Source organism: Ohtaekwangia sp. (assembly GCF_036568665.1).
GTDB lineage: Bacteria > Bacteroidota > Bacteroidia > Cytophagales > Cyclobacteriaceae > Ohtaekwangia.
Window position 1 is genome coordinate 1 of the sequence record NZ_DATCSD010000029.1, and the last position, 54,854, is coordinate 54,854.

General features: G+C 44.6%; 40 protein-coding genes and 1 pseudogene. 18 read left to right on the top strand and 23 right to left on the bottom strand.

Annotated elements, in window-relative coordinates; translation table 11 throughout:
- The 3 genes and pseudogenes from VIN08_RS01440 to VIN08_RS01450 all read left to right on the top strand — a co-directional run.
- Positions 1-829 (top strand): annotated as a pseudogene (locus tag VIN08_RS01440) (helix-hairpin-helix domain-containing protein); the annotation flags it as partial.
- Between the two features lie 30 nt (positions 830-859).
- Positions 860-1,111: a CBU_0592 family membrane protein gene (locus tag VIN08_RS01445; RefSeq protein ID WP_331959118.1), complete on the top strand. Its 252-nt coding sequence runs from the start codon at positions 860-862 to the stop codon at positions 1,109-1,111.
- A gap of 7 nt (positions 1,112-1,118) precedes the next feature.
- On the top strand, positions 1,119-2,129 hold the full coding sequence (locus VIN08_RS01450) for a cation diffusion facilitator family transporter (protein ID WP_331959121.1): 1,011 nt from the start codon (positions 1,119-1,121) through the stop codon (positions 2,127-2,129).
- A gap of 123 nt (positions 2,130-2,252) precedes the next feature.
- Here VIN08_RS01450 and VIN08_RS01455 read toward each other — a convergent pair whose 3' ends face one another.
- Positions 2,253-3,371 (bottom strand): ferredoxin--NADP reductase, encoded by a 1,119-nt coding sequence (locus VIN08_RS01455; protein ID WP_331959124.1) that lies wholly within the window; start codon positions 3,369-3,371, stop codon positions 2,253-2,255.
- A gap of 306 nt (positions 3,372-3,677) precedes the next feature.
- Here VIN08_RS01455 and purB point away from each other — a divergent pair, with 306 nt between their 5' ends.
- Complete coding sequence (purB, locus tag VIN08_RS01460) at positions 3,678-5,015, top strand: adenylosuccinate lyase (protein WP_331959127.1); 1,338 nt, start codon at positions 3,678-3,680, stop codon at positions 5,013-5,015.
- Positions 5,016-5,348: 333 nt separating this feature from the next.
- On the opposite strand, the gene VIN08_RS01465 is transcribed toward purB, so the two are convergent.
- The 7 genes from VIN08_RS01465 to VIN08_RS01495 all read right to left on the bottom strand — a co-directional run bounded on the left by VIN08_RS01465 (position 5,349) and on the right by VIN08_RS01495 (position 14,094).
- Positions 5,349-6,812, bottom strand: a complete 1,464-nt coding sequence (locus tag VIN08_RS01465; protein WP_331959130.1) for a TolC family protein — start codon at positions 6,810-6,812, stop codon at positions 5,349-5,351.
- The gene (locus VIN08_RS01470) at positions 6,805-8,163 is read right to left on the bottom strand and encodes an ABC transporter permease (protein WP_331959133.1); all 1,359 of its coding nucleotides are present in this window, start codon (positions 8,161-8,163) and stop codon (positions 6,805-6,807) included. The genes VIN08_RS01465 and VIN08_RS01470 overlap by 8 nt, the downstream gene beginning before the upstream one ends.
- Before the next feature lie 11 nt (positions 8,164-8,174).
- Positions 8,175-9,509, bottom strand: a complete 1,335-nt coding sequence (locus VIN08_RS01475; protein WP_331959136.1) for an efflux RND transporter periplasmic adaptor subunit — start codon at positions 9,507-9,509, stop codon at positions 8,175-8,177.
- A gap of 237 nt (positions 9,510-9,746) precedes the next feature.
- Positions 9,747-10,964 carry a hypothetical protein gene (locus VIN08_RS01480; protein ID WP_331959139.1) on the bottom strand — a complete coding sequence of 406 codons (1,218 nt, stop codon included), beginning with the start codon at positions 10,962-10,964 and terminating at the stop codon, positions 9,747-9,749.
- A 60-nt stretch (positions 10,965-11,024) separates the two neighbouring features.
- Positions 11,025-11,879 carry a hypothetical protein gene (locus VIN08_RS01485; protein ID WP_331959141.1) on the bottom strand — a complete coding sequence of 285 codons (855 nt, stop codon included), beginning with the start codon at positions 11,877-11,879 and terminating at the stop codon, positions 11,025-11,027.
- Positions 11,869-12,498 (bottom strand): RNA polymerase sigma factor, encoded by a 630-nt coding sequence (locus tag VIN08_RS01490; RefSeq protein WP_331959144.1) that lies wholly within the window; start codon positions 12,496-12,498, stop codon positions 11,869-11,871. Before VIN08_RS01490 ends, VIN08_RS01485 begins: the two co-directional genes overlap by 11 nt.
- Positions 12,499-12,639: 141 nt before the next feature.
- Positions 12,640-14,094, bottom strand: a complete 1,455-nt coding sequence (locus VIN08_RS01495; RefSeq protein WP_331959147.1) for a DUF4932 domain-containing protein — start codon at positions 14,092-14,094, stop codon at positions 12,640-12,642.
- 367 nt (positions 14,095-14,461) lie between these two features.
- Between VIN08_RS01495 and VIN08_RS01500 the strand changes: the two genes are divergently transcribed.
- Positions 14,462-15,235 (top strand): class I SAM-dependent methyltransferase, encoded by a 774-nt coding sequence (locus tag VIN08_RS01500; protein WP_331959150.1) that lies wholly within the window; start codon positions 14,462-14,464, stop codon positions 15,233-15,235.
- A gap of 62 nt (positions 15,236-15,297) precedes the next feature.
- On the opposite strand, the gene VIN08_RS01505 is transcribed toward VIN08_RS01500, so the two are convergent.
- Positions 15,298-15,708, bottom strand: coding sequence for a DoxX family membrane protein (locus tag VIN08_RS01505; RefSeq protein ID WP_331959153.1), 411 nt, complete (start codon positions 15,706-15,708; stop codon positions 15,298-15,300).
- 414 nt (positions 15,709-16,122) lie between these two features.
- Entirely contained in the window at positions 16,123-17,118 is a 996-nt protein-coding gene (locus tag VIN08_RS01510) for an acyl transferase (RefSeq protein ID WP_331959154.1), read from the bottom strand.
- 35 nt (positions 17,119-17,153) lie between these two features.
- On the opposite strand from VIN08_RS01510, the gene VIN08_RS01515 reads away from it, so the two are divergent.
- Entirely contained in the window at positions 17,154-18,014 is an 861-nt protein-coding gene (locus VIN08_RS01515) for a hypothetical protein (protein WP_331959157.1), read from the top strand.
- Between the two features lie 54 nt (positions 18,015-18,068).
- Here VIN08_RS01515 and VIN08_RS01520 read toward each other — a convergent pair whose 3' ends face one another.
- Positions 18,069-20,477: an alpha-ketoacid dehydrogenase subunit alpha/beta gene (locus tag VIN08_RS01520; RefSeq protein WP_414693230.1), complete on the bottom strand. Its 2,409-nt coding sequence runs from the start codon at positions 20,475-20,477 to the stop codon at positions 18,069-18,071.
- A 277-nt stretch (positions 20,478-20,754) separates the two neighbouring features.
- On the opposite strand from VIN08_RS01520, the gene ald reads away from it, so the two are divergent.
- The 5 genes from ald (at position 20,755) to VIN08_RS01545 (ending at position 25,035) form a co-directional block, all read left to right on the top strand.
- On the top strand, positions 20,755-21,867 hold the full coding sequence (gene ald / locus VIN08_RS01525) for an alanine dehydrogenase (protein WP_331959160.1): 1,113 nt from the start codon (positions 20,755-20,757) through the stop codon (positions 21,865-21,867).
- Between the two features lie 165 nt (positions 21,868-22,032).
- Positions 22,033-22,809, top strand: coding sequence for a TerC family protein (locus VIN08_RS01530; RefSeq protein WP_331959163.1), 777 nt, complete (start codon positions 22,033-22,035; stop codon positions 22,807-22,809).
- Positions 22,802-23,329, top strand: coding sequence for a YfiT family bacillithiol transferase (locus VIN08_RS01535; RefSeq protein WP_331959166.1), 528 nt, complete (start codon positions 22,802-22,804; stop codon positions 23,327-23,329). Before VIN08_RS01530 ends, VIN08_RS01535 begins: the two co-directional genes overlap by 8 nt.
- Positions 23,330-23,333: 4 nt before the next feature.
- Positions 23,334-24,269 (top strand): YheT family hydrolase, encoded by a 936-nt coding sequence (locus tag VIN08_RS01540; RefSeq protein ID WP_331959169.1) that lies wholly within the window; start codon positions 23,334-23,336, stop codon positions 24,267-24,269.
- A 67-nt stretch (positions 24,270-24,336) separates the two neighbouring features.
- Positions 24,337-25,035 carry an SOS response-associated peptidase gene (locus tag VIN08_RS01545; RefSeq protein WP_331959172.1) on the top strand — a complete coding sequence of 233 codons (699 nt, stop codon included), beginning with the start codon at positions 24,337-24,339 and terminating at the stop codon, positions 25,033-25,035.
- 138 nt (positions 25,036-25,173) lie between these two features.
- On the opposite strand, the gene VIN08_RS01550 is transcribed toward VIN08_RS01545, so the two are convergent.
- Positions 25,174-26,124, bottom strand: a complete 951-nt coding sequence (locus VIN08_RS01550; RefSeq protein WP_331959175.1) for a hypothetical protein — start codon at positions 26,122-26,124, stop codon at positions 25,174-25,176.
- A gap of 393 nt (positions 26,125-26,517) precedes the next feature.
- On the opposite strand from VIN08_RS01550, the gene VIN08_RS01555 reads away from it, so the two are divergent.
- Entirely contained in the window at positions 26,518-27,264 is a 747-nt protein-coding gene (locus VIN08_RS01555) for a hypothetical protein (protein WP_331959178.1), read from the top strand.
- 37 nt (positions 27,265-27,301) lie between these two features.
- Here VIN08_RS01555 and dinB read toward each other — a convergent pair whose 3' ends face one another.
- From dinB to VIN08_RS01580, 5 genes are all read right to left on the bottom strand, one after another.
- Positions 27,302-28,408 carry a DNA polymerase IV gene (gene dinB, locus VIN08_RS01560; RefSeq protein ID WP_331959181.1) on the bottom strand — a complete coding sequence of 369 codons (1,107 nt, stop codon included), beginning with the start codon at positions 28,406-28,408 and terminating at the stop codon, positions 27,302-27,304.
- 52 nt (positions 28,409-28,460) lie between these two features.
- Positions 28,461-28,817, bottom strand: a complete 357-nt coding sequence (locus tag VIN08_RS01565) for a hypothetical protein (protein WP_331959184.1) — start codon at positions 28,815-28,817, stop codon at positions 28,461-28,463.
- Between the two features lie 26 nt (positions 28,818-28,843).
- Positions 28,844-29,608 (bottom strand): SDR family NAD(P)-dependent oxidoreductase, encoded by a 765-nt coding sequence (locus VIN08_RS01570; protein ID WP_331959187.1) that lies wholly within the window; start codon positions 29,606-29,608, stop codon positions 28,844-28,846.
- Between the two features lie 70 nt (positions 29,609-29,678).
- A complete protein-coding gene (locus VIN08_RS01575; protein WP_331959190.1) occupies positions 29,679-30,074 on the bottom strand; it encodes an AraC family transcriptional regulator in 396 nt (131 codons plus the stop codon).
- A 60-nt stretch (positions 30,075-30,134) separates the two neighbouring features.
- Entirely contained in the window at positions 30,135-30,770 is a 636-nt protein-coding gene (locus VIN08_RS01580; protein ID WP_331959193.1) for an alpha/beta hydrolase, read from the bottom strand.
- A gap of 158 nt (positions 30,771-30,928) precedes the next feature.
- Here VIN08_RS01580 and VIN08_RS01585 point away from each other — a divergent pair, with 158 nt between their 5' ends.
- Complete coding sequence (locus VIN08_RS01585) at positions 30,929-32,596, top strand: sensor histidine kinase (protein ID WP_331959196.1); 1,668 nt, start codon at positions 30,929-30,931, stop codon at positions 32,594-32,596.
- Positions 32,597-32,789: 193 nt separating this feature from the next.
- A complete protein-coding gene (locus VIN08_RS01590) occupies positions 32,790-33,560 on the top strand; it encodes a response regulator (RefSeq protein ID WP_331959199.1) in 771 nt (256 codons plus the stop codon).
- 623 nt (positions 33,561-34,183) lie between these two features.
- On the opposite strand, the gene VIN08_RS01595 is transcribed toward VIN08_RS01590, so the two are convergent.
- Positions 34,184-34,582: an OB-fold protein gene (locus VIN08_RS01595; protein WP_331959201.1), complete on the bottom strand. Its 399-nt coding sequence runs from the start codon at positions 34,580-34,582 to the stop codon at positions 34,184-34,186.
- 238 nt (positions 34,583-34,820) lie between these two features.
- On the opposite strand from VIN08_RS01595, the gene VIN08_RS01600 reads away from it, so the two are divergent.
- Positions 34,821-35,633: a hypothetical protein gene (locus VIN08_RS01600; RefSeq protein WP_331959204.1), complete on the top strand. Its 813-nt coding sequence runs from the start codon at positions 34,821-34,823 to the stop codon at positions 35,631-35,633.
- 65 nt (positions 35,634-35,698) lie between these two features.
- Here VIN08_RS01600 and VIN08_RS01605 read toward each other — a convergent pair whose 3' ends face one another.
- The 4 genes from VIN08_RS01605 to VIN08_RS01620 form a co-directional block, all read right to left on the bottom strand.
- Positions 35,699-36,952, bottom strand: coding sequence for a TlpA disulfide reductase family protein (locus VIN08_RS01605; protein ID WP_331959207.1), 1,254 nt, complete (start codon positions 36,950-36,952; stop codon positions 35,699-35,701).
- A gap of 197 nt (positions 36,953-37,149) precedes the next feature.
- Positions 37,150-38,343, bottom strand: a complete 1,194-nt coding sequence (locus VIN08_RS01610) for an OmpA family protein (RefSeq protein ID WP_331959210.1) — start codon at positions 38,341-38,343, stop codon at positions 37,150-37,152.
- Between the two features lie 68 nt (positions 38,344-38,411).
- On the bottom strand, positions 38,412-38,579 hold the full coding sequence (locus tag VIN08_RS01615) for a hypothetical protein (RefSeq protein WP_331959212.1): 168 nt from the start codon (positions 38,577-38,579) through the stop codon (positions 38,412-38,414).
- Between the two features lie 280 nt (positions 38,580-38,859).
- Positions 38,860-40,575 (bottom strand): OmpL47-type beta-barrel domain-containing protein, encoded by a 1,716-nt coding sequence (locus tag VIN08_RS01620; protein WP_331959215.1) that lies wholly within the window; start codon positions 40,573-40,575, stop codon positions 38,860-38,862.
- A gap of 825 nt (positions 40,576-41,400) precedes the next feature.
- Here VIN08_RS01620 and VIN08_RS01625 point away from each other — a divergent pair.
- From VIN08_RS01625 to VIN08_RS01635, 3 genes are all read left to right on the top strand, one after another.
- A complete protein-coding gene (locus VIN08_RS01625) occupies positions 41,401-49,872 on the top strand; it encodes a gliding motility-associated C-terminal domain-containing protein (RefSeq protein WP_331959218.1) in 8,472 nt (2,823 codons plus the stop codon).
- A 10-nt stretch (positions 49,873-49,882) separates the two neighbouring features.
- A complete protein-coding gene (locus VIN08_RS01630; RefSeq protein ID WP_331959221.1) occupies positions 49,883-50,905 on the top strand; it encodes a type IX secretion system membrane protein PorP/SprF in 1,023 nt (340 codons plus the stop codon).
- Positions 50,906-51,007: 102 nt separating this feature from the next.
- Positions 51,008-54,187 (top strand): FG-GAP-like repeat-containing protein, encoded by a 3,180-nt coding sequence (locus VIN08_RS01635; protein WP_331959224.1) that lies wholly within the window; start codon positions 51,008-51,010, stop codon positions 54,185-54,187.
- Between the two features lie 53 nt (positions 54,188-54,240).
- Here the strand turns inward: VIN08_RS01635 and VIN08_RS01640 are convergent, their stop codons facing one another.
- Positions 54,241-54,630 carry a hypothetical protein gene (locus VIN08_RS01640; RefSeq protein WP_331959227.1) on the bottom strand — a complete coding sequence of 130 codons (390 nt, stop codon included), beginning with the start codon at positions 54,628-54,630 and terminating at the stop codon, positions 54,241-54,243.
- Positions 54,631-54,854: the final 224 nt, after the last annotated feature.

A 54,854-nucleotide genomic window follows, 5' to 3' on the forward strand; every position in this document is an offset into this window, starting at 1 on the left:
TCTTCAACATGGTCATGCTTATATAGCCGGTATATTGGGCAGCCTCACCAAACATCTTGATGTGGCCTTGCTACACAGAAATTATAGCAGGTCGTTTACCTCTTTTTACTCGAACGCTTTCGCGGAAAGCAGTACCACGCAAAATGAAACAGGCACTTATTGGGGATGGAAATATACCTTCCATCGCAGGCTTTCGCTGGCAGGATATATAGACCTCTTTCGCTTTCCATGGCTCAAGTACAGGATCTATGCTCCTTCTACCGGATACGAGTGGCTGACGCGCTTGCACTATCAGCCCACACGAAAAATAATTTTCTTCGCACAGCTGCGCGAAGAAGTAAAGTCGCGCAACACTGCGGGTGATACTGCTACACTCTATACACTATCGGTTGGGCAGAAGTATAATTATTGGCTGCAATGCGATGCCTCTATTATACAGGGACTCCGTTTAAAGATGCGATTACAGGGAAGCTCCTATACTATTGATCATCACACCACACACGGCCTGGCATTGATGCAAGACATCAGTTTTTCCATTGCCCGGTTTGAGGTCACCGCTCGTTACGCTTTATTCGATACAGATAATTACGACAATCGGCAATATGTATATGAAAATGATGTGTGGCTGGCGTTCTCACTTCCCGCCTATTATGGCGAAGGTGTGCGCAAGTATATATTACTGGAATACAAACTGAATGAAAATGTGAGCTTCTGGCTGCGCTACGCGATTACACGTTATAATGATCGAACATCGATCGGCTCCGGCGTTGATACCATCGATGGGAATACGCGAAGCGATGTTAAACTACAGGCGCGCATAAAATTCTGACGATGCCAACATCTTTTGTATTTTGGAGTCATGAGCGAAACACTTATCGACATTCTAGGCTGGATTGGCTCCATTGAAGTTATCGTGGCGTATGGCCTCAACAGTTATCAGCGGCTGCGATCTGACTCGCTGATGTTCTATGCGTTGAACTTTACCGGTGGCATTTTCCTGGTAGTATATACCATTTACAAAGAGGCGTATGCCAATACCTTTATCAACGTGGTGTGGGTGATTATTGCCATTCCGGCCATTATAAAAACACTTCGTAATTTAAAAAGTTAATTGTTATTTGCAGCCTTCTTCAGGACTGCGGGTAGTGGAAGCTTCACAAAAAAACATTCAGATTCAAAAAGGGGTCGCGATTCTTTCTATCGGACTGCTGATAGTAAAGATCGTGGCATATTACCTTACCAGCTCGGTGGCTATTCTCACCGATGCGCTGGAAGGTATTGTAAACATCGTAGCGGGGTTTGTAGGACTGTATAGCCTGTACGTTGCAGCCAAACCCCAGGACGAAGACCATCCGTATGGTCATGGTAAAATAGAATTTATTTCGGCAGCGCTTGAAGGGAGTCTCATTGTTGTTGCCGGACTCCTCATTATATACAATGCAATTCGCAATCTTGTTTATCCACAAACGCTGGAAAAACTGGATCTTGGTATGGTGCTGATCTGCATCACGGCAGTGCTCAACTATATTATGGGTATGATCTGCCTGCGCACCGGCAAGCGAAACAATTCCATGGCACTGCAAGCCAGTGGTAAACATTTGCAATCGGATACCTATACTACACTCGGCATTACTGCCGGACTTATTATAGTATATTTCACGGATGTGCTCTGGCTCGATAGTGTTGTAGCGATCATTTTCTCTATTATCATTCTCGTAACCGGGTATAAAATCCTGCGGAGTTCACTGGCCGGTATCATGGATGAAACGGATAAAGAGTTACTGGTAAAAATGGTTGACGTACTGAACAGCAACCGCGAAGAGAACTGGGTAGACCTCCACAACCTGCGCATCATCAAGTATGGCAATCAGTTGCACCTCGATTGTCATTTTACGGTGCCGTGGTATCTGAATGTACATGAAGCACATCTGGAGATCGACAAACTTACCAACCTGGTGCGCGATCGCTTTGGTAACTCAGCCGAATTTTTTATTCACACCGATGGCTGTCTCCCAACATCGTGTCCTATCTGTATAAAAAGTGATTGCCCCGTGCGCCAGCATGCGCTGGTAAAAAGAATCACCTGGACGGTGGAGAATATATCGCAAAACAAAAAGCACATGTTGTAGCATGTGCTTTTTCGTTATTGGAGAAACGTTATCCGTTAAATGTTAGTGATTATCCGTGGCAAAACGAAAACAAAGAACCTTGAACCAAAAAAGTTGAACAAGGAACTTTGAACTTTAAACCAATCATCCAATCTCAATCACTACATCATCGGTAAGCGGATGACCCACGCAGGTGAGTACATATCCTTCTGCGCGTTCTGATTGTGATAGTCCTTCTTCTTCATCAAGTTTTACTTTACCGCTCAGCGCTTTACCACGACATGCTGTGCATAGCCCACTCTGGCAGGAGTATGGAAGATCTATACCCTGATCCAATGCACTTTGCAGAATGGTATCTTGTGGAGCAACAGCCACTTTATATTCCTGGCCGTCATAACGAATGGTAACTTCGCGGGTCTTTGCTTCACCGGAAGCAGCAGCGGATTTTTCTTCTTTCTTATCCAGTATACCCTGCACAAAGCTCTCCTTGAATATTTTCTCTTTTGGAATTTTATGCTCGCCCAACAAGACCTCTGCATTTTTCATCATCCCTTCCGGACCACACATGAGGTAAGTAGTTTTTTCCAGCCCCCAATTGGGTATACGTTCAAAAAGTTTTACAAGCATATCATGATTCAGCAAACCGGAATATCCCTGCCAGTTCATCGGTGCATTATCGAGCACGTGAATTACATGTATACGTCCTTCGTATTTCGTTTGCCATTTATCCAGCTCATCGCGAAAAATGATGCTGTCTATATCGCGGTTGCAATAGATGAGTGATACTATACTTTCCGGTTCCTGCGATAATATACTTTTGATGATCGACATCATCGGGGTAATTCCCGATCCACCGGCAAACAACACGAGGTGTCGCTTGCGCTTGGCATCATACTCGGTAGTGAACTGTCCCATCGGTTCCATTACTTTGAGAGACTGCCCAGCTTTGAGATTATCAGGCAACCAGTTCGACATCAACCCTTGCTCTACACGCTTTACGGTAACAGCCAGATCATCGTCAGTAAAAGGCGAGCTGCACAACGAATAGGCTCTGCGCACTTCCTTGCCTTGCACCGGGGCAATCAACGTCAGAAATTGTCCTGATTTATACTGTATCTTTTTACCGGCAGGTTGTTCAAATACAATCGTGATCGCATCCTTTGTTTCGTTCACAATGTTCTTCACCTTCAGGTCGTAGTAATGCGGTCCGTTATGTACCGGTTCTTCCTTCTTCTCCGATTTCTTAAAAAAACTAAAAGCCATTTCTGTTTGCTGTTATCAATTAACAATTATCTGCGTTCGGGTGGTATAAACCAAGCGCGCATCGTATTTACTTTATGCACTATACTTGCCGAATAGTTCTATAAATAGTTATTCCTCCACAAAAGTAGTGAGTAATATCGTATCCGTAAAAGGTAAATCCGGCAGCAGCATCCACAGTGTATAATCCTGTTTCAATTACTGTCATACCATTCAAATCGCGGTAAATGGAGTAAAAACGGCTGTCGTGCATCCGATTTTGGTGTATGGCTGCAAGCGATTAATTTTGGGCCTTAACAATTTGACAACGTGCAATTAAATCCTCTGACCGCGATATCGCCCGTAGACGGCCGGTACTACGAAACTGTTAAACCACTGGCCCCTTATTTCTCTGAGTTTGGATTGATGCGCTACCGCGTACAGGTCGAGATCGAATACCTGATCGCCATGTCGGCCACCGTTCCGGAGCTGGAAGATTTCCCGGTTCACATGATCAACGACCTGCGCAGACTCTATAAGAATTTTACCGAGTTGCATGCCACGGAGATCAAGATCATTGAGAAAACTACCAATCACGATGTAAAGGCGGTTGAATATTATATTAAACGCGAGTTCGACAGAATGAAGCTGAGTCCTTTCAAAGAGTTTATCCACTTCGGTCTCACTTCGCAGGACATCAACAACACGGCTATACCCTTGTTGCTGAAAGAATTTATAGAGCGCGAATATCTCACCACCATCGAGATGCTGCTGAGCAAACTCAACGTACTGGCTATTGAATGGAAAGATATACCGATGCTTGCTTTTACACACGGCCAGCCGGCATCTCCTACCCGTCTCGGTAAAGAGATCATGGTGTTTGCTGCACGACTGGAGAAGCAACTGAATCAACTGAAGGCGGTGCCCCATGCTGCTAAATTTGGTGGCGCTACCGGTAACTTTAACGCACACGCGGTGGCTTACCCTGCCGTTGACTGGAATAAATTTGGAGATGAGTTCTGCCATCATCTCGGATTGGTGCGCAGCTTCCCTACTACACAGATCGAACATTACGATAACCTCGCTGCGTTGTTCGATAACCTGAAACGCATTAACACCATATTGATCGATTTCAGTCGCGATGTATGGCAGTATATATCGATGGAATATTTCAAGCAGAAGATCAAGGAAGGTGAAGTAGGTTCATCGGCTATGCCGCACAAAGTAAACCCGATCGACTTTGAAAATGCAGAAGGCAACCTGGGATTTGCCAATGCTATATTTGAGTTCTTATCCGGTAAACTTCCGATCTCCCGTCTGCAACGCGACCTTACCGACTCGACAGTATTACGAAATATAGGTGTACCGTTGGCACATACCTATGTAGCGATACAATCGCTGCTGCGTGGTTTGAGTAAGCTGGAATTGAACAAAGCCGCGATAGACCGCGACCTGAACGAGAGCTGGGCCGTTGTAGCCGAAGCTATACAAACTATACTGCGCAAGGAAGGTTACCCGAATCCATACGAAGCACTGAAAGCACTCACGCGCAAAAACGAAAAAATAACCCAACAAAGTATAGCCGAGTTTATTGATGAACTCAACATCAAACCGGAGCTGAAGAATCAGCTGAAAGAGATCACTCCGTTTACCTATACCGGGATATAGTTTAGGCTGCTGGCAAAAAAGCTGAAAGTGGAAAGCTGAAAGTGAAATACACTCTGCTTACTACTTTCAGCTTTTTGCTTTACGCTTTCTGCTTGCATCTATCTGCGGAGAACAAATGTATTCATCTGTGCAAATCTGTGAATTCCGTGGGAAATATTTGCATTTTGAATATCGAACAAGGAACATCGATCAACGAATAATGAAGTGGAGTATACATTAAGCTTTAAACTTTGTGCCTTTAGCTTGTATTTCTTTCTGCGAAAATCTGCGAGATCCGCGGGAAACAAGTGGCTGTTTATTCTGTGCATTTCTGTGAATTCTGTGGGAACCAAACTACTCCACGTACAGCAACTGCTTTTTCGAAAAATCATATAGTGTTAATCTTCGCAGATCGTAGTAAGCCGTCCAGAAAGATTTCAGGGCCTGTATATAGCTTCGCTTGGCATCGTCTTTTTCCGTGAGCGCTATATTCAGGTTTGTTATATCGATCTTACCAATCAGGTAACGATTCTGTGCTACATTATACCTTTCCGTTGCCACCTCGTCCGACTTCTTGGTAATTTCTATTTGCAGGCGAAGCATTTCAAACTGACGTACCTGCGTCATAATCTCCTGCTCGAAATTTACTTCATCCTGTGCGATGATATAGTCGTTGAGTTTTTTGTTAGCCAATGCCGTGCGCATGCGCGAGCGGTTGCGCCCCCAGTCGAGCACAGGAACACTCAGTGTAAGATTGAACTGTTGCTGTTCTGACGGATCATTATATATATCATTCACCACAAGTCCGTTGTTGTTAAGACCAAAGGCAGCGGTAAGCTCTGTCTGAAAACGTTGCCCACGCGCCTGAGCAATCTCACGATCGGCTTCAATGCGTCTTCGTTCAAAGGCTATAAATGCTGCGCGGTTTTGTTGTGCGCGCTGCAACGCTTCGTCTACCGTAACGGCAAACTCCGGAATGGACTCAGGCAGTATCAGCGAAAGATTATCACCTTCGGTTAATCCTATATAAGTACGCAGCTGCAGGCTGGCAGTTTCCTGGTCGAGCTTGGCCTGCGCAACGGCCTGCCTGGAGCGCAGCAACTGCAACTCTACCTGCAAGAGTTTATCCTGCGAGGTAGTACCTATATTATAGCGGCCTTGTTCAATCTTATATATAGTATCATTATTGGCCAGGTTGAAGGTAGCGATCTGCAAATTGATCTGCGCCTGCAATACATTGAAGAAACGGTCTACTGCTTCGCGCGATATAAATTCCATCTGCTCTACATATTCACGTTTCGATTCTTCATAGCGAAGTGGTTCCGTTTTTTTATCCCAGCGAAGTTGATTGAATGAGAAGAGTGGTTGATTGAGTTGTACATTCATTACCGTACCGCTCCATTGTGTTGCCAGGGCAGAAGCTTCTTTATAGTCTTTAAAATATCCGAGACTGCTGTTGGCCGAGATCGTTCCACCGGTCCAGCTGATGGGCTGCTGCAAACTGAGATTAAGGTTGTTGTTGGTTTGCTCTACCGGTATATATCGAAAGGTACCATCCTGTTGTGGTATCTGGTTTACGCGCTTGTAATAGCTGGGTAAACTTCCATCGAGCCGCAACTGCGGATTATAGTTTGTTTTATAAAACCGATATTGCCAGTAACGGTTTTCTTTCCGTGTTTCTGCCTGCTTCGATGCAGGCGATTGTTCTTTCGAACGGGCAATAATATCTTCCAGGGCAAACACCCGCTGACTATAGCCGAATGATGGAACGAGGAAGAGTATAACAAAAAGTACAGGTAGAGGAGTTAGTTTATTCATAGCGTAGAGATGCAATCGGGTCCTGGCTGGCTGCTTTGCGGGCCGGTGCTATACCGAATATCAACCCGACCGTGGCAGCTACACCAAATGATAAAATGATAGAAGTAAAACTGATAATAGTAGGTATACCGGCAAACTTCGATACGAGGAATGCCAGTGTAACACCGAGTATTACACCAATGATACCGCCCGTAACACTGATCATCACGGCTTCAAAAAGAAACTGCTGCACAACATCACTCTTCTTGGCACCGATAGACAAACGCAGCCCGATCTCCTTGATACGTTCCAGTACAGAGGCAAGCATAATGTTCATGATACCGATCCCTCCTACCAGCAACGATATACCGGCTATAGCACCCAGCACGTAATTGAATATATCATTGGTGCGCTGTTGCTGCTTGAGTAACATTTCCGGTATCTCTATTTCATAATCCACTACATCGTAATGTCTGCGTTGCAATAATCGCGATAGTATCTCTGCAGTGGGGGTAAGCTGGTTCGTTTCATTTACCTGTATCACCAGGCGATCGAGCTGATGGTAATTCTTTTTCTCCTGTTCATTCTGATCGGACGTATTGGTATTTGATACCATACCGCGACTGCGCATGGATTCGAGTCGTAATTGTTCACCGGTAATCTTATCGCGGTTCTTATAGCGAATCAGCACCGATTGTATAGGTGTATATATATCCATATTGAAATCACGAATCCCCAGCTTGCTGATGCTCGACTGCGACACGGCCCGTTCCTGCAATACACCCACAATGGTAAGCCAGTGCTGCCCTACTTTTATATTCTTGCCGATGGGATTTTCGGTTGGAAAAAATTTCGCTTTGATGGAGCTTCCTACTATACATACCGGAGCTCCGAGGTCTTCCTGATCTTTGGTGAATGTTTTACCATCCTGCAGGTTAAAATTATATATCTCGAAATATACCGGCTCTACTCCTACCAGCTTGGCAGAGCGTCTTAACCCGCTACGAACCGCGTATGTATCGAGTATAATTTCAGGGCTGATGCTCGCTATACCGGGAATGGTAGTTTTGATATTATGAACATCGCGTATAGTAAGACCGGGAGAAAATTTCTTTTTATCCTTTTGTCCTACCTGTTCTTCGATCTTCTCTTCTTTCTGTTCTACGATCGGTTTGATCACGATGTTATTTACACCGACAAGTTTGATCTGGTCGAGTATTTCGCGTTGTGCTCCATTACCAATGGCGAGCATGGCAATTACGGCCGCTACACCGAAGATGATGCCGAGTGCTGTAAGCAACGACCGGACTTTATTGGAAATAACTGCTCCTATAGCAATGGAGAGATTTGCCAGTACACGGGGTGAAAACATAGCAGTATATATTAGTTGGATGCTGTAGGCAGTGTCTTGATAGGCTGTTCCTTCTTTTCTTCCGGTTTGTCTTCTTTCTTCTTGCGCTTGCCATTCATCTCCTTTAACAGCGCAATCTCATCTTCTTCCATACCCGGTGGCACAGACAGGTATATCCGGTCATCTTCTTTCAGGCCGGCAAGGATCACCACATCGTTGGAATTGGTGAGACCGATGATCACTTCCTGCTTTATCGTATTGATACCATCCTTTCGAAACACGTAGGTGATTGTATCTGCCTGACTATGCAGGCACTCCAGTGGTATAAACATAGCACTGTCAACCACGCTTGCAACGATACGGTTACTGGTTGTCATGGACGGACGAAGACTCGGGTCTGTACCATCTATCTCTACCGCTACTTCAAATACTTTTGCATCGGAGTTCGGGCGCTGCTCGCCTACATTGGCTACACGGATAACTTTACCGGTAAGTTTTTTATCCGGATAAGCATCAAGACCAACCTGTACGTCCTGCCCGGCTTTTACTTTACGAACATCTACTTCATTGACATACGTCTTCGACATCATCTTGGTAAGATCGGGCAATGTTGCCACAGTAGGTTCCCACATATTTATCTGCGAACCTGCCTTGATCGGTTTTCCATCCCAACCTTTTTCATAGATCACCATGCCTTCTTCCGGAGCAGTAACATTAAACGACTCCATTACTTTTGTCATCGAGCCAAATTCATTCTGCACCTTACGAAGTTCAGCCGATACTTCGCGCATCTTCTCTATGTTCTGCTTCTTCTTGATCTTGTTATTCTCCAACGCCTGCTCATAGGCACGCACAGCTTTTTCAAGATCAATCTCGTGCTGTTTAATGGTAGCCGGTGGCTCATACTTGGATTGCTCCAGTATAATTTTCTTTTCTTCTTTTGCGTATTTCAGATTGACCAGTTCATCGCGCGACTGGCGCATGGTGAGGGTGGTATCGAGTTGTGTTTGCACATACTTGGAGTTTGCTTTCTCCAACTCGATCTGTTTTTCATTAAAACGATTTTGAAATTCAGAACGATCGAGTGTAGCAATCCAATCGCCTTTTTTTACAACAGTACCTTCATCTACTATACTTTGAATGGTAACATTCCAGATGCGGAAGTCACGGAGTTGTGAAGGACCTAAGATCTTTACAGAGTTTTTGGCTTCGAGTTCGCCAGTTGTTTCGATCTCAACTTTGAACGGACCGCGCTTTACGCTGGCCATTACATCGGCTACTTCATTTGATTTGTTACCTCGAACAATAAAAAACACAACCAGAAGCAATACCAATGCTCCACCACCGATTAGGAGTTTTTTCTTCATTTTCAGAAGGAGTTTATGAGTTAGGTTAATGAAAAATACGTGCTATCGCAGATGGTACACTAACCTGTCAATCACTCCCAACTTCACTGGTCCATCCTTTCTATATCTACTTCTATACGTCTGAATAGTTACATATAAGCGGCCATCAGTTTAAAATTCTACACGAATGGTATAAAACAAACGTGCCGGTAAGTTTTTATTGTTTTACCGGCACTATATATTTTTATCGCTTACTTACTACTGGTTCTCGCCTTTCTTTACTGCGAGCTTGGCTATAGCAGCATTCTTATCCAGTTTACCGGCACTCAGTTCTTTTAGCACAGAACCTTTTACCGATACCTCCAGGGAAGAAGGTATACCGCAGCCCGAGCAACGTGTAACGCGAACCTGGAAGATCAACACTTCGTCATCTTTCAGACTCTTCAGTGTTTTACCATACTCCAATACATTGTCTTTCAATTCACGCTCAAAGGTTGGGTAAAGCTCTACCACTTTCTTGTTGCGTGTTGGCTGGTCTACATCTTCCATATTCAGCGTAGGCATATCAAAGCGTTTATAGTCGCGCTCATTGCTGCTATATACCTGCATATAGTAGATCACACCATAGTCTTTCAAACGCTCGTAGTATATATTTTCTTCTGTGAAGTATGTTTTGGAAAGGTCCGAACGATACAGTCGTGAAAATATACTGGAGAGTAATTCCAGGTCCGGCTCAACCGCATCCACCGATTCTGTATTCACTACTTTTATTTTCGTGAGTGCCTGCGTGCGATTCAGTTTACCGGTTTTATACTGTGCTATATCTGACTTTAATGCTTCGATGGAAAGGTGCGTACGCTTCGGTGCATTGAAGTATTGATTTACCCACATGCGTGGCTGATTGCCCTGGTTGGTAATAATAATTCTTTCCTGCGGACCGAGCTGAGAGATCAGGTCGCTGTAGTCGAGCAAAAATTCTTTTGCCGCTTCAATCACTTTCAGGTTGTATGAATCGCGAACGCTATCCATATCCGTGCGTGCTCTTGCTTTACCGCCCTTATCTTTCAATTTGTATTTATAGGTCTTTCCATTGGAAACGGCCTGGTTCTCGTGTTCTTCTTCTTCCTCATTGCCACGTATATCGATCGTGGCAGCACCATCTTCATCTTCGCCATAGATAAATACATTATTACTTCCGCCTGCTCCCAGCGAAAAAGCTATAGGAGTAGTATAGTCAGCAGGAAGAGAAAATGTTACACCATAGCCTTCCTGGTAATTCCCTTTTACTTCCAGCGGAAAGAATGTTCGCTGATTGCTGAATTGCTGTTTGATGAGTGTGCTCAATACGTTTTCTGCCACACCTATATCACGGCGCATACGCTCTTCATCGATACCCGTCTTTTGCGCCACAGCAACATGCCCTGCGAGCATCACTGCCATCCATCCGCACATCAATACCCGAATAATAGATCTCATATACTTAAAATTGTTCAGTGGTTACTTGATTCAGTTCTTTTACAGCTTCTGCTGTATGCTTTAATATTTAGTTTCTTTTGTTTCCGTTGCCCCTACCGTAGTAATGATGCTGGAAAGTATCTGTTCTGTTTCCTGACGGAATATATCGGTGTTCTGCTCCAGTGCCTTGAGTCGTGTTTGCACCAGTTGCATATCATCCGTACGTTGTTGCTGCAGATACTTGGCAAAATCTACCAGCAGGTTCTCGATATACTTCTTCTGCTCGGTTGATGAGAGCTGGAAGTAATTCTTTACTACTTCGGTGTTCTGGTTCTGCAGGGTTGATACAAACTGGCGGATCTGTTCCTGTGAAGCCGTGGATGCTTCTTTTACCAGCCGATCAATTTTACCGGAGTTAGACGCAAGGTTACTCCGGATCGATTGATCCAGTTTTTGCTGTGTCTCTTTCCAGCTTGCCTGCATCGCTATATTATTCTGATCGAGCGATTGGTTGATCATCTGCTGTACATCCGTTGCTGTGAGCGATGGCGCTGATTCAACAACCGGTATAGCAGTCTTCTTCGGTTCACCAAAGCTGATCTTGAATTCATTACCCGACAGACTCACTTGTGTACCGGTAAATTTACCTACCAGCATAATGATGAGTAAAGATGCTGCTATACTTGCTATCGTACGGAACGTTGGCGTGTTCCAGATAAAGCGTTGCTGACCACTGTCGCCTAAAACGATAGGCGGAGCTATCACTTCTTTATCTTCTACTGCGCCCAGCATTTTTCGAAGTTGCTGATATCTCTCCAGCTCCTTACGGGCATTGGCATCCGACAAAAGATAGTGTTCCATCTTTTCCTTCTCCTCTCCCTCCAGTTCGCCATAGAGGTATGCCATCCAATCCTGTTGATCCGGTTTATAGCTCATAGCCAATCGTATCTTTAGTAATGTTTTTTCGCTCCAGAATTTTCTTCAGTCCGTCCAGTCCATAGTACATTCTCGACTTCACGGTGTTCTCTGATATATTCAGCACTTCTGCAATCTCACGAAACTTTAATCCTTCGTATTCTTTCATGATCACCACTTCGCGCTGTTCATCACTTAGCTCACACAAGGCCTGCTGCAGAATATCAGAAAGTTCCGACTGCCTGAACTGACTCTCGGGGTTGGCATACCGTTGTGACGATGATTCCCAGGCAGGTGAATCTTCAGCTTCACGGTTCCAGACCACATCGAACGACAGTGACCGGCTTCCTTTTTTCTTGCGGGCTTCTTCGCGACAATAGTTTACGGCAATCTTGTAGAGCCATGATTTAAACCTGGCTATATCCTGCAGGCCAGCCAGGCTGCGGCACATGGAGATAAATGTTTTTTGTGATACCTCCATAGCCAGATCGTGATCCATAAAGAACTTGTAGCTGAAGTTGTAGATACGTTTGTACCACAACTGAACCAGCTTGCCTTGCGCATTCTGGTCTCCCTGTTTCGCCCGGGCAATTAGGGTGTCGGAATGCATCATCGCGATGTCGAGTAAAGTCTCGGCCATGAGGTCAAATTTCGAAGGATTTAGGCTTTTACGCCATTTCTATAGTAAAGATGACGAGGCTGTTTAAAAAGTTTTAACAAGATAAATCTTTTTTAAAAGCCGCCAGCTTTCAATTCGATACCAGCTCTGACTTGCCAGCGGCTACTGTTCCGCCTTGGGTAAAGTTTGCTTACACCACGCCAATATGTATGGATAAAGGTCAACGGCTTTTAAATCTTTATGCTCCTGGCTTAGCCTGATAAGTTCGCGATTGAACTCTTTGAATTTGATAAAGTTTCTATTCTCTACCATCAACTCTTCTCGCTGACGTATTACGTAGTCGGCTGTAGATTTGTCGTAGGTGGATAATATATACAGGCAGAAAACAGCATGGGTCATATATTCATTAAAAACACTTACAGAGCTTGTATAGAAATCGCTGCTATTGCCGCGTTTTGCCCAGAAACTCCGCTGGGTAAAGATGCTATCTACCTGCCCTGTGTAATGGCTGGTAGCAGGGTTTACATAGTTATGGTCGATCTCGGTGAAGAGTATACCCGACATTAATCCTTCTTTTTGTTTCTCATCAGCCCCTCGCATATTATCGTACTGCTGTGTGCCACATATAAACATTACATTTTCAGTGAACCATTTATTATTGGGATAATCATAGGTCGAGTACCTTTGCGTGCTGTGTGAGCGCCAAATGAGCGGTGAGAAGACCACTCTGTAAGACTGACACTGGCTTTGAGGGAATTGTTCTTCGAGCCAACTCCACATCTGCCGTACGGGCAGCAAGTGTTTTTCTCGCTCTATTGCCTTTGTATAGTATACGAGATTGTTTTTGTAGAACTGCCTGAACTTCGATTTCCTGGCGAAGTCTTCCACTAAAGGCTTGAGCTTACCAAAAAGACTGTTGTCTGCCAGCTCATCGCCATAGCCGTAATAATAGGGACCGTTAAACAAAAGTGTTGTATTGGCTGATCCCGTCTTGGGGTCCTGGAAATTAAAAGCAAAACTATTTTCCCGGAAGTCGTAGTACTTAATAGCACGTAGACTGTCTGGAAAGTCGAGGGCTTTCAAAACAGGATGGTTCATATAGGGCTTGAAATAAGCAATCATCCGCTTATAATATTCGCCTTCGTTATACAAGTCTGATGCACGCTGACCACTAGGTGAAAGCGTCCAGATGATATTGGCCAGTTCATACACTTCAGGAATATCGAATCGAACGTTACCCAGATTCTTCTTCATGTATTCGGGTGTGAAGTAGTTCGCTATGCTATTGAAGTGAACCCGTAATGTTGTTTTGCCCTTCGGTGATTCAAAACGTATGTAGAGATTATGGGCATACGGTATTTTGTTGTTATAGAGAAGTTTAACACTATCGGTACCGTAGTATACCATAATATAATTATCCAGGCTTGCATCGGTGCCGGGACTTCTATTGTCTTTTCTGCTTACTGGATAACGAAATAAATTTGGATTGCCTTTAAACTTGAGCGCAAAAGTATCGTTGGGACACCACAATGTTTCAGGGTAAGTTTCTTCAACGGTTTGGCCCCAAACAGATGCTGCTAAACTTAGCGCAGCAAAAACGAAGAGTATTGGTTTCATATATAGGGATTGGGATTATGATATACAACTGCATGAATTTACATATACAGTTGCGTTGAATAACGAACAAAAACATAGATTATTGAATGTAGAAGTATAAATGCAGAGAGACGAAAAGTCGGGGAAGACCGGAAGTTAAGAGAGCACTGTACCAACCTTACCTGCATTAACGGGATAACGGTTAACGAATAACGGAATTGAATATCGAACAAGGAACACTGATCAACGAATGTCGAAGTATAAAGACACACTACTAATTCCATTCACACCTCCAGCGGCCAGGAGCCAGCAACTAAGTAAAAGGCTCCACTCCCCGCCCAAGTTACCCTAGCAGCCAGTATCTATTTTTGAATATCTTTGCGGCCGCATGAAAAAAATTATTTCCTGGCTTATCCGGTTTGTGCCGCGTAAATACCTGCAGCGTGCAGGTGGTTTGGGGCTGAAAGTTGTTGCTGCGTTTTTCTATCGTGGCAATGCAGTAGAATGCCCGGTGTGTAGTAGCCATTACCGTTCGTTCATGCCCTACGGGCGTATCAATCCAAGGCCGAATGCATTGTGTCCGAACTGTTTGTCGTTAGAGCGGCACAGACTTATATGGCTATACCTGCACGAACGCACCAACTTCTTTAAAAGTAAACTTCACGTGCTGCATATAGCACCGGAAGCATGCTTTATAAAACGCCTTGAACAAATTCATGGTGACCACTATATAACGGCAGATATAGAGTCGCCACTGGCAAAAGTAAAGATGGACATCCACGAGATTCCTTTTGCTGCCAATACCTTTGATGCTGTGCTCTGCAATCACGTGCTGGAACATGTGCGTGACGATATACAGGCGATGCGCGAGATACACCGCGTATTGAAACCTGGTGGCTTTGCTATACTGCAGGTGCCATTCTTCAACCCCATTCCAGAAACTACATTTGAAGATAACTCCATTACCGATCCGCGCGAACGTGAAAAAATCTTCGGCCAGGATGATCACGTACGCAAATACGGACACGACTATCCGAAGCGAATGGAGCTTGCCGGACTTCAGGCCATTGAAGACGATTTTGTGAATGTATTACCGGAAGAGACAAGAAAAAAATTCGGCCTGGTAAAAGGCGAGATACTCTATAAAGGCGTTAAAGTATAGCTAAAAAACTATGGACTGTAATTTACCACCCGGTATATATACAGTCCATCGTATACACTTATCTATTTGACGTGCAGGCGGCTGCGCAACACTTGTATTACTGACAGTACCTTACAGCGATTATAATATACTATCCATAAACAACACATGGTGACAGCCAGCGCCAAAAAGAAAAGATAGCCGCCATCGCCTTTTACAGATATACCGAGTATAGTAAGGTGCATACCAATTGCTCCGGCCATCAGTCCAAGTCCCAGCAATCCACCCAGCCAGGCCGTAGCATTAATCAGTATCAATACAGAAGCCACCAGTTCCAGTATACCCACCAGTATTCTGCCCCACGGCTCCATACCTACCGTTGTAAAAATATATACTGATTCTTCTGACGCTGAAAATTTAAAATATAGTGTCTGCACCATAATGAGTGCCGCCACGATGCGGGTTATCCAATAGAAAACAGATGTACTTTTCATATATCGTTAAAGGTTAGAGGGTTTATTTGTTCCGATACCAGATATACGTCAAAAGTATACAGCGGGTCTTGACACAAATGTCACCTGGAAGACGATGCATGGAATTATCGAGGTATGTAAAGCAAAAAAGGAAACTGTATAATGCAGTTTCCTTGGGGAAATATTGTTAGCCCGCTGCTGAAGATCTATACTTCAGGAACTTGCGCTATAAATACTCTTTAGATTCTTTGTGAAACGGATTTGCCGGATTGCTTGGGAGCCTCTTTCTTGGTATAAGTCGGGCAGGTATATTGACTGCACGCTGATATGAAGGCTGCTAAGAGAGCAAATAAAACAATCTTTTTCATTTCTGTGGGATTGAACTTCAACAAAAATAAACTTCTTTAAGAACAAAACAAACAATATACCGGAATCTTAAACGATCATCAGATTACATCCACGCACATCGCTGTTGTCCATACGACCCAGTACTTCAAATGTACCATCCTCATAAACTTTACCCAGGTCTTCGGTCTCGATGAATGATATCGTTTGATAGTTTGCTAAATCTATCACATTAATGCCGGCCGTTTCACGAAGTAACCCCTTGCTCAACGGATCTGTAATGTCGCGCCCTATAATTTTTATCCAGGGCGGACAGGTAAATAGGAATTGGCCCCTTGTGTAGGCCTGGGATAATAATTCCGTCATACCATATTCTGAAAATATTCCGGTAACATTCAGTTTTTCACGAAGGATCGTGTGCAGCTCCGCTCGTGTAATTTCCTTTCTTCTCCCCTTCATACCACCAGTTTCAAACACGAGACAGTGACTCAGATCTATACCGGCATGTTGCTCGGCCAGGTCGAGTAAAGCAAACGAAACACCCCACAGAATTATTTTCCTGGAATCTTTACTGCGCAGCGCTTCAATATCCTGCAATAATTTATCCACCTGGTATAGATAGTACGATGAATAGGTTGATCCGCTTTGTCTGATGAAGTGATCCATCATAGCAATAAGAGACGATCCTTGTCGCTCAAGATAAGAGGGTAACAATGCCAGGAAGTGATAGTCTGAGAGCGGGCCGAAAAAATATTCAAAGCACCGCTGCGAATGCTGTTGGTAAAACTCCAAATTTGCCAATGCATGCCGGCTCACCGATGCACCGGTAGTGCCGCTGCTGGTAAAGGTAATTTCCGGTTGCCATACACCACTTTGAACGGTGTGACTCTTGAAGAACGAGATAGGCAGAAACGGAATATCCTGCAGGGAGCGAACCGCGTGGACATCAACCGACAGGTTCTGAATGAACGACCGGTATACCGGGTTGTTAACCGCCTGAAAACGAAAGACCTCTATAGCAATATCAACAAAGGTTTGATCGTTAACGGTGTATAATGTAGATTCAAAACTTTTAAAAGTATCCAAGCGTTACGTAACTTAACCGGGTTCAAAAATACAGAATGAAAATTACAAAGGGTCTATTGCTGTTTGGGGTTTTAGTAGTGGTGGTCAGCGCATGCTTTAGCCCACCGGAATATCCTAATCAGCCAAGCATTAACCTGGCAGGTCTTGATTTTTACGCAGAGGTCGATGCGCTGGATTCTCTCGTGCTCTCGATCGATTTCCGTGATGGCGATGGCGACCTCGGTCTGGGTGCCGATGAAATTTCTTATCCGTATCACCCGCGCAATTACTTTTTGCAAAACAACGGGCAACTTATTCCTATACCCACTACTTCGCCTTACACCAACATTCCACCTATTATATATTTGAACGAGAATCAGCAGGGTAAACTTGCTACGAATCGCACATTGGAAGATCCGGCTTATTCCAGCAAGATGCCTCCCTATATTTATCCCTATACCTGTAACACCTATATATTCGATACTTTGTATGTAGAGAAGGGTGATGAAGCCATCTTTGATGCAACGTATAATATTACCGATACTTTGCGCAGCTCGAATCCGCAGAACAAAGATTTGTACGAAATCAAAGAAATATTCTATACACAGGAGAACCCTAACTACGATAACATTACGGTTGACTTCATTCTCAGCAATGGAACAGAACTTGACTGGGAGACTATAACTGGTACTGAGTGTGGTCCTTCATTCGATGGACGTTTCCCGCGCTTATCTGATAAAACGGGTGTGCCGCTGGAAGGAACGCTGCGCTATAGTATGAAATCAGAAGGTCTGGCGATCGTGCTGGGCTCACAGTCATTCAAACTTCGTGTGCAGATCAAGGACCGCGCACTCAACGTCAGCAACATAATCGAAACAGACTATGTAACGCTGGAAGGCATCAAAAGAAAAGGGTAAAATTTACTTTTACCCTTTCTCAATTTATCGTATTATACCTTGCTTCTATATATTTCAACGCTCGTATAGCGAAGGAAACCTGTCAGGGTCTGCTTCATTCATCATCGCATATACCGTTTCAAATACTTCTTCCGGATTCGGCTTGGTAAAGTAATCACCATCGGAAGCATACGCAGGGCGATGCTCCTTCGCAGTAATTGTTACCGCTTTTGAATCCAGGTATTTATAGGCATCCTGTTCTTCCAACACCTGCTGCATCATAAATGATGTTGCTCCGCCCGGTACATCTTCATCTGCAAAAATAATACGGTTCGTTTTCTTTACCGATTCTACAATACGATGATGAACATCAAATGGCAATAAGGTTTGCGCATCGATTACTTCACAAGATATACCAAACTGTTCCAGGTCTTCAGCAGCTTCCATTACCACGCGGCACATGGAGCCATAGGTAACAATCGTAACGTCTGATCCTTCTTTCAAAACCTCAGGCACACCCAGTGGCACGGTAAACTCTCCGATGTTATCGGGTATACGTTCTTTCAGGCGATAGCCATTCAAACACTCCACGATAATAGCGGGATCGTCTGACTTTAACATGGTGTTATAGAAGCCGGCAGCCTGCGTCATATTACGAGGCGTAATTATATATATACCTCTCAGGCTTTGCAGCAACATACCGATCTGCGAACCTGCATGCCATACACCTTCCAGGCGATGACCGCGTGTACGTATAATCAGCGGGGCCTTCTGCCCGCCTTTGGTTCTATATTGCAAACACGCAAGATCATCCGATAATGTAGGCAGCGCATAGATGAGGTAATCGAGATACTGCATCTCTGCAATCGGACGAAGGCCACGCAACGCTGCGCCTATACCCTGACCGATGATGGTACACTCACGAATACCAGTATCGGTTACACGAAGTTCACCATGCTTCGCCTGCAAACCGGCAAAGCCCTGATTAACATCGCCTATCTTTCCTACATCTTCACCAAACGCAAGCACCAGCGGATCGCGGGTTAAGGCTGCATCAAAACATGCCTGTAATACTTCACGTCCATCTACTATAGATGAGTGGTCGCTGTATTGTGCCGGTATAACCTCCACATTACGCGCAGCATCTTCTGATGCACTATATAAATGCGAGCTGTAGCGATTAAAGTTATCGTCATCCGAAGCTCGTAACCATTCGATCAATTCACTCTTTACTGCGCTATCTTCTTCGCGTAAATACCGAAGTGCTTTTTTAGCAGCCTTCATCGTATCCAGTCGCGTAGCATTGATCGCAGTAGTTAACTCTGTGCGAAGCTTATTGATCTCCTCGCTATACCGGCTTTGCGTTTCAGCTCTCTCCAGTATATCCGTAACAATCGCCTGGTCTTTGCGCACGTCTTCTATAAATGCTTTCCATGCGCGATCTTTTGCCAGCTTGGCCGATTGCTTTGCTTCTTTTTCAATAGCATCGATCTCTTCCGGCAATACCATTACTTCCTGAATGATCCACTCGCGCATTTTGCGAATGCAATCATGCTCTGCTTCCCACGCAAGACGTTCTTTCGATTTATAGCGCTCGTGCGAACCGGAAGTCGAGTGTCCTTGTGGCTGCGTAAGTTCATCTACGTGCAACAATACCGGTACATGTTCTTCGCGGCATATTTTCTCTGCACGTTGATAGGCTTCTACCAGTTCCTGGTAGTCCCAACCTTTTGCAGTAATGATCTCAAAACCCTTTTCGTGTTTTGTACGCTGCAGTCCTGCCAATACTTTTGATATACTTCCCTTGGTTGTATGATACTCGGCCGGTACAGATATACCATAGGCATCATCCCAGATGGAAGTGAGCATAGGCACTTGCAAAACTCCGGCCGCATTCATGGCTTCGAAGAACATACCTTCCGATGTGGAGGCATTGCCAATAGTACCGAAAGCAATCTCGTTACCATTCGAAGAGAAATTAGTATACTCTTTCAATGCCGGGTTGTTACGGTATAGCTTCGATGCATACGCAAGCCCGAGGAGGCGCGGCATCTGGCCTGCTGTGGGAGATATATCAGCACTGCTGTTCTTTATCTCCATCAGGTTTTTGAATTTACCATTGGCATCCAGTGTACGCGTGCCGAAGTGGCCCGTCATTAAACGACCTGCCGTAGAAGGATCTGCTTCCAGATCGGTATGCGCGTAGAGCTGTGCGAAGAATTGTTGCACGGTAAGTTCACCGATCGCAAACATAAAAGTCTGGTCGCGGTAATACCCCGAGCGGAAATCACCGTTACGAAATACTTTCGCCATAGCAATCTGCGCCACTTCTTTACCATCGCCGAAGATGCCAAACTTGGCTTTCCCCATAAATACTTCTTTACGGCCGATGATGCTGGCTTCCCTGCTTTCTACTGCCAGGCGATAGTCTGAAAGTATATCTTTCACTTTCGCCTGCGAGAACTTTGTCTTTGCTTCTTTTATCACGCTCAAAATTTCGGGATTTGGTGAAACCTGTTGAGGTCAAAAATAGGGAATAGTTTTACCTTTCAAAAGCACCAACGATTGCAGTAACTGATTAAAGAAAGGTGCATTACAAATTTTATTTCGACAAACATCTTTCATCGGAATTTTAGATGAGTGAATCTCTCGTTTGCAGGTATTTATTTCGAATAAAAATGATCTTTCATACTCTCCTTTTTCATACTCCGTGCCACTGTATATTTGCACCCGCTCATTAACAATCTATTAATAAACGCTTATGATTATTGGTGTCCCGAAAGAAATCAAGAATAACGAAAATCGTGTTGCATTAACTCCTGCAGGAACACAGGAACTCGTGAAGCGCGGCCACACGGTATATGTTCAAAAGACTGCCGGTGTTGGCAGCGGCTTTTATGATGAAGACTATCAAAAGGCAGGCGCAACGTTGATCGCAGATGCTGCTGAAATTTTCAGCAAGGCAGAGATGATCATGAAGGTAAAAGAACCAATCGAGCAAGAGTATAAGCTCATCAAAAAAGATCAGCTTGTCTTTACATATTTCCACTTTGCTTCGTACGAGCCACTCACCAAGGCCATGATTGCCAGCGGTGCTGTATGTCTTGCTTACGAAACCGTTGAGCGCCCCGATACCAGTCTTCCGTTACTTATACCGATGTCGGAAGTAGCCGGAAGAATGTCTATACAGGAAGGTGCTAAATACCTGGAGAAGCCTTTGAAGGGCCGCGGTATATTACTGGGTGGTGTTCCGGGTGTGAAGCCTGCCAAAGTATTGGTATTAGGTGGTGGTGTTGTAGGAACCAATGCCGCGAAGATCGCAGCCGGTATGGGAGCGGATGTTACCATCCTTGATCTTAACCTCACTCGCCTGCGTTACCTGGATGATGTAATGCCGAAGAATGTACACACGATGGTATCAAACGAATATACCATTCGTGAATTAATAAAAGATGCCGACCTTATTATTGGTGGTGTGTTAGTGCCTGGTGCGAAAGCTCCGAAGCTGATAACACGCGACATGTTGAAGTCAATGCGTCCCGGAACAGTGTTAGTAGATGTTGCTGTAGACCAGGGAGGATGTATTGAAACCTGTCGTCCTACTACCCACGAAGATCCTACCTTTATCATTGATGATGTAGTACACTATTGCGTGGCGAACATGCCGGGTGCAGTGCCCTATACTTCTACCCTTGCGCTTACCAACGCTACACTTCCATATGCGATTCGCCTTGCCGGGCAGGGATGGAAGAAAGCTTGTCAGGACAGCCTTGAACTGCGCAATGGTCTTAACGTGATCAATGGAGATGTGGTGTATAAAGCAGTAGCGGATGCATTCAATCTTCCTTACACTGATGTAAAGAAATACCTGTAATCAATACATGGTTACGAACGAAAGCCGCATGGTACCTGAACCAGCGGCTTTTGTCATTTAGGGCTGGCAAGGGCAATAATATAACCATGTTAAGCAGCAACCCTCTTTTGGAGTATCGCGTTACTTATTCTATTTTTAGCGCCAAATAATCCGGAACTACACGGCATGGAAATATTCGTCCACGCGGAAACCTGGCTCGCCTTGTTAACGCTTACGTTTTTTGAAGTTGTATTAGGTATTGATAACATCATCTTTATTTCCATTGTTGCCAATCGCCTGCCGCCCGAGATCAGAGCGCGTACCCGTAATATGGGTCTTATACTCGCTTTGGTGGTTCGCATATTCCTGTTACTCGGTATAACATGGGTTATATCTTTCAAACAACCTTTATTTCACTTGTCCGATATTATCGGCAGTAAGCTCGTTCACTTGTTCAGCGATCACGATCATCCTTTCAGTGGCCGCGACCTGATCCTGATGTTTGGCGGTTTATTCCTGATCGCAAAAAGTACACGCGAGATCAACCACGAGATGGAAGGTGAAGATAATCTGGAACAGGAATCAAAAGGTAAAGCCAATGTTACCGGCATTATTATACAGATCATTCTGCTCGACATCATTTTCTCGTTCGACTCTATCCTTACGGCTGTAGGTCTTACCAATCATGTTATTATCATGATCGCTGCAGTAATTATATCCATTGGTATCATGATGATCTTCTCGGGCGCTATCAGTGATTTCATCAACCGCCACCCTTCTATGGAAGTGCTGGCACTCGGGTTCCTGATATTGATCGGCTTTATGCTTTTCCTTGAAGGGCTCGAGTATGCTATACCCAAAGGATATATATACTTCGCGGTGGTATTCTCGCTTATGATCGAGATGGTAAATATTCGTGTACGTAACAAGCGAAAGAAAGCTAAAGAAGAATTTCATGAATAATGACGAGCAACTGCGTTATCCGATCGGCAGGTTTACGGCAAAGGATTCTTATACCCTCGAAGAAGTACAAGCCAACATCAAACGAATAGAAGCCGTACCGGCAAAGATCGAGGCGTTGGTGAGCACACTTACACAACAGCAACTGGGAACACCTTATCGCCCCGGAGGATGGACAGCGCTGCAGGTTATACATCATATACCGGACAGCCACATGAACGCCTATATACGCGTGAAGTGGACACTGACGGAGGAAACACCTACGATCAAAGCATACGATGAAACAACCTGGGCATTAACACCCGAGACGCAGGCTGATCCTTCTATCTCCATCAACCTGTTAAAAGCGCTTCACACTAAATGGACAACGCTATTGAAAGGTCTGACAGAGAAAGATCTTGAGAAGAAATTCTATCACCCCGATTCAAAAAAATATGTACGCCTCGATCAGGCCATCGCTTCGTATGCGTGGCATGGCGAACATCATTTGGGTCATATAAAAATTGTAGCCGGTCAATCATAACAACTTGACGAGTTATAAGCCGCCATTCTTCCTCTTTAATGCGCACCTGGAAACTATATATCCAGCGTTGCTGAGAAGAGTAGCGCTGAAACCTTATCATCGTGAACGCATCACGACTCCTGATAATGACTTCCTTGATCTGGATTGGATAAGACAAGGCTCCTCGCGACTGGTAATTATATCGCATGGACTTGAAGGCAATTCGCAACGCGGCTATATAAAGGGCATGGCGAAGATGTGTATTGCCAACGGGTACGATGTACTCGCCTGGAATTTCAGAGGATGCAGTGAAGAAATGAACCATCAATTGCGCTTCTATCACAGCGGTGCAACGGATGACCTGGACTATATTGTTCGGCACGCGATCAACAGCGGGTATAACGATATTACACTCATCGGTTTCAGCCTCGGTGGTAATCTTACGCTCAAGTATCTTGGAGAACAAAGACCATTACCCGCTATACAAAAAGCTGTAGCGTTTTCAGTACCATTGAATCTATATACCAGTTGCCGGAAAATCTCGCTTCCCTCCAATCGTATCTATGCCGAGCGTTTCTTAAAGAGTCTGAAGAAAAAGATCATCACCAAAGCGGCCTCCCGAAAAGAGCTCGACATTCGTAACATTGATACTATAGCTTCGCTGATCGATTTTGATGATCGCTATACGGCACCGCTTCACGGCTTTCAGAGTGCGGTAGATTATTATACCCGGTGCAGCTCCCTGCAATTTCTTTCTTCTATTCCGGTATCAACGTTGATCATCAATGCTCAGAACGATCCGTTTCTCAGTGAAGATTGCTATCCGGTAAAATTACTGCAAGGACACTCCTATGTTCGTTTTGAAAATCCCGCGCATGGCGGTCATGTCGGGTTCGCTCAATTCAATAAAAATGGATTATATTGGAGTGAAGAGCGCGCAATGCATTTTATAAACGATTAACTTGCCAGCTTGGTAAATATACCCATAACCCAACAAGAGTACTTCGTACGCTTTCAACACTTGATGTATGATTGAACACTACAGTATTACGGCTACACCTGAAAAGATACGCGACAGGTTTTCTGTGGATGTTCCTGAATTTTTCAAGCCACGGTATAACGCATGTCCAACACAATTACTCCCGGTTATTACCAACTCATCGCCACAGGGGGTTTCTACTTTTTACTGGGGCACATCACCGGAGTGGGCCAAGAATAAATCGTTGAGTGAAAAGATCATCAATACGCAGGTAGAGTTCATCACAGATAAACCTGCTATCAAAAAAGCATTGATGAAGACTCGCTGTATTATACCAGCCGATGGATTTTATGCCTGGAAGAAAGCCGGTAAGAAAACACGTATACCCTATCGTTGCATCTGTACTGACCAGGAGCTTTTTTCTTTTGCCGGATTGTGGGAAGAGTATGAAGATACTGATGGCAACGAGTTCCATACATTTACCATCATTACTACACCAGCCAGTCCGTTGGTAGCTGCTATACAAGAGAGAATGCCAGTGATACTTACTCCGCGCGAAGAAACTGTATGGCTTGATAAAAACAGTACAGAGGATGACCTGATGGGTATATTAAAAGCTTATGGTGCCGAGCACATGAGTCACTATCCTGTATCGCCACGGATAAGCGATGTTACTACTGATGTGCCTTCTCTTATTCGCCCTGCTCCTGCTTCGGATCAGTTTGGTAATTTAACATTGTTTGACTGAGAGAGCCTTTATTCGTTAATTGTTATCCGTGGTGGAAAAAATCCAATGGCACAGCGTTACGTAAAGAATGCCCAGAGGTTCACAGAGTATTGATATACCCTTCTAACTATTAACCGATAACGTGTAACGGACAAAGGATCAAAATCCATCGTCATCTTCTTTCTTCTCCTCGTTTGCAGGATCTTCTTTAGCAGGATCGTCTTTCTTCTTCTTCGCTTTCTTTTCCTTCTTCTTGCGAGGTTTCTCTTCGTCAGGCGTTGTCGCGTTTGTCCCTACATCGGTAGATTTCTTTTTCTTCTTCAGGAATGAGAACAGACCTTTCTTCTCAGGCTGTTGCTGTTCCTGAACAACCGGCTTCTGTTGTTCGTCTTCATCTACATAGTCGAAGTCGTCTTCTTTAGGTTCCGGTATAGTTTGTATCGTTGTTGTATCGGCCGGTGCTTCTTTCTTCTTTTTCTTAAATATATTCTTGAAGAAGCCGAAGAATCCTTTCTTCGCAGCCTTGGCAGCTTCCGCTTTCTGTGCTGCCTGTCCCATCTTAGCAAGACGTACATCCGGCAATACCAGGTAATCGCGCAGGTACCACATATAGTTATCCTGCTCTACATTGAACGTTACCTCTGTTACAATATAGCGCGGTGTTTTCGGAACGTATTTACCCGTGGCCGGATCATAGATAAGACTATCAGGATAATCGTACTTCAGTACTCTGATCTCCTTGTCTTTGGTTATCATGTATACACTATCTTCTTCAGCAGCGGCAGTGTCGCGCGGAACATCTTCTATGTAAATACTATCGATCACCGAACGGGCTGCCAGATCAAGCTCTGCACCCGGCACAACGCCATCTTCGCCATCCATACCAAAGTCGGGCTTCAGTGAATCAGGCACGGCTACATATACCGGCTTCATCGGCACGGTCTGCATGCTGCGGATCTTCTTCCGATACGAGGTCTGCTCCGCGATCAGATACTTATTCTTACTGGCTGTGAATACTTTAGGAGTAGAATCTTCCTGGAAATAGCTGAATTTTTTACGAAGTTCATTCTTATCATAGATAAAAGCACTCTGGTACGCAGGGCATATCATGCGCTGAGTACAGGCACTTAAAAGCAGGCAAGCACAAATAAATACAAAAAATGCCCTCAGCATGAACAGGGTAATTCAAACAAAAATAAGGATTTTAAGCAGAACTGATTCTCAAAACCCATTTATTATCAAAATTAGGAAGTCTTTCATGCACCAAATAACGCTCAGTCGAGTGTTTTAGTCCCTCACAGAGGAAAAAAAGCTTCTGGCTACAAGCCACTAGAGGTACTTGGAGAAGTGTGTATTTATACTTCAACATTCGTTGATCGATGTTCCCTGTTCGATATTCAATTCCGTTCATCGTTGATAGTTTTAGCTTCTGCTTTTCACTTTAAGCTTTCCTCTTGACATAGTCAACTCTCCTGCCGACCTTTACTATACATCCCTCATCTTATGGTCTATCACGTTTTGAATGGTGATGCGTTGGCAACTATATTTCCGGAGGCGGGCCTTTCGGGAGAAGTTGCCGTGATGCGCGAAGGACTTGTAACGGGCGATCTGCAGGGCGATGATCTCTCCTCTTTCTGGAAAAACAGGGCGGCCCATTGGGGCACTCCGTATGAAGAGTATAATTCCAAAGTTGTATCGTCATTCAAAAAGCTGATGGCTGCACCCGATCCGACAGAGTTCAATCTATGGTTCGGGTACGATCTCTTCTGCCAGGTAAATATGTGGTTTGTTATTTCGGTGCTATACGATCTTTCGATCCGCAAAGATGTATATGTAGTATATCCGTCTTTCCTTCCTTCAGAGCAACGATGGAATGACTACGGTGGGGCCAATGGTCGCGACCTGCAAACCAGTTTTCGTAACCGGGTGCGATTTAATGATAACGACTTCAAACTAGGCGAAGCTCTCTGGACAGCCTATAAACAAAATGACCTGCACCTGATGGAAAGTTTATGTCGTGTGCGGTCTGCCTGCTTTCCTTATGCAGCAGAAACCTGCCAGGCTCACTTTGATCGCTTTGCCGCAGCCGGTGAAAAGAGTGCGTTAACTTGCGCGATCGAAGAAATTATTCACAATGGATCAGACGACTTCCACCAGGCTTTCCGGGAATTTAGTAAGCGCAAAGGTGTATATGGCTTTGGCGATACGCAGTTTCGCGAGCTTTACGACAACGTAGTTCGTACACGCTGATATAGTATAGCGATGGGGCATGCTATATTTCAAGTTATCAGAATAAGGTAAGCTGATCTTGTATACCATCTTTCTTTTCGCGTACCACCATGTCGCCAAAATTCGAGAGAGATATACCCAGCAGTCGTACTTTCTTTTCTTTCATATCAACACTCGCCAGTAAATTCTTAACGGTTGATACAATTGTTTCCAGGTCATCTATACCTTGTGTAAACGACTGGCTTCGCGTTATCAGTTTAAAGTCGCTATACTTGATCTTGAGTGTTATAGTACGTCCCTTCAAATGATGGCGCCTCAATCGCTCACTCACTACAGGTGCTATCTTCTCTAACTCTACATGCATCTCTTCCGGTTCAGCCAGATCATACGGAAATGTATCTTCTGCTCCAACTGATTTTGTTTCACGATGAGGCTGTACTAACCGATCGTCTTGTCCCCGCACAATCTTATAGAAGAAGCGCCCGGCTTTGCCAAAATTTTTGATGAGTTCATCTTCCGATAATTTCTTGAGATCTGCACCGGTGTGAAGGCCCATGCTTTTCATTTTTGCTGCAGTAACTTTACCAACACCAAAGAATTTCTCGACCCCTAAATTCTCCATGAACGACTGTATGCGTGACGGACCTATAAATGTGAGTCCATCGGGCTTCTGCATATCAGAAGCAATCTTCGCTACAAACTTATTGATCGATACACCAGCCGATGCTGTGAGTTGCAATTCATCTTTGATCGCCTGCTTTATCTGCGTAGCAATCTCGATTGCAGAACCAATCGCTTGTTTATCTTCCGTTACATCCAGGTAGGCTTCGTCTAGCGACAAGGGTTCGATGAGATCGGTATACCTGAAAAATATCTCGCGTATCTTTTGTGATACCGCTTTATATACATCAAACCGTGGTCGTACAAAAATTACTTCGGGACAAAGCTGCTTTGCCTGCTTGGATGGCATAGCCGAACGAACACCAAACTTACGCGCTTCATAACTGGCTGTCGCCACAACACCACCTCGCCCTTCCGGAGAACCACCTACAGCAATGGGCTTGCCTCTGTATTCCGGATTGTCGCGCTGCTCGATAGAAGCATAGAATGCATCCATATCAATATGAATAATCTTTCGAAATGCCGGAGTGACCTGATTTTCCATGAAGCGAAACAGTCGTCACTACAAATATACAGGGAAGTCTGGTTCCTAGTGACTATACTTTCTTCAACGGGTAACGGAGGTATACAATGATGAGCGGCAGCAGGAAGAACGGCAGCTCAATCATAAAACCTTTTATATCGCGATGCTGCAGGTGCAGCATCATGATAAGAAGTATAACAGCGGCTGTGATAAAGTTACCGGCCAGAAATGTTTGAGGAAAGAGCACGAGCAACGCGCTTAAAATTGTAAACACGCCAATCACCATCATACCGGTTTTGCTGATGTTCCATTTTTCAAACATTTCCAGCATAACCGGTTTACCGGAAAGCATAGCCCATCCTTGTTTCACGCCCATATATACTGTGAAAAGGATCAATGCCGCATTTACAATTTTAAGTGCAGTCGTCATAATAATATATATATAGTATAGATTGATTACAGGAACATTCCACCGGAAGCTTCAATGCGCTGAGCGTTGATCCAGCGGGCATCTTCGGTACACAGAAACGCTACCACCCCACCTATGTCATCAGCCTGCCCTACTCTGCCCAACGCAGTCTGTGATGCTATAAAATCTTTTGCTTCCGGATGTGCATCAAATGCGTTCTTCGTAAAGTCTGTTTCAATGGCACCCGGTGCTACGGCATTGGCACGTATACCTCTTACACCAAGTTCTTTGGCCAGGTATCGTGTAAATACTTCAATAGCTCCTTTCATAGAAGCGTATGCGCTATATCCCGGTGTTGCAAATCGCGCCAACCCTGTTGATAAGTTAATGATTCCGCCTTTATCAGCCACCAGGGGCAACAGTTTTTGCGTTAAGAAGTAAACACCTTTAAAATGTACATTGAACAAGGCATCAAATTGTTCTTCCGTAGTTTGTACAAAAGGTGCCGCCCAGTCAATGCCCGCATTGTTTACCAGGTAATCAAAGCTCGTGCGATTCCATTGCTCTTTCAAAACAGAAGCAAGTTGTTTTGCAAATGGATCGAACTCTGCAACCTGCGCAGTGTTCAACTGTAGGGCTATTGCTTTTTGTCCAAGTGCTGTAATTTCAGCTACAGTAGCTTCTGCCTCTGCCTTCTTGCTATTATAGGTGAGAATAACGTCTAATCCCTTTTTAGCAAGGCTGACCGCTGCGTTTTTACCTAACCCTCTGCTTCCACCAGTTACAAGGGCAATTTTATTAGTTGTCTGCATGTTTGTGTTGTTTAATTGACATCACAAAATTCAGAAAGACACCGCCTAAAAAAATGGTAACAGTTTCCGATTAAATGGTAACTATTTCCGATTCTATGAATTGCTGCCGGTATTGCCGGGGCGTTTTTCCTTCGAATCGTTTAAAGAACTTGGTAAAGTTGGTAGGATCGTCAAACGTAAGCTGGTAACATATATCTGCTATAGGCCTGGATGTTTCGCGCAGCATACGCCTGGCAGCATCCATCAACCGTTCTTCCATAAAATAACAGGGCGATTTGCCCGTAGTGAGTTTTATGGTATTGCTGAAATGCGTTGGATGTATAAAGAGCCGCTCGGCAAAATCTTTGATGTGATAGGAATGTGAAGCTTTACCGGCCAGTATATCCTGCATATGCTCTTCCAGTATCTCAAAGTACCGGGCCGTGATTTCGTCTTTGCGTGTCAGTATTTTTTGCGGCAGTGGCATAGCTTAAAGGTACGAAGTTTAATCCAATTGAAAATATATAGCTGATAACGGAAATATACCTCATGCAAGTTCCTTCCGGATAATTGTATTGATCTCGTGCGACCGGTTTACGATCATGAAATGGCCGCCCTGCATAATGGTATAATCAGCTTTACTATAGGGCAGTACTCTATCGGATGTTCCATGTATATGCACCACGTTCATCAACATGGTTTTATTTTTCCAGTGTATGATTTGCTCGATCGCCCACTCGAGAAATATCTCATCAGTCTGATCAATAATCTCGTGTAACATCTGTCGGTCACCAGGGGTTGATACTCCAAACAACCAGGCCGTTATACCAGTAAGTTTCTTAAACTGTCCGCGTGGCATCAGGCGATTAAACCGGATCAATCCCATAAATCGGTAATATAGCGGAATGTCTTGCTGTGTTTCAGCCGATGAAATCAGGATGATCTTTTCGGTTGTAATTTGTTTTCCGATTTCAACCGCGATCATCCCTCCGAAAGAAACTCCTACCAGCACCGGATTACTCACAGTGATCTGCGACCGTAAGCGTTGTGCATATGTTACCAGTGTATCCGTTCGTAATGGCACAAGCCACTCGATATAGGTTGCTCTGTAAGCCGATAGATCCAGGCATTCAAAAACTCTTTTGTCCGCACCAAGTCCGCTCAGCAAGTATAGATCCTTCATGTACGTAAATGTCTCCGGTGTAAAATCATAACCCCATCGTTCACGTTTGTAAGAATAGCTTATCCTACAATTTCAATGCGCGCAGTGTAAAAATCATAAAATATAGTTACATTATAAACTATATCCAGGCTGCCCAGTGCTAATAAATTATCGCCCGAGTGAAACAGATCATTCATAAAAACTGGATCAACGTTGCGGTCTTCAGCATCATCCTGTTGATCATGCTAAATGTTTTCATCACGCATACCAATCATCGCATCATGGAAGAGAACAGACTGCTGCAACGGCAGGCTGAGCAGATAAAAGTTACTGTCTCTCAATTCGCGATCGGTATAATTCACAACCTGGATCTGGGCCTGAGAGGATATGCCTTGTTCCGTGATGATAAATATTTATACCCGATGCGCTTTGCCCTGCGCGATAAAGATTCGCTCTTTCACTCGGTAGGCGCCTTGCTGGCTTCGCAACATTACCCAATGGTGGAATTTTACCGCCTCAAAGATTCCACTGATGCCTATGCCGAACAATGTGTATATATGAAACAATTGTTCGATGAGAAGAACATGGATGAGTTCTACCGTTTGGCTGACCTTGACAAGGGGTATAAATTATGGTTGCAGTACGAAAAAGTTTCGGAAGCGATCTACCGTTTCGAAAATGCTATCAACAACGATGCACTGGAGAAATACCATGCAGCACAATGGAACACATATCTGGTGCAGCTTATATTGTTTCTGGTCTGTGTACCGACACTCATCTTTACTGCTATACATACACATCAGGAACTTTCGGCACAAATGAAGCTTCGTGAATCTGAGGCAGACAAAGCCCTGATACTCGCACAACAAAATGAAATGCTGGAGCATACCGTATTGGAACGAACACAGGAAATTCAACTTCAAAACCGCGAGCTGCAGAAAAAGCAGGGAGAGATCACAGCACAGAACGAAGAGCTTAAATCACAGCAGGAAGAAATTTCCCTGCAGCGGGATCAACTGGCACAACAAAACCAACATCTAAGCGAAGCACAGCATACTATACTCTTACAACACGAAACTATTTTAAAACGCAACGATTCACTGGAAGAAGAGATACGAAAGAGGACGCATGAACTGATGGAGTATAATCAGCAACTGGAGCAGTTTGCTTTTATAGCAGCACATAATTTGCGGGCACCGGCAGCGCGTATACTCGGCCTGGGAAAATTACTGGAACTATCCATCAGCAAAGAAGAAGAACAAATGATCATCCAGAAACTTATCTGCTCTACAGCCGAAATGGATACGGTGATCAAAGACCTGAATGTTATACTCGAAGTAAAGAGTAACGACAGCAAGTACCTCACACAGGTAGACCTTCACGATGAGTTATTGCTGATCTGCTCAAATCTTGAAAAAGAAATATTGGAAACACAAACACTGATTCACGAATCGTTCGAGGCAGCTCCTGTGGTGATTGCTGTTAAGGCCTATATCGATAGTATTTTATTCAACCTGATAAGCAACGCTATTAAATACCGATCGCCCGATCGGGCACCTATTATCAGGATAAAGACAACACGAACTGATGACTATATATGCCTTTCAATAACCGATAACGGGCTTGGCTTCGATACACAGCAGCATCAGCAAAATCTGTTCACACTTTATAAGCGTTTTCATTTTCACGTAGAAGGAAAAGGTATGGGCCTATATCTGGTAAAAACACAGGTAAGTGCTATGGATGGGAAAATTGAAGTGGAAAGCAACATCAACGAAGGCACTACGTTTCGTATATACCTGAAAGAAAGAAGTGCAGTTCATCCGCCTATACTGCAGCCTGTCTGATATTTTATTACCCGCGTATTATACTATCTTTACCGCTCATCACGCTATAGGTGCGTTTAAAGACAAAATAATTAAAGTAACCATATACCTTATCAGTATTTATACTGACAGCGCTCTCAATTCTTCACGGAGGCACAAAGTATCTTAATTCAGTATCATTGCCGCGTAAACGGATCACGCTTTACAAAACTCCATGGAAGAATTTAGCTTACGGGAGGCCTGTTATAAACTGGCCAATAAACTCACGAAGTACCGGACTCCGATACTTGGCCTGAACATTGACGTTCAGTTGGCGGATGCTTATTGGGGAAACCGCGACAGGCTGCTTTCAGCGATTAAACACGGATGTTTGTTTCTGTCAAAGTCATTTGATGTGCAGGAGATCTTTATTGAAATTACCAGTAAAGAGCAGTTCGATAATATTACTACGATCCTGATCGACATTACTGCATGCGAACGTGACCCCGGAGGCCTTCGTAAAGGAAATGAGAAAAAGATCAGCTTCCCGTTCAGACTAATTAATGCCCCATCTGAAAATTCGAAACGTCCGTTCGAATCCAAGCGTGTACTTATTGTAGAAGATAGCAGGATCAACGCATTGGTGTTTCAAAGCTTCCTGGAAGGCTGGGGCTGCGTCACCACGGTGGTAGAGAGTGGAGAAGATACGGTATCGCTGGTATTACGCGAATCGTTCGATCTTGTTTTGATGGACGATTTTATACAAGGTATAAATGGAAACTTTACCACGGAAAAAATCCGGGAGTTCAACAAATATATACCTATTATCAGTTGCCTCACATCGCCCGTGCTAAAGGAAAATATAGCAAGTGCCCTGAACGCAGGTGCCAGCAGTTGTCTGTTAAAACCCGTAAACAGCGCAGAGTTATTCCGCATCCTTTCCAAATACCTGTATAAAACCAGTATGACTCCATTCGGGGCAGTTCGTACAGATATACTTCGATAGCATATAACGCAAGCGGAAAGTGTAAAGTAAAAGCAAAAGTAAACTTTCAACACTTCGACATTCGTTAATCGATGTGCCCTGTTCGATATTCGAATTTGGTTAATCGTTATTCGTTTCAAAGCACTGACCATATTTCAGCACTCGTTTATCGATGTTAGTTGTCCGACATTCATTACACGTTAATAGTTATTCGTGAAAAGTACATTAAGACCAGCCTATTTCTTGTTCGATATTCATTTCTCTGCAGAACTTCATAGAGCAATACAGAATCGTTCTACAGTACGCTATAGTAAAATAACAATCAATCACTAACAACAAAGTTCCGCCTGCAACAGAACCGGTATACACATGCTTTATGAAACATTTAAGTATAGCAAACTGGCATATCTACTGCCGGTGCAAAACAAAGGGGCACGCATGTTACTGCGTGCCCCGGACCCAAACCCCACTGTCGAAACTAGCGGAGAAATCTTTAAACTATTAAAGCAACATTTGCTTTATCTCTTACGTTATGAGCACAAAGTAAAAACTTCTATCCGACATCTATATCCTGTATTATTGAGTAGAACTACTTACAAATAATTGGTATACCTACGTCTGTATTTTTACGTAGAACACTTCGGTTATGACGCGACTTCTGTTGCCTGCATAATTTTTCCATTGGCAATCGTTATGTGAATCATATACCCCTGGCAAATACCTTGTATCCGAATTGCATCGCCTGCACGGACCTGATTCAGATTGCCTTTCACATAACATTTTACCGAGATCATAACACTGCGTTCTCCGGAAAGCCACACAATGCCGTTCCCGGCTTCTACATTTTTTACAATGCCTTCTACTTCCAGTACCTTCTCCAGGTACTGAAGATTAGCCAGTGGTGCATCCTTCACAAATGTAGCAATGAGGGATGTTGCCTTGATGGGTATAGGAGGTTCTTTCACTTTCTTCTTGCCTCTGCGCATAAGCACAATGGCAACGATCAACACTATCACTCCGGATGACGATATTACTGCAACCATACTGTTTTCAGAATAGAGCAAAGAAAACAGGCCCGCAGATTTTTTCTTTCAGCAATTATACTGTTACCTGTCGTTTTTTATTACTCATGAATAGCTCAGTAAAAACACGTACGTGTACATCAGTATATTTACAACAAACAGGTTCATCTGTATTTATTCCAGTCGTGTATCAGTATAAACACAGAGTATAACAAAGGAGTTGACGGTCTATTTTTAGTTCAATTAAAAAATTACTGTCATGGTTTTATACACGTATCCTGTAGAAAGATCGCGCGCTGCGATCATGCTCATCGTCACGCTATGGATGTTCACGTCAGCGTTGTTTGCTCAAACAACAATGCCACGACTTGAAATACAAAAGCGGCAATCTTATGAAATGAAAGATGATACTTTAATTGTGGATGAATTGATCATGCACGACTCCTCGGCATTTATACTCTGCAAAACATCGGCTGCCAGTTATATCGTGGTAAAGAAACTTACCATTGGTAAACAGTGCTGGTTTATAGGAACGGGTAATGCCGGTAGCTCGGGCAAAAATGCAAAAGATGCAGATCCCTCCTACGGCCCTTGCAATCCTGGAAAGAATGCAGCACCCGGCAAGAACGGGATGGACGGTGAAGCCGGCAAACATCTTACCATTACGATCAGCACGATGGATGCAGCAAATACACATCCATTATTGTTCCGGTTAAATGGTGGCGATGGTGGTGAAGGCGGTCGTGGAGGAATTGGTGGCAGCGGAAGCAAAAGCACACCCCATTGCGCCTGCAACGGTGGGGCTGGTGGAAATGGTGGCGATGGTGGCAATGGCGGTAATGGCGGCAACCTGACTTTATTATGCAAGAGCTGCCCGGTAAATATACTGCAGTCTGGTATTGTGCAGTTCAATCTTCACGGTGGCTATGCAGGGTATGGGGGCGAAGGTGCTCCTGGCGGTGCTATCGGTATAGGTGCCGATAAAACTTCCCGGCGTGGCGCCAATGGCCGGGCCGGAAGCAAAGGAAAGAATGGCACCGAAGGAAAATTCATTTACAACAGCGGAATATAGTCTAATAAAAAATCCCGCCCCCGGATACTCTCCAGAGGCGGGATATATATAATTATATCGTTAGCCTAATTTACCTGTTCGCTCAGCAAACCATTGATCGTTTCGTTAAACCGCTCTATATACTGATCGTAATACAAGCCGGTACCAGGACCTGAAAAACCAGTATATATATTCCGCACTTTACCATCTTTACCGATAATGATAGTAGTGGGAAAAGCCATTACACGATTCAGCATCGGCAGTGTTTCAGAAGCTTTGTCTTTATCGTTCGTACCTGCTATTACAAAATTATAGGGCACTTTCAGTTTTTCGATCATCTTGCGCACGCGGCTGCTCGCATAGCTAAAATCACTCTTCCGCTCGTAGGCAAGTCCTATAATTTCAACACCGCGCATTTTGTTGGTGTTATACCAGTTCGACATAAACGTGGTTTCATCCATACAGTTGGGGCACCACGTACCAAAGATCTGTAGCACCACAACTTTATTTTTATACCGGGCATCGGGGAAAGTAATTTTCTTTCCGTTCACATCCGGAAAATTAAATTCAATATGATCGTAGCCTGGCTTCAGGTATGTAAGCGATTCAGGATCGGGAAGACTTGCCGCATCATTCTTCTGTGCTACCCAAAATTCAGTCCAGGTCTGTCCAGAGTAAAACTCACCCATCAGGCTGCCATCAGACTGTTTAGAGGCAGTAAAAAGATAGGCATGGTTTCCATCAAAAGCACTCAGATGTAGCATGCCGTTGCTCACGGTACCTTCCAGATAACGATAATCACCAGTAGTTGTCAGAAATGTTCCGGTAACATAATTACCCTGTTGCTTAAATATACCAATGGCTTCAGAAGTATCAGCTTCGTGAATAAAGTCCACGCTATATTTACCGCTATAATCCTGCTCTGTTTTAGCAGTTACATCTGTTGGTTCAAAACGATATGTCTGCCCATGTACAGCCGTGAATGGTACGCGATAGTTTTGTTCGTAATTTTTAATAAACACACCTGTTAATGAATCGCCATGGATACGCGCTTTTATGTTGGCATCGAAGATGTGCAGCACGATATCTACCGAATCGCCTTTCATATTTACTTCATCCAGCAACAAGCGCTCTTCAGCATTTAACACGTAAATATCGTAGCCACCGGTGCGATCGTGTACTACATCAAAGTTAAATGGCAACTGAAGTCCCTGCAATTCCAGTGTGGCCCGCCATATACCGGTTTTCAACGCTTTCCTGGGATTAGCAGCATAAAGTATATTTACGCTGAGGCACACCATAATGAATGCCAGCAGCGTTCTGCTGAGTTTTAGTTTCATGATCAGGTTAATTATGATTAGGATTATATTCTACCACAAAAGAAAGTAAAATCAACTCCTTCTCTTCACGGTATTTATCAACAGAGCTATGTACAATCAATACATAGAGTATATTCCGTAAAATCACGGATATGCATATAGTAGCGGAGTAACCTTGAATTCTAAACCCTGCACCGTCAACGTTTAAGATTCAAGGTTTAGTCTTCCAGAATTTCTACTTCTACACGAACGTTTTCCTGGGCTTTAGAACCGTTCTTGTTTTGTACCGGGCGCTTGCCTCCCCATGCTTTTATCTGCATACGACTTTTATCAATACCGTTGCTCATCATGAAGTCACGAATTATTTTGGCGCGCTCTTCAGAGAGTTCTTTCGCTGAACCAAAGCCATCGTGGGAGTTAGCTAATGAGAAAAAGTTTTTCGAGTCGCCTCCATATATAATTTTCCCATAGGAGTTTCCATTGGTGTGACCGTGTATCTTGATCTTATACCGGGGATTTTCCCTGAGCATTTCGAGCAAACTGTTTATTTCATAGTGCGACTCGGGTCGCATAACAGCTGCATCTTTAAAAAAGTATACATTATACATCACGGCTATATCTCCTTTGCGCAAACGCGTCAGTCCGAAGGGAACAACAATGTTACTGCTGGAGTCTTGCGAAATACCATCGAGTGCCAGCGGATCATTAAAGTCTACTGTGGTTTGTACTTTTCTATAGCCAAATATCTCGCACACAAATGAAACATCGCCCGGTTTACCCTCTGCACTTACCAAGACGGAAGTATTTCCTTTATAGGTGCCAATCTTTCGGGAGAGGCTGACGTTGATTGCATCTATCTCTCCTGCTACCGGTGTTTCATCTCCTTCGCGGTATATTTTGAAGAAGAATCGTTTGCCATCATGATCATCTATACTCTCAACAACTGGTGTTGCTGTATTCTCGGCTATCCGTACCGACTCTGGCGAATGTGAAGTTTCTGCTTCCCGCACCGGGCTGTCTGCCGACACCACGTGTGTCATGATTTGATTAGACACCGGATCTATATCTCCTACAGCTTCGCCCTCCTCAGCGGTTGTGCTTCCACGGTATATCCACACATCGTAAAAGGTGCTGTCCGTGCGCAGCTTTGCTGCTTCCAATAAGGCTTTGTCGCGATTCTCTGTTCGCAGTACATATACATAGTATAGATTACGGGCCGCATTCCAGCCATAGTCCGCAGACATATCCAATGTAGTGGCGTACGAAACAAAACGGCTCGCATTATTATGAATCGAAAATGCACCGATCACAACATAATAGTTACTGCTGTCGAGAGAAGCAACCTGCTGCGAATATACCTGGTTGTGTAACCATAACATGGTCGCTATCAAGGCAAGCTTGTAAGATTTCATACAATTATCTAAGGAATTTTACCGTGTCACTCGTGTTATCATCTTAGTAATGCCTCTCTTTAGCAGCATTACCGGGCAGCATCTTTTACAACCTCTTTCCGGTTCCACGTTCTTCCATTCTCTATCAGTTCTACAATGACCTGATGTACTTTGTAGACACGAAAGAGCTGGTATGCTTCCCATTCTGTAATACTTCGCTCAACAACCACACGCGGTTCCATCTTTTGTCTGCTCATCTTTACAGCCCTGGTTAGTGTATTATGGTTCTCAGACTTATTTTTATCAACGGTATACCTGCGCGTGATATCCGTTGAGGATATTTCATACAGGTAAACAAAACTAGATGCAAGTAACCGGCCGTATACTCAGGATTTTCAAGGACGCCTGTGAGATTTTATACTTATTAATACTTCCGTATTTATACTTAGAATGCGTACGAAACTCCAAATAAAAAAAGGAAGCTGACACCCGCTATATATTCAGATATCAACTCCTCTTTCGTTTTTTGTCGTTTCGTTATTCTACTGAAAACGTGATCGTTTTAGATGACTCGTTACCAAGTATATCAATCGCCCGCACAGCAATAGAATAATTGCCTGCTCCAAGTCCCTTTATAGGCTTGGTATAAATTTGCCTAGGCATACCGTTGATGGAGTAATAAATAATTTGCGTACCAACGCTTTTGTCCTTCGCAGCCAAATACAACTGCATCTCTTTCGGATATATAGTATAGGACTGATCCTTTACTACTTTCGATCCGATCTTGTCTACACTAAATACTTCAACGATTACAGGTGCAACGTTATCCACAAAAAGAGTCCGGCCTACCGCTGCTCCGTTGTTTACCTGGTCAACAGCCTGAATACTTAAATCACGTACACCATCACCTTCTACTGAAAAGCTGGCGCTATATTCTGTTGGGACTGCACTGCCTATTTTATAGGTAAGTTGCTTTACTCCCGACTCTCCTACTCCCAGATCCGTAGCTGCGAGTACTATTTTACTCACAGTGCGGATAAATAATGTATCGTTACGAAGTAATTTAGGTCCCTGAACATGGTATGATATCTTGGGGCTTGCAGCATCCACAAAATAATTGAGTAAATAATCTTTACTCATATTCTCCACGCGGTCGTCAGCAGCGTAGATCAGTTTATGAAGTCCCGGTTTCTGGTTGGTGTTTAAAGGAGAAGTATACGTTCCTTTCGCAACACCATCTACCGAGAAATATATAGCGTTTACGCCAGCCTTGTTATCAGTAGCATTAAGCGTGATAGCAGAACGTAGCGACACATAATGATTACCGGCAGCAGACTTGAAATAATCTTTATCAACTGAAAATTCCAGCGCAGGTGCTGCTGCATCCAGGAAAAATTCGAAGGTCTTGTCTTCCTCTTTGTTCTTTACACGATCGGAAGCATGATAGGTCAGCGAATTATCGTTAGCCTTCAGATTATTTAACGATAAGGCGTTCTGATATACCGTATTGGCACTACCATTAAATCCGTATTGAATACTTGACACACCACTACTCTCATCTGTACTCAACAATTTTATTTTGGTTTTAGGAGAGAGTATATTATCAACGTGTGGTCCGATCAGCTCAAGCGTTGAAGCCGGAGCGGTTGCATCAATATAAAACTCCAGGATGTTGCGCGGAGCATCACCATTCTCTGCGTTGCCCACATGATCTACTCCATAGAACCGAAGATTTACTCGGCGATTGCCAGGCAATGCAAACGGCCCGTTATACTCCTGAAATCCGGAGCCGGTACTGTAATATATAGTCTCTACTCCTGACACTGCATCAGCAGATTGTAAGTGTACCGTAGCATCGCCACTATAAAATGCTTTGCTGCCCGATGCAAATTTGCCACTGGCGTGTATCGTTGCCGATGTAACCGGAGCTATACCATCGGCCATTACCGGCCACAGCACTTCGCGTTTCGGAAGAATGGTTTGTCCGGCTGAATCTGTTGCCCAACGGCTCCTTATCCAATTGATGCCTTCAGTATCAAAATGATATTCGCGGACGTTATTAACATCCTGCTCTTTAAGCACCACACCTTTTGATGGATCGGGAGTAGATGAAAGTATCACATATACCGGGAGTTTCTTGTTCCAGTACAATGTTCCGCTGGAATCGTAATACGTTTTTGGTTCAGACTTTACCTGTGCATAATTGACTTGTAAAACTGCCAGCAATAAAAAAACAGTACAGAGTATCCTCATAAATGCCTCGTAATTTTTGTTCGCTCAAAACTACTTCGGGCAGATCAATCCAGTTGTATGCGTTTATCTTCAGGTAACCGTCCTAAATATACCGGGCAACGTATATGTATATTTACTTAGGAAACGATAGGTGTTAAAAAGTTACACACTCACGGTCAGACCTCTACGTGGTGTATGCCAGTTCAGTCGTGTACGCACCAGTAGGTAGGTTACATGTAGCAGTAAGCAACATATAGGAATATCAGAAAAAATATACCGATGCCGCAAAGAAGTGAGATCACCTCCTTATCACCTCTGTCAAACTTTCCATTCGCCTGCATATACGTCTATTGTTTTATTTTCTTTATCAACAAAATATATAATGAGTAGCGCATTAGGATGTGTGGTGGCTCAAATCAGAACCAGTCACACCGCACACAAAGTTATCATGAAGAAGTATTCACTTTATCCGTATTAATACTGAATGACCTTTCTGTATTACCTCCACGCATTTAAAAACAACACTTCACGGGCACAATATCTATCGAGAAAAAATACGTGTTGACTGAAAAGTTTACTTACATGTTTTAGATCACGACCGAAACAAACACGGGTTACCTGAACAAAGATCATTTCTGCTGTACGATCGGTCAATCAGGAATTTACGCTATATATACCACGTTTATGCTGCCTACTGTTTTCGGTAAAATCTGCCTCTATATTACTTTGCCAATCCGTATTTCTACGGATATGTAAGTACGTTTTATACGGAGCCCCCCCGCTATTCAATCTGCTACATTTGCACGCGACATTCTTCCAGGTCTAAACTTTTTAATCAACGTGTACATGTTCAGATCTATACTTTATTCATTTCTGTTTTTTACAATCCTTCTCTCTAATCCGTTTACATCGCGCAGCCTATACGCACAGTGTGTGGGCCTGCCCACGGTATCATCGCTGGGTAGTAATAAATTTCCGGCCGGTTTTTGCTCACCGGTAAGCGCGCGGGTAACATACAACGTTGGCTTTCTTTCAGCTGTGCCGGCAGGTTCTGTAGATATATACATTGATTGGGGGGATGGAACAAACTCAACTATTCCACAGACTCCCGGACAAACTTCTTATAGTGCTGATGTTACCCATACCTTTCCCGTTAATAGTGATTGCGAATTTGTGGTGGTGATGACGATCAAGTATAAAGGATCGCTCTGCCCGATTACACGACAAGTGCAACGTATAGCTTCGTGGCGAACAGACGAGTTTAACGGAGGCAAGGTACAATTGATCTCTCCGCTTACCGGAACTACCGAACACCAGGTGTGCGCAGGTGTAGATCTCTCGGTTGTTTTTCAGGATCTAACCAACTGGAACTGTAATCCGAATTATGTACACCCTCCAGGTCCGGATGCCGTAGAGAGTCCGAACATTGCCAATCGCTGGCAGCAGATCATTTACAACACAGGGTCAACCGGTTCTAAAATTCCGAATCTAAAAGTAGATGGCATACCCGTTACCGGTGCCGGTGGTGCTGATATATTAACGAGCTACCAGGATACACGTGGTGTATATTATATGAATACTCCTACGGTGGTTGCCAACAATCGCAGACCATCTTTACAAATAACAGCACCCGGTGGTTTTGGCGCGGGCTATCCACAGGTGGGAGATGTTTTTCAGATCACCATACGATATTGGAACTTCTGTAATCCATACTCCAACGATACTGCCAATCCGCTTGTGCCGGTAAATGGCGATCTCATCAATGGGGATAATGCGCCGGTAGAACGAACCGCTACGATACGCGTAGTGAGTGCACCGCCTGCTCCTACAGCATCGGCCGATCAAACGGTTTGCTATAACACTACACCCAGCAACTTCTCTATATCCGGTGTACCTTCCGGCTATATTGTAAACTGGTATAAAAACGTAGCGGGTGCAACGGACTCGCCAGGCGCACTGATCAGTTCAGGAACCTCTACATCACTATCCATAAAATCGCATCCAAACTGGGTAGACAATAAAACTCCCGGTATATATAAGGTATGGGCGAGCTATCAACCCAACGCAGCAAACGGATTGAACTGCGAGAGTCCAAAAGTAATGATAAAGAGAACCATTCGCGAAGACATAAACCTTCCTGATCCTATCTCTACTATACCTACCGAAGTCTGCAACAGTACGGCTACCAGCCCAACAACGGTAACAGTTACCATGCCTCCCACAACAATTGAAACTATAGGAGGAGCAACACAATATGTATGGACGGGATCGTCTGGTGTATCCGTTGCTTCTACTACGGCAGTTTCAGGAACATTCAGTTTCAACGTAAATTTTTCTGCAGGACAGCTATATGTGGATCGCACCATCTCCGTGCGAAAACAGTACGCAACTTCACCTACCTGTTTCAAAGAGAAAACATATACGATACGGGTATATAATCCTTCTGTAGGCGGCACACTTTCATCTGCACCGGATGTGTGCCAGACATCGCCCGTTGGTAACATTACACTTTCCGGAAATATAGGGGCCGTTACCCGCTGGGAAGTTTCCTTCAATGGCGGTGCATTCAACACCGATGCATCATTGGGCACCGGCACTACTATATCGCCCGGTATATTACCACCCGGTATATATAAATTCAGAGCGGTAGTAGACAATGGTCCGTGCAACGAAGCTAATAGCTCGGAAGAACAGGTAGAAGTTTCTACCAACCCGGGGTTGCCTGCCAATGCAGGAGCCGATCAATTCGTATGTCAGCTTACGGGAGCAACACTGGATTCACAGCCGCTTGGAGCGAGTGATCCTTCACCGGGCACCGGTACATGGTCCTATATATCCAGTGTACCTACCGGTCTACCATCACCAACATTTTCGCCTGACAAGAATGATCGCAATGCTTATATATCTATACCGGCTACCGATGCTGGCGCCTATACATTACGCTGGACGGTTACCAGCGGAACATGTTCCAGCTATGACGATGTGGTGGTTGACTTTGGTACAGACCCGACCGATCCGAACGCAGGAAACGACAAGCAGGTATGCGGAACAACAACTTCACTCGAAGGAAATACACCCACTATAGGAACCGGTAGCTGGAGCGTTGTAAGTGGTCCCGGTGGTTGCACCGGCTCAGGCTGTCCGATCAGCATTACCAACACACGCACCCCTACATCTGCTATAGCACTTACCGGAAGTCCTTATACATATGGAGCCTATACATTGCGCTGGACAATTACCAGTGGTGGCGCAGCGTGTTTTCAGAAGAGCGATGATGTAGTAATTACTTTCGATGAACCTCCGCTGATCAACAGTGCTCCGGATGTGAGCAGCACCTGCATCGATCCAAATAACCTTACACCGATCAATCTTACTGGTACTATTAATGGTGGAGCGGTGAGTGGCCAATGGCAGAATGTATCGGGTAGCGGTACTATATCGCCCGTCAGTACATCGGGTAGTAATCCCATCACAATCAATGCTACCTATACGCCTGTCATGGACGATTACGATCTTGGTGCCGATATACGGGTAAAACTCGTAGCATTGGCCGCGAGTTCCAGCTCTTGTTCATCGGTTGAACAGCAAGCTGTTATTCATATCGATCGTAAACCGGTAGCCAATGCCGGCTCAGATATACCGGATATATGCGATAGCTCCGTAAAGCTGAATGCTGATGCACCTGCATACGGTGCTACCGGTAAATGGACTACCGGTGTTGCGGGAGTAACATTTGATGACAACACCAACCCACAGGCTACGGCCTCCGGACTCACCGCTGCACCCGGCAGTGTAGTCGTTACGTGGACGCTCACCAGCGCCAGCGGTAACTGTGTGTCTGATCCTTCATCCATAACATTAACCCGTGCGCCACTGCCAAGCGCTATATCTTTTACCGCTACAGAATGCGAAGAGTCACCGGCAGGTGTACCTGTTGTAGCAAATATACTTCTAACAGACTATGAAGACCAGGTAACAACACTCTCGGCAGCCAATCGTGAGATCACCTGGTATAAAGATAGTGCTCCTCCTGCCGGCACACAGATAACCGACCCTACGGTTGAACAAACCGGTGTAACTACGGGGCAGGTATATATAGCACGCATCCGCGATGTTTCGGCAAGTTGTACCAACGATGCTACCGTTACTATAAATGTACGCGCCCTGCCAACAGCCAAAGATGCCACGGTAGCCCTATGCGAAGATGTAGCCGGCAGTAATACAGTTTCGAATGTAGACCTCAGTGATGCGGCCTATGTAAATGAAGTTACCGGCAGCGCCAGCAATGTAACCGTAGCATGGTTCCCATCGCTCTTTGATGCACAGAACAATACATTTGAAATTACCTCTCCGGTAGATGTTACCAGCAGCGCTAAATACTATGCACGCGTGCGCTTCACCGATACACCTTCGTGTGAAGATTATGCAGAACTCACATTAGTAGTAAAGTCCACTCCTACCAGCGACCAAATCTTTGGTCGCGAGTCGGTTTGCCAGGGAAATTCATCCGTAGAAATATACCAGGTAACTCCGGTTACCGGAGCAAAATATACCTGGAAGATTCCCAACGATCCTGCAACTCAATATAAAGTGTTTGGCGGTGGCACATCTAACGACTTCTTTGTATTGCTGCAGTTCCCCAACTTGCTCTCGGATACCATCAGCGTGCAGGTAGAGTTGAACGGATGTTCCGGAACGGTGATCAAAAAACCTATTGCCGTCTCTCCTACTCCTATAAAACCAACGATACTGGGTGATTCTGTTGTCTGCGAAAATGATGAAGGTATTACGTACAATGTATCTCCGAATAACTATCCGTCATCTTCCTATAACTGGGAGATACACAAGGCTTCTGACAATTCATTGGGTGGTGCCTTTATCTCTAACGGACAAGCAACCAACCAGATATTATTAAACTTCCTGGAAGATGACATTATCATTCACGTACAGGAAAGCAATTCGATCTGCGTGAGTGAAATGAGCACCTATACCGTGCAGGTAAATAAGCGACCGATCATGCTCGATGGTGATGCCGATATATGCAGTAACTATCCTGTAGGTGTAAAGTTCGAAGCAGATCCATCCAGTCCCGTATCGATCGATCAATATAACATTACCAATACCAGTTATGCTACCGAGATTGTTCCGATCGTAGGACCAACTCATGGCAATGGTGTTTCAGCTGATACTATTCGCAACGATCAGTTCCAGAATATAAAAGCAGTGCCGCTGCCTGTTAACTATACCGTTGTGCCGGTAAATATAGATGCCAACGGAAAAGAATGTCCGGGTGATGCACAGATCATTACACTGACCATTAAACCTGAGCCACAATTGCATCCAAGTCTGGATAAAGAACTTTGCAGTGGTGTAAGTACAGGCATCGCGCTTGTGTCTGCCTCCAATACATTTCCGGCCGATAAATTTATTATCGAAGCAATCACAGTGCCGTCCAGCATTACAGCGCTAACAACTATACAAACACCGGATGCTACCACGCAGTATAACTCCGATGCCATCAGCAATCACCAATGGGAAAATACCGCGGGTGCAGACAGTACAGTAATATACACTATACGTCCCTATAGTACATTGCTGGGTTGCAGCGGAACATCAAAACAGATTCACGTAACCATCCACCCGAAAACTGTTGTTGATACGATTGCCAACAAGATAAGCTGTAACAACGATCTGTTAAATGTAGCACTCACCTCAGCCAACAATTCCGATGCTACATTCTTCTGGACCGTAAAATCTTCTGACTCCTATATATCAGCCGCTACCAGTGCGGGGCAAGGCGATATACAAAACCTGTTATTGCAAAACAGTAAATCAGTCGATGGCATTATTACCTTCCAGGTACAAGGAAAAAATACCGCGACTGAAGGAAACTGCAGCGGACCGGCAAGAGAATTTACCGTAACAGTTAAACCATCGCCACAGGCGGATGATGTTTCCAAAACCGTGTGTTCCGATACACCGGGAGGCAACACCTATACCGCCAACCTGAAAGCACTTGAATCATCGGTTACACCGAATGCATCGGATGCCAACACCAAAATCACCTGGTATAAAAGCCAGACGCTCAATCCAACGGATGAGATACCGTCTGCATCGTTAAGTGCGTATGTAATGCAAGACCAGGTTGCTGTATATGCGGTAGTGGAATATATACCTACAGGTTGCCGCAAAACAGCTACTATCACCTATACCGTTAATCCAAGTGTATCCTTTACAGCTACACCGGTTGATCTGCTCTGTAACGGACAAAGCAACGGTGAAATAAAAGTATCGGTTACCAACGGCACGCCTTCGTATGCTTTCAAGATCGATAATGGACTGTTTGTTAACTCTTCTACCGATCCCTATATATTTACTTCGCTCTCCGGAGGAAACTATACTGTTACCGTGCAAGACTCGAAAGGATGTACGGCATCACAATCTGTCGCAGTATTTGAACCTACCGCGCTCACCGCTACGATCAGTCTTGCCAAGGCGATCAGTTGCTACCAACAACGTGATGGTGCTATACGTGCAACGGTAACGGGAGGAACTGCTCCCTATACAGAATACAGATTGGTGCAAAGTAATGTGCCAGATGATAATAACGATGGTCTCTTTGAAAACCTCGGTATAGGAAGCTATAACATTCGCGTAAAAGATACGAATGGCTGCTTCGCTACAACGGATATGCTGGCCCTCGATCAGCCAGCACCGGTAGAAATCAACACCGTAAAAGTTGCTGCCGATGATGCCGGTTATAACCTGACCTGTAAAGATGCTACAGACGGGGAAGTATATGTAACCTTTACCGGAGGAACCACCAGCACCGCAGGCTATACGGCTATGCTGGTAAATGTTGCCGACACAAAAGATACCACCGATGTTACCGGTATAAATAATGCAACATTTACCGCGTTGGGCAAAGGCACCTACTCGATCGTAGTGAAAGATACGATGGGTTGTGTATCGCGTTCAGCAGGGGCTACGATTCTAAATCCACCAGCACTCAATGGTGGATCGATAGGAGTTGATCAATCAATCTGTCTGGATAGCGATGCGGCAAAGATCAGTGAACTCTCAGAACCATTTGGAGGCGTTGAAAATTACCAGTATCAATGGCAACAGTCACGCACCGGTGATGACAACGACTGGATTGATATACCAGCCTCTGCCGGCGGACAGATAAATGAATATGATCCGGGTGTATTACCGGAGACTACTTACTTCCGCAGGTTAGTGTGGAGTGTATCAACACGCACGGGTAAACATTGCGAAGTAAAAGGTACGGACGTGCGCGAACGTGTTACGGTTACAGTCAACCAGCCACCAAGTGTACAGGTATCAGGTCCGTCCAATCTTTGCTATGGTAAAGCCGGTCGCATAACGCTCAGCGTAGTGTCTGGTGCTATACCTATACTCTATAGCTATACTGATGGTACTAACAGCGTTGTGAATGAAGAGGGCGGAAACACCAACATCATTGTAGTACCTGAGATACAACAAAACACAACGTACCAGTTCTACGATATATCGGATGCCAACGGCTGTACAGCTTCCAATACACCGGAAGAACTGCAGGTAAGTATCAACGTGATCAATGTAAGCACCGACTTCTCTATTGTAGGACCTGATGCACAATGTCCGGGTAATGATTTTACATTCAAGTGGAACGTGGTGCCCGATGTAAAATACGAATGGGTGTGGTCACGCGATAGCTCAACAGTCTTCCCGGCTGACAGCTTGTCGTCAGGAGATCATACTATTCAACATGGATTTGCTGCAGGCTCGCCCGATAACTCTACCGTATATAATGTAAAGTTAAAAGCCTCTAACTTCCTGTGTACACCCGATCCTACATCACGCGAAATCACAATATACCCGTTGATCGCACTCAATGTATTGCCTGGCGATACAACACTTTGCAGTGGACAAACAATTCGATTCGAAGATCAGTCGCTGGGCATCGATCATGGTAAATGGTACTATCATGTGCTGAACACAACGGACGTGCTGGGCGAAACACCGGCTCCTGCTGCGGAAGTGGAATATACCATGACCAACAACACTACGCAGAACCCGATCACTTACGAGGTAGTATATGAAGCCGCCAACAACGAAGGTTGCTCCGGCACCTATAAAAAGCAGGTAGTGGTATATCGTGGCGTAACGGCCGGACTGAGTGCCGGCACAGTACCTCCGTTCTCCGGTGGCGTATCAACCGTTACGTTTACCAATACATCGGATCCTATAGATACGAATGACTTTGACTATTCGTGGGACTTTGATGATGTGAAGGCTTCTCCTTCTACAGCCAATGGCACTGGCCCTTATACTGTAGAGTATCATGCAGCCGGCACCAAGCATGTGAGCCTGAAGGTGAATAACATCGCAGCCCGCGATGCCGGAGAGACCTGTGCTGATACGAAAACCGTAACTATAAATATACTCTTGCCTGCAGTGCATGCCGCCTTCTCGGTTACGCCACTGGCAGCTTGCTTCCCGACCAACCTGGAGGTAACCAACCTCTCGCCCAGTGCCGATACTTTCTTATGGGAACTCTATAACAACAACGTAATGGTCGATAGCTCATCGGTACGTAATCCTACGTTCCGTGTGTCTGAGCCAGGCTCCTACTCTATATATCTGAAAGCAGGTTTTGCTGCCAGCGGGCAGAGTGATTCAACGACTGTGCGCGGTATAGAGGTATTTGACGTGCCAACGGCAAGCTTCGAGTTGCGACCATCTATAGTATATATACCGGATATGGAAGCGCAGACATTTAATTTCTCTACGCATGCCAACCAATATACCTGGGATTTTGACGATGGCACTACATCAACAGACTTTGAACCGAAACACATCTATACTCTCGAAGGGAAATATACTGTTTCCCTCCTGGCGGGATATGACAATGGTGAGAAAGATATTGATGGCGATGGTGTAACCGATGGACACCTGGTGTGTTACGACTCTGCACAATATCCGATAACGGCTATACAAGGCGGATCCGTAAAGATACCAAATGCCTTTACACCGAACACCAGTGGATCATCACACGGCAGTGGCGTTCCCGGAAGCGGAACATTCAATGATACTTTCCAACCTATTGTAAGTGGTGCGGAAGAATTTACCATGCAGATATTCGACCGATGGGGCAACCTGCTGTTTGAATCACAAGATCAAAATAAAGGATGGGACGGCTATGACCGTAACGGAAGATTAATGCCGGCAGGAGTATATGTATATAAACTCGTGATCCGACTCTCCAACGGACAACGCACTACGAAAGTTGGTGACATAACCCTGATCCGATAAGACCAAGGCCATGAAGAAGATCATTATTCTCGCTATACTGTTTACAAGCTTTAACGCGCTGGCGCAAGACCCGCAGTTCTCGCAATATTATCAGGCACCGCTATATCTCAACCCGGGATTTACCGGCATCACACCACAACAAAGGCTGGTGGTGAATCACCGGATACAGTGGCCGAGTCTGCCGCAGGCATTCTCCACGTATGCAGCATCGTACGATATATTTGTAAATGAGCTGCGAAGTGGATTCGGAGTACTCTTTACTACTGATAAGATGGGATCAGCCGGCTGGCGAACTACCACAGCCAGCTTGCTATATTCCTATAAAGTAAAGCTTACCAGCAAACTCGTATTCTCACCCGGGCTATCGTTTGGTTATGGGAGCAACGGACTGGATCGTACTAAACTATCAATGGGCGATGGACTGGAGTATAACGGCACATCACTCGATCCGGCACTGAGCAAACTCAGCAATCAAAATTACCTCGACTTCGGTTCGGGATTTTTACTCTATACAAAAACACTCTGGCTGGGTGCATCCTTCATGCACATGAACCAACCAAATCTTTCGGTGTTGGGTGAAGTAAGTCGCCTGCCCATGAAGACTTCCATTCACGGTGGTATAAGAATAAACCTGAGTGGCTACCGGGCCACCAATCGTCCGTCTTACCTCACTCCGTCTTTTATTTATCGCATGCAGGGCCCAACGTTCTCGCAGCTTGATCTGGGCGTAAACTATCACGTTGATCCTATATCCATAGGTTTCTGGTATAGAGGTAAACCCTTCAAGCGCAGTGTAGTCAACTCGATCGAGCAAGATGCTTTCATTGTTTTCCTGGGACTATATTTCAAGAACCTGAGCGTAGGCTATAGTTACGACTTTACTATCTCCAAACTTCAAACGGCTGCAGGTGGAGCGCACGAGATATCATTGATCTACGAATTCTCAGCCAAGAACCCGGACAAGAAATCGAAGAAAAAATACAAGCTCATCCCCTGCCCTACATTCAACAGCAAGGAAGGATTCTGGAATTAAGCTATAACGCAATACTCGCCAATGACCCGCAGAATATACTATATCGTCAGACAGTGCCCATCGACATGCTCTCTTTCTATTAGTATACTGCTATATATATTGATGAGTATAAACGTTTCCGCACAAACACCGGTAATAAAAGTTATCGATAAAACTTCCGGAAGCATGGAGCAAGCCATTACGCTTAAAGGAAGCGGCTTCGGCTCGGATGCATCGCAATTAGTAGTGATGTTTGGTGCAGTAAGAGCGGATATCCTTTCCGTAACAGACCAGGTATTGAAGGTAAGTATACCGGCCGGCACAACGTATGATGAAATTGCCGTAACAAATCTGGCATCGAATCTCACCGGCTATACGCGCGAACAATTTCTGTTAAGCTTTCATGGCGATAGCACTCAGCCACTCGATGCCAACAACCTGACAGGGCAATTTGATTTTCCCGCCAGCGCAGCAACAGCCGATGGGTTGTACGACATCTGCATGTGTGATTTTGATGGCGACAAAAAAAATGATCTTGCTGTTTCAAACGACAACTCCGCACTTCTTAATATATACCGAAACACCGGATCAACTACGGGCACAGTAGCATTCAACAACAAGATATCGCTCAACCTGCTGTCGAGAACATTGCACATTACCTGTGGCGATCTCAATGGCGATGGCAAACCTGATCTGATTGCTACAGAGAAAGGAACAACCGACAAAGTTTTCTTTTTGAAGAACAATAGTTCAGGTGCGGGAAGTTTTTCATTTACCACACAATCGGTGCAACTCTCCGGGCAAACACCACAGCATGTTAAAGTAGCTGACCTTGACCTGGATGGCAAGCCTGAACTGATCATCACGTCACAAACTTCCAATAATGTAATCGTATTACAGAATAAGAGTACAAAGGCTGCTATACTTTTCTCATTGCCGATAACAATCTCTATTCCGGGGGCTACACATTTAGATGCATTGGCGGTAGATGATATGAATGGCGATTACCTGCCGGAGATCATGGTGAGTCAGTATCAAACATCATCGGATATATATATTATACAAAACACCAGTATACCGGGCACGATATCGTTAAGCAATGGGGCCGGTGCCAGTGTTGGTGCTGCGATCAACCATATACTCACAGGAGATTTTGATAATGACGGCCGAAAAGATATAGCATACGCACGTGCCGGAAGACCAGGCGCTATAGGAGTTATGCTGAACCAATCCAACGGCTCTCAACTTGTTTTCGGCCCTGCGTGGAATTATACTACCGATGATGATCCGTGGGGACTTGCTGCCGGTGACCTGGATGGTGATGGCAAAACAGATATAGCCACTGCATCGGATACAAAAAAGAGCATTACAATACTGAACAACCGCAGCACACCGGGTAATTTGTCATTCCTGTCGTTTTCAAAATCTACCACTTACCTCAATCGGCATATTGTGATTGGCGATGTAGACAGCGATGGCAAACCGGATATAGCTTTTACCAGCATAGATGATAATAAACTAAATATACCGGCTTCGAAGGTTTCGATCTTCCGAAATAAAACCTGCATGATACCCGAGGTAACACCCGCGGGTCCGTTGAGTATATGTTCCGGCAATCCGGTTAATCTCGTAGCGACACAAAGCGGTGGCGTGAGTTATGCGTGGATGAACCAAACAACCGGTGCTACGACAACCACGACCAATATCTATAGCCCTACCGTAAGTGGTGATTATAGCGTGAAGGCTATTGCTGAAAATGGAAGTTGCTCAACCACTTCCAACACGGTGCAAGTTACAATAGGCACGGGCTCGGCCAGCAATACACAACCCAGGAACAATGGGCCTGTGTGCCTCGGGCAAACACTGCAACTTTCATTAGCGAATGACCTCGGTGCAGGCTTTAGTTATCAATGGAAAAATGAACAGGGGAATATTGTAGGAACCGGTGCCACCGTAACCATCAACCCGGTGAAACTATCCGATGCCGGCACCTATAGTGTAGAAGTATATGCCGGAGATATAGCCACTGGCTGCCTGGCCCGGACGGACGTTACAACGGTTGGGGTAACAGACATTCCTAATTTTACTGTGGTGCGCTCGACCGATGAAGTCATTTGTGCCGGGGATCTGTCAACGTTAACTGTGTTTCCATCGGTAACCGGGTTTACTTATCAATGGTTTGAAAAAACAGCCGGCATCATAGCATCTCAGACGCGCAATCAACTCACTCGCGGAACTACCGGAGAATATTATTACCAGGCAACATCAGCAAATCCCTCCTGCCCAGTGGCTACATCTGCCTCTGCTAAACTTATGGTTACTGATCCTCCTACTGCTTCCTTCGATGCACCCATTACTGCTTGTGAAGGACAGGAAATAACGTTTAAGAATACATCCACAACTGTGACAAAGGCATTTTACCAATGGGATTTTGGCGATGGTATAACTTCTACAGACAGTACCGGTACACATACTTATACATCGGCAGGATCATTCACGGTAACACTCACCGTATCCTATAAAGGACAAACATGTCGTGGAGAATTAAAAAAATCTGTACAGATCACAACGGCTGTTCCTCCGGTAATCACGAGCAGCACCGGTGTATTTCAATATTGTGATGGACAACAACTCACACTTCAATTAACAACCACGTATAATTCGTATCACTGGAATACCGGATCATCTTCGCCCAGCCTTACCGTTACGCAGGCTGGAGTATATTTTGTAGAAGTAACGGATAACTCCGGGTGCTTGTTAAAAGTAACGCAGGAGATCACACCTTTACCATCACCCGTTGTAACAGCAACCGCTAAGCCGGAAGTTATTGCAGAAGGAGAAACAACACAACTTGAAGCATCAGGTCTGGTTAATTATACCTGGGATCCAGAAACGACATTATCCGACCCCACTATATATAATCCAACGGCCAGTCCCGCAACATCCACCAATTATACTGTTAAAGGAGAAGATAGCAACGGGTGCCAGGGCGAAGCAACCGTAGCCGTAGTGGTTAAAGATGCCGGTATATCGGCGAAGATAAAACCAAGTCTCTTCTTTTCTCCCAATGGCGATGGAAGCAATCCATACTGGATCGTAGAGAATATACTCGATTACCCGCAATGTGGTGTGATGATATTTGATGATAAAGGCGTGCAGGTATATAAAGCACAACCTTACCTGAACGACTGGGATGGTACCTTCAATGGCAAACAGCTACAGGAAGGCGTATACTATTTCATAATCCGTTGTGACGGACAAGAAAGTAAACCCCGCACCGGAAGCATTACACTGCTTCGGTAACGGGGTTATGCTAGATCTCTGAACGATACAACGGCATGGACGTACGCCAACCATTATTCATCCAGCCACTTCTCTGCGTCCTCTGCGAGGCGAAAATTCTTCTTGGGAAATTGTGTAGCCTTGGCAACAGCATTGAGCTGCATCTCAGCAATATCGTCTTTTAAAATCTCGGCTACTTTTTTAATTCCGTTCTTCAGGAGAATGGCTTGGGCCTGTTCGTGCAGCTTAACAACTTCCTGCGGATGAGTCTTCATTTCAGAAGCATCTGTCAGGAGCGTAAATCCTTTTTTTAGTTTTGATAAGGCTGTATTCCAATCGCTGAGGTAGTTCGGAACAATTTCAGGATTGCGCCAAAAGCCGATAATCTTGAGATAGGCTCTGTTCTTTTCCGGAGATACAAATATTGTATAATATTTGTTCTCACTGATTTTAATCTGTGACATGGTAACTAGAGGGTGACGGTTAGGGGTTGAAATTTTTTCCCAATCTATCCGAAATTCCCCATCCAGTCAAACAATATTTCTACAAGTATCGAGCTTCAGTATTGCAGCTCCTTCACATACTTGCACAACTGTCGGTTATACACGTCAAGCTCAGTATAAAGATCTTTCACCTCGTGCGAGTATTGATGATGTTTCCGCATTTCCTCAAACACCTTCATCAGGGA

What these genes read in the sequence shown, in the direction of transcription:
- VIN08_RS01625 (WP_331959218.1), top strand. Translation starts at nt 41,401, where the DNA reads ATGTTCAGATCTATACTTTATTCATTTCTGTTTTTTACAATCCTTCTC.
- VIN08_RS01640 (WP_331959227.1), bottom strand. Translation starts at nt 54,630, where the DNA reads ATGTCACAGATTAAAATCAGTGAGAACAAATATTATACAATATTTGTA.
- VIN08_RS01555 (WP_331959178.1), top strand. Translation starts at nt 26,518, where the DNA reads ATGGTCTATCACGTTTTGAATGGTGATGCGTTGGCAACTATATTTCCG.
- VIN08_RS01470 (WP_331959133.1), bottom strand. Translation starts at nt 8,163, where the DNA reads ATGTTTTCACCCCGTGTACTGGCAAATCTCTCCATTGCTATAGGAGCA.
- VIN08_RS01610 (WP_331959210.1), bottom strand. Translation starts at nt 38,343, where the DNA reads ATGAAATCTTACAAGCTTGCCTTGATAGCGACCATGTTATGGTTACAC.
- VIN08_RS01630 (WP_331959221.1), top strand. Translation starts at nt 49,883, where the DNA reads ATGAAGAAGATCATTATTCTCGCTATACTGTTTACAAGCTTTAACGCG.
- VIN08_RS01635 (WP_331959224.1), top strand. Translation starts at nt 51,008, where the DNA reads ATGAGTATAAACGTTTCCGCACAAACACCGGTAATAAAAGTTATCGAT.
- VIN08_RS01445 (WP_331959118.1), top strand. Translation starts at nt 860, where the DNA reads ATGAGCGAAACACTTATCGACATTCTAGGCTGGATTGGCTCCATTGAA.
- VIN08_RS01465 (WP_331959130.1), bottom strand. Translation starts at nt 6,812, where the DNA reads ATGAATAAACTAACTCCTCTACCTGTACTTTTTGTTATACTCTTCCTC.
- VIN08_RS01505 (WP_331959153.1), bottom strand. Translation starts at nt 15,708, where the DNA reads ATGAAAAGTACATCTGTTTTCTATTGGATAACCCGCATCGTGGCGGCA.
- VIN08_RS01515 (WP_331959157.1), top strand. Translation starts at nt 17,154, where the DNA reads ATGAAAATTACAAAGGGTCTATTGCTGTTTGGGGTTTTAGTAGTGGTG.
- VIN08_RS01590 (WP_331959199.1), top strand. Translation starts at nt 32,790, where the DNA reads ATGGAAGAATTTAGCTTACGGGAGGCCTGTTATAAACTGGCCAATAAA.
- VIN08_RS01575 (WP_331959190.1), bottom strand. Translation starts at nt 30,074, where the DNA reads ATGCCACTGCCGCAAAAAATACTGACACGCAAAGACGAAATCACGGCC.
- VIN08_RS01485 (WP_331959141.1), bottom strand. Translation starts at nt 11,879, where the DNA reads ATGAGCTATAAACCGGATCAACAGGATTGGATGGCATACCTCTATGGC.
- VIN08_RS01535 (WP_331959166.1), top strand. Translation starts at nt 22,802, where the DNA reads ATGAATAATGACGAGCAACTGCGTTATCCGATCGGCAGGTTTACGGCA.
- VIN08_RS01615 (WP_331959212.1), bottom strand. Translation starts at nt 38,579, where the DNA reads ATGAGCAGACAAAAGATGGAACCGCGTGTGGTTGTTGAGCGAAGTATT.
- ald (WP_331959160.1), top strand. Translation starts at nt 20,755, where the DNA reads ATGATTATTGGTGTCCCGAAAGAAATCAAGAATAACGAAAATCGTGTT.
- VIN08_RS01605 (WP_331959207.1), bottom strand. Translation starts at nt 36,952, where the DNA reads ATGAAACTAAAACTCAGCAGAACGCTGCTGGCATTCATTATGGTGTGC.
- VIN08_RS01570 (WP_331959187.1), bottom strand. Translation starts at nt 29,608, where the DNA reads ATGCAGACAACTAATAAAATTGCCCTTGTAACTGGTGGAAGCAGAGGG.
- VIN08_RS01530 (WP_331959163.1), top strand. Translation starts at nt 22,033, where the DNA reads ATGGAAATATTCGTCCACGCGGAAACCTGGCTCGCCTTGTTAACGCTT.
- VIN08_RS01475 (WP_331959136.1), bottom strand. Translation starts at nt 9,509, where the DNA reads ATGAAGAAAAAACTCCTAATCGGTGGTGGAGCATTGGTATTGCTTCTG.
- VIN08_RS01595 (WP_331959201.1), bottom strand. Translation starts at nt 34,582, where the DNA reads ATGGTTGCAGTAATATCGTCATCCGGAGTGATAGTGTTGATCGTTGCC.
- VIN08_RS01455 (WP_331959124.1), bottom strand. Translation starts at nt 3,371, where the DNA reads ATGGCTTTTAGTTTTTTTAAGAAATCGGAGAAGAAGGAAGAACCGGTA.
- dinB (WP_331959181.1), bottom strand. Translation starts at nt 28,408, where the DNA reads ATGGAAAATCAGGTCACTCCGGCATTTCGAAAGATTATTCATATTGAT.
- VIN08_RS01480 (WP_331959139.1), bottom strand. Translation starts at nt 10,964, where the DNA reads ATGAGATCTATTATTCGGGTATTGATGTGCGGATGGATGGCAGTGATG.
- VIN08_RS01620 (WP_331959215.1), bottom strand. Translation starts at nt 40,575, where the DNA reads ATGAGGATACTCTGTACTGTTTTTTTATTGCTGGCAGTTTTACAAGTC.
- VIN08_RS01565 (WP_331959184.1), bottom strand. Translation starts at nt 28,817, where the DNA reads ATGACGACTGCACTTAAAATTGTAAATGCGGCATTGATCCTTTTCACA.
- VIN08_RS01580 (WP_331959193.1), bottom strand. Translation starts at nt 30,770, where the DNA reads ATGAAGGATCTATACTTGCTGAGCGGACTTGGTGCGGACAAAAGAGTT.
- VIN08_RS01500 (WP_331959150.1), top strand. Translation starts at nt 14,462, where the DNA reads ATGAAAAAAATTATTTCCTGGCTTATCCGGTTTGTGCCGCGTAAATAC.
- VIN08_RS01545 (WP_331959172.1), top strand. Translation starts at nt 24,337, where the DNA reads ATGATTGAACACTACAGTATTACGGCTACACCTGAAAAGATACGCGAC.
- VIN08_RS01600 (WP_331959204.1), top strand. Translation starts at nt 34,821, where the DNA reads ATGGTTTTATACACGTATCCTGTAGAAAGATCGCGCGCTGCGATCATG.
- VIN08_RS01550 (WP_331959175.1), bottom strand. Translation starts at nt 26,124, where the DNA reads ATGATATGCCCTGCGTACCAGAGTGCTTTTATCTATGATAAGAATGAA.
- VIN08_RS01490 (WP_331959144.1), bottom strand. Translation starts at nt 12,498, where the DNA reads ATGGCCGAGACTTTACTCGACATCGCGATGATGCATTCCGACACCCTA.
- VIN08_RS01495 (WP_331959147.1), bottom strand. Translation starts at nt 14,094, where the DNA reads ATGAAACCAATACTCTTCGTTTTTGCTGCGCTAAGTTTAGCAGCATCT.